The sequence below is a fragment of the Pseudorhodobacter turbinis genome (assembly GCF_005234135.1).
GTDB lineage: Bacteria > Pseudomonadota > Alphaproteobacteria > Rhodobacterales > Rhodobacteraceae > Pseudorhodobacter > Pseudorhodobacter turbinis.
This window is the reverse complement of the sequence record NZ_CP039965.1, coordinates 57672-115342: the sequence shown is the minus strand read 5'-3', so window position 1 is coordinate 115342 and position 57671 is coordinate 57672. Positions and strand designations below refer to the sequence as shown.

Annotated in this window: 53 protein-coding genes and 1 riboswitch (2 of these 54 cut by a window edge); of the genes, 22 read left to right on the top strand and 31 right to left on the bottom strand. The window is 60.1% G+C overall.

What is annotated here, in order from left to right:
- A protein-coding gene (gene pdxA, locus EOK75_RS12885; RefSeq protein ID WP_137194491.1) for a 4-hydroxythreonine-4-phosphate dehydrogenase PdxA crosses the window boundary here: on the top strand, positions 1 to 216 show its final stretch. Its footprint begins 771 nt before the window's first position; the window shows 216 of its 987 coding nt (coding positions 772-987); the start codon falls outside the window, past its left edge; its stop codon occupies positions 214 to 216.
- Entirely contained in the window at positions 203 to 1039 is an 837-nt protein-coding gene (gene rsmA, locus EOK75_RS12880) for a 16S rRNA (adenine(1518)-N(6)/adenine(1519)-N(6))-dimethyltransferase RsmA (protein WP_137194490.1), read from the top strand. The genes pdxA and rsmA overlap by 14 nt, the downstream gene beginning before the upstream one ends.
- Before the next feature lie 56 nt (positions 1040 to 1095).
- On the opposite strand, the gene EOK75_RS12875 is transcribed toward rsmA, so the two are convergent.
- The 6 genes from EOK75_RS12875 to EOK75_RS12850 form a co-directional block, all read right to left on the bottom strand.
- The gene (locus tag EOK75_RS12875) at positions 1096 to 1842 is read right to left on the bottom strand and encodes a DUF4167 domain-containing protein (RefSeq protein ID WP_137194489.1); all 747 of its coding nucleotides are present in this window, start codon (positions 1840 to 1842) and stop codon (positions 1096 to 1098) included.
- 256 nt (positions 1843 to 2098) lie between these two features.
- Positions 2099 to 2935 carry a peptide chain release factor N(5)-glutamine methyltransferase gene (prmC, locus tag EOK75_RS12870; RefSeq protein WP_137194488.1) on the bottom strand — a complete coding sequence of 279 codons (837 nt, stop codon included), beginning with the start codon at positions 2933 to 2935 and terminating at the stop codon, positions 2099 to 2101.
- Entirely contained in the window at positions 2932 to 3984 is a 1053-nt protein-coding gene (gene prfA, locus EOK75_RS12865) for a peptide chain release factor 1 (RefSeq protein WP_137194487.1), read from the bottom strand. Before prfA ends, prmC begins: the two co-directional genes overlap by 4 nt.
- A 54-nt stretch (positions 3985 to 4038) precedes the next feature.
- Positions 4039 to 4455: a DUF1499 domain-containing protein gene (locus tag EOK75_RS12860; protein WP_137194486.1), complete on the bottom strand. Its 417-nt coding sequence runs from the start codon at positions 4453 to 4455 to the stop codon at positions 4039 to 4041.
- A gap of 11 nt (positions 4456 to 4466) precedes the next feature.
- Positions 4467 to 5432 carry an agmatinase gene (speB, locus tag EOK75_RS12855; RefSeq protein ID WP_137194485.1) on the bottom strand — a complete coding sequence of 322 codons (966 nt, stop codon included), beginning with the start codon at positions 5430 to 5432 and terminating at the stop codon, positions 4467 to 4469.
- Positions 5433 to 5467: 35 nt separating this feature from the next.
- The gene (locus EOK75_RS12850; RefSeq protein ID WP_137194484.1) at positions 5468 to 6631 is read right to left on the bottom strand and encodes a M20 aminoacylase family protein; all 1164 of its coding nucleotides are present in this window, start codon (positions 6629 to 6631) and stop codon (positions 5468 to 5470) included.
- A gap of 63 nt (positions 6632 to 6694) precedes the next feature.
- Here EOK75_RS12850 and mazG point away from each other — a divergent pair, with 63 nt between their 5' ends.
- The 10 genes from mazG to EOK75_RS12800 all read left to right on the top strand — a co-directional run bounded on the left by mazG (position 6695) and on the right by EOK75_RS12800 (position 16214).
- Positions 6695 to 7525: a nucleoside triphosphate pyrophosphohydrolase gene (gene mazG, locus EOK75_RS12845; protein WP_137194483.1), complete on the top strand. Its 831-nt coding sequence runs from the start codon at positions 6695 to 6697 to the stop codon at positions 7523 to 7525.
- A gap of 104 nt (positions 7526 to 7629) precedes the next feature.
- Positions 7630 to 8637, top strand: coding sequence for a Fe(3+) ABC transporter substrate-binding protein (locus EOK75_RS12840; RefSeq protein ID WP_137194482.1), 1008 nt, complete (start codon positions 7630 to 7632; stop codon positions 8635 to 8637).
- 121 nt (positions 8638 to 8758) lie between these two features.
- Entirely contained in the window at positions 8759 to 9700 is a 942-nt protein-coding gene (locus EOK75_RS12835) for a nucleoside hydrolase (protein WP_137194481.1), read from the top strand.
- Positions 9701 to 9900: 200 nt separating this feature from the next.
- On the top strand, positions 9901 to 10707 hold the full coding sequence (locus EOK75_RS12830) for an SPOR domain-containing protein (RefSeq protein ID WP_137194480.1): 807 nt from the start codon (positions 9901 to 9903) through the stop codon (positions 10705 to 10707).
- 49 nt (positions 10708 to 10756) lie between these two features.
- The gene (locus EOK75_RS12825) at positions 10757 to 11911 is read left to right on the top strand and encodes a D-alanyl-D-alanine carboxypeptidase family protein (RefSeq protein WP_137194479.1); all 1155 of its coding nucleotides are present in this window, start codon (positions 10757 to 10759) and stop codon (positions 11909 to 11911) included.
- Position 11912: 1 nt separating this feature from the next.
- Positions 11913 to 12545, top strand: a complete 633-nt coding sequence (gene tmk, locus EOK75_RS12820) for a dTMP kinase (RefSeq protein WP_137194478.1) — start codon at positions 11913 to 11915, stop codon at positions 12543 to 12545.
- Complete coding sequence (locus EOK75_RS12815) at positions 12542 to 13681, top strand: DNA polymerase III subunit delta' (protein ID WP_137194477.1); 1140 nt, start codon at positions 12542 to 12544, stop codon at positions 13679 to 13681. The genes tmk and EOK75_RS12815 overlap by 4 nt, the downstream gene beginning before the upstream one ends.
- A gap of 3 nt (positions 13682 to 13684) precedes the next feature.
- Positions 13685 to 14470: a TatD family hydrolase gene (locus tag EOK75_RS12810; RefSeq protein WP_137194476.1), complete on the top strand. Its 786-nt coding sequence runs from the start codon at positions 13685 to 13687 to the stop codon at positions 14468 to 14470.
- Positions 14467 to 15285 carry an MBL fold metallo-hydrolase gene (locus EOK75_RS12805; RefSeq protein WP_137194475.1) on the top strand — a complete coding sequence of 273 codons (819 nt, stop codon included), beginning with the start codon at positions 14467 to 14469 and terminating at the stop codon, positions 15283 to 15285. Before EOK75_RS12810 ends, EOK75_RS12805 begins: the two co-directional genes overlap by 4 nt.
- Complete coding sequence (locus EOK75_RS12800; protein WP_137194474.1) at positions 15282 to 16214, top strand: AEC family transporter; 933 nt, start codon at positions 15282 to 15284, stop codon at positions 16212 to 16214. The genes EOK75_RS12805 and EOK75_RS12800 overlap by 4 nt, the downstream gene beginning before the upstream one ends.
- 2 nt (positions 16215 to 16216) lie before the next feature.
- Here the strand turns inward: EOK75_RS12800 and EOK75_RS12795 are convergent, their stop codons facing one another.
- The 12 genes from EOK75_RS12795 to EOK75_RS12740 all read right to left on the bottom strand — a co-directional run bounded on the left by EOK75_RS12795 (position 16217) and on the right by EOK75_RS12740 (position 30782).
- Positions 16217 to 17128, bottom strand: coding sequence for an ABC transporter permease (locus EOK75_RS12795; protein ID WP_137194473.1), 912 nt, complete (start codon positions 17126 to 17128; stop codon positions 16217 to 16219).
- Positions 17129 to 17135: 7 nt separating this feature from the next.
- Entirely contained in the window at positions 17136 to 18398 is a 1263-nt protein-coding gene (locus EOK75_RS12790; protein ID WP_137194472.1) for an ABC transporter permease, read from the bottom strand.
- A gap of 242 nt (positions 18399 to 18640) precedes the next feature.
- Positions 18641 to 19717 carry an ABC transporter substrate-binding protein gene (locus EOK75_RS12785; RefSeq protein ID WP_137194471.1) on the bottom strand — a complete coding sequence of 359 codons (1077 nt, stop codon included), beginning with the start codon at positions 19715 to 19717 and terminating at the stop codon, positions 18641 to 18643.
- Between the two features lie 83 nt (positions 19718 to 19800).
- On the bottom strand, positions 19801 to 20901 hold the full coding sequence (locus EOK75_RS12780) for an ABC transporter ATP-binding protein (protein ID WP_137194470.1): 1101 nt from the start codon (positions 20899 to 20901) through the stop codon (positions 19801 to 19803).
- Between the two features lie 252 nt (positions 20902 to 21153).
- Entirely contained in the window at positions 21154 to 22635 is a 1482-nt protein-coding gene (locus EOK75_RS12775; protein WP_137194469.1) for a protein adenylyltransferase SelO, read from the bottom strand.
- 18 nt (positions 22636 to 22653) lie between these two features.
- Positions 22654 to 23160, bottom strand: a complete 507-nt coding sequence (gene msrA / locus EOK75_RS12770; RefSeq protein ID WP_137194468.1) for a peptide-methionine (S)-S-oxide reductase MsrA — start codon at positions 23158 to 23160, stop codon at positions 22654 to 22656.
- A gap of 82 nt (positions 23161 to 23242) precedes the next feature.
- Positions 23243 to 24529, bottom strand: coding sequence for an amidohydrolase family protein (locus EOK75_RS12765; protein ID WP_137194467.1), 1287 nt, complete (start codon positions 24527 to 24529; stop codon positions 23243 to 23245).
- Positions 24529 to 25476 (bottom strand): ABC transporter permease, encoded by a 948-nt coding sequence (locus tag EOK75_RS12760; protein ID WP_137194466.1) that lies wholly within the window; start codon positions 25474 to 25476, stop codon positions 24529 to 24531. Before EOK75_RS12760 ends, EOK75_RS12765 begins: the two co-directional genes overlap by 1 nt.
- Positions 25473 to 26522 (bottom strand): ABC transporter permease, encoded by a 1050-nt coding sequence (locus EOK75_RS12755; protein WP_137194465.1) that lies wholly within the window; start codon positions 26520 to 26522, stop codon positions 25473 to 25475. Before EOK75_RS12755 ends, EOK75_RS12760 begins: the two co-directional genes overlap by 4 nt.
- Complete coding sequence (locus EOK75_RS12750) at positions 26512 to 28047, bottom strand: ABC transporter ATP-binding protein (RefSeq protein WP_240794107.1); 1536 nt, start codon at positions 28045 to 28047, stop codon at positions 26512 to 26514. Before EOK75_RS12750 ends, EOK75_RS12755 begins: the two co-directional genes overlap by 11 nt.
- Positions 28044 to 29054, bottom strand: coding sequence for a BMP family protein (locus EOK75_RS12745; RefSeq protein ID WP_420821942.1), 1011 nt, complete (start codon positions 29052 to 29054; stop codon positions 28044 to 28046). The genes EOK75_RS12750 and EOK75_RS12745 overlap by 4 nt, the downstream gene beginning before the upstream one ends.
- A gap of 240 nt (positions 29055 to 29294) precedes the next feature.
- Positions 29295 to 30782 (bottom strand): malonate--CoA ligase, encoded by a 1488-nt coding sequence (locus EOK75_RS12740; RefSeq protein WP_137194463.1) that lies wholly within the window; start codon positions 30780 to 30782, stop codon positions 29295 to 29297.
- Between the two features lie 577 nt (positions 30783 to 31359).
- Between EOK75_RS12740 and rnk the strand changes: the two genes are divergently transcribed.
- Complete coding sequence (gene rnk / locus EOK75_RS12730) at positions 31360 to 31800, top strand: nucleoside diphosphate kinase regulator (RefSeq protein ID WP_137194462.1); 441 nt, start codon at positions 31360 to 31362, stop codon at positions 31798 to 31800.
- Positions 31801 to 31856: 56 nt separating this feature from the next.
- Here rnk and metG read toward each other — a convergent pair whose 3' ends face one another.
- Entirely contained in the window at positions 31857 to 33566 is a 1710-nt protein-coding gene (gene metG, locus EOK75_RS12725; RefSeq protein ID WP_137194461.1) for a methionine--tRNA ligase, read from the bottom strand.
- A gap of 150 nt (positions 33567 to 33716) precedes the next feature.
- Here metG and EOK75_RS12720 point away from each other — a divergent pair, with 150 nt between their 5' ends.
- Together EOK75_RS12720 and EOK75_RS12715 are read left to right on the top strand one after the other, a co-directional pair.
- Positions 33717 to 34397 (top strand): AzlC family ABC transporter permease, encoded by a 681-nt coding sequence (locus EOK75_RS12720; protein WP_137194460.1) that lies wholly within the window; start codon positions 33717 to 33719, stop codon positions 34395 to 34397.
- Positions 34390 to 34701, top strand: a complete 312-nt coding sequence (locus tag EOK75_RS12715; protein ID WP_137194459.1) for an AzlD family protein — start codon at positions 34390 to 34392, stop codon at positions 34699 to 34701. The genes EOK75_RS12720 and EOK75_RS12715 overlap by 8 nt, the downstream gene beginning before the upstream one ends.
- Here the strand turns inward: EOK75_RS12715 and EOK75_RS12710 are convergent.
- Genes EOK75_RS12710 through EOK75_RS12690 form a run of 5 tightly spaced genes read right to left on the bottom strand, consistent with a single transcriptional unit; the run spans position 34698 to position 42249 of the window.
- Positions 34698 to 36851, bottom strand: coding sequence for an aminoglycoside phosphotransferase family protein (locus tag EOK75_RS12710; protein WP_168199242.1), 2154 nt, complete (start codon positions 36849 to 36851; stop codon positions 34698 to 34700). The two genes, EOK75_RS12715 and EOK75_RS12710, sit on opposite strands and share 4 nt — an antisense overlap.
- Positions 36835 to 38658, bottom strand: coding sequence for an ABC transporter ATP-binding protein (locus tag EOK75_RS12705; RefSeq protein WP_137194457.1), 1824 nt, complete (start codon positions 38656 to 38658; stop codon positions 36835 to 36837). The genes EOK75_RS12710 and EOK75_RS12705 overlap by 17 nt, the downstream gene beginning before the upstream one ends.
- Positions 38655 to 39806 (bottom strand): glycosyltransferase family 4 protein, encoded by a 1152-nt coding sequence (locus EOK75_RS12700; RefSeq protein WP_137194456.1) that lies wholly within the window; start codon positions 39804 to 39806, stop codon positions 38655 to 38657. Before EOK75_RS12700 ends, EOK75_RS12705 begins: the two co-directional genes overlap by 4 nt.
- Positions 39806 to 41020: a glycosyltransferase family 4 protein gene (locus EOK75_RS12695; protein WP_137194455.1), complete on the bottom strand. Its 1215-nt coding sequence runs from the start codon at positions 41018 to 41020 to the stop codon at positions 39806 to 39808. The genes EOK75_RS12700 and EOK75_RS12695 overlap by 1 nt, the downstream gene beginning before the upstream one ends.
- A gap of 14 nt (positions 41021 to 41034) precedes the next feature.
- Positions 41035 to 42249, bottom strand: a complete 1215-nt coding sequence (locus tag EOK75_RS12690) for a glycosyltransferase family protein (protein WP_137194454.1) — start codon at positions 42247 to 42249, stop codon at positions 41035 to 41037.
- Positions 42250 to 42443: 194 nt separating this feature from the next.
- On the opposite strand from EOK75_RS12690, the gene EOK75_RS12685 reads away from it, so the two are divergent.
- From EOK75_RS12685 to EOK75_RS12675, 3 genes are read left to right on the top strand one after another with little or no spacing between them, the layout of a single operon-like run.
- Entirely contained in the window at positions 42444 to 42791 is a 348-nt protein-coding gene (locus tag EOK75_RS12685) for a PepSY domain-containing protein (RefSeq protein ID WP_137194453.1), read from the top strand.
- A gap of 6 nt (positions 42792 to 42797) precedes the next feature.
- The gene (locus EOK75_RS12680) at positions 42798 to 43457 is read left to right on the top strand and encodes a response regulator transcription factor (protein WP_137194452.1); all 660 of its coding nucleotides are present in this window, start codon (positions 42798 to 42800) and stop codon (positions 43455 to 43457) included.
- A gap of 2 nt (positions 43458 to 43459) precedes the next feature.
- Entirely contained in the window at positions 43460 to 44794 is a 1335-nt protein-coding gene (locus EOK75_RS12675; RefSeq protein ID WP_137194451.1) for a sensor histidine kinase, read from the top strand.
- Positions 44795 to 44893: 99 nt separating this feature from the next.
- On the opposite strand, the gene EOK75_RS12670 is transcribed toward EOK75_RS12675, so the two are convergent.
- Positions 44894 to 46285: a TRAP transporter large permease gene (locus EOK75_RS12670; protein WP_137194450.1), complete on the bottom strand. Its 1392-nt coding sequence runs from the start codon at positions 46283 to 46285 to the stop codon at positions 44894 to 44896.
- Entirely contained in the window at positions 46285 to 46863 is a 579-nt protein-coding gene (locus tag EOK75_RS12665; protein ID WP_137194449.1) for a TRAP transporter small permease subunit, read from the bottom strand. Before EOK75_RS12665 ends, EOK75_RS12670 begins: the two co-directional genes overlap by 1 nt.
- Positions 46864 to 47265: 402 nt before the next feature.
- Here EOK75_RS12665 and EOK75_RS12660 point away from each other — a divergent pair, with 402 nt between their 5' ends.
- Positions 47266 to 48294: an acyltransferase family protein gene (locus EOK75_RS12660; protein WP_137194448.1), complete on the top strand. Its 1029-nt coding sequence runs from the start codon at positions 47266 to 47268 to the stop codon at positions 48292 to 48294.
- Positions 48295 to 48301: 7 nt separating this feature from the next.
- On the opposite strand, the gene trxC is transcribed toward EOK75_RS12660, so the two are convergent.
- From trxC to gcvT, 4 genes are all read right to left on the bottom strand, one after another.
- Positions 48302 to 48745 (bottom strand): thioredoxin TrxC, encoded by a 444-nt coding sequence (gene trxC, locus EOK75_RS12655; RefSeq protein WP_137194447.1) that lies wholly within the window; start codon positions 48743 to 48745, stop codon positions 48302 to 48304.
- Positions 48746 to 48846: 101 nt separating this feature from the next.
- Positions 48847 to 51687 (bottom strand): aminomethyl-transferring glycine dehydrogenase, encoded by a 2841-nt coding sequence (gene gcvP, locus EOK75_RS12650; protein ID WP_137194446.1) that lies wholly within the window; start codon positions 51685 to 51687, stop codon positions 48847 to 48849.
- Between the two features lie 68 nt (positions 51688 to 51755).
- The gene (gene gcvH / locus EOK75_RS12645; RefSeq protein WP_137195774.1) at positions 51756 to 52115 is read right to left on the bottom strand and encodes a glycine cleavage system protein GcvH; all 360 of its coding nucleotides are present in this window, start codon (positions 52113 to 52115) and stop codon (positions 51756 to 51758) included.
- Positions 52116 to 52147: 32 nt separating this feature from the next.
- Entirely contained in the window at positions 52148 to 53266 is a 1119-nt protein-coding gene (gcvT, locus tag EOK75_RS12640; protein ID WP_137194445.1) for a glycine cleavage system aminomethyltransferase GcvT, read from the bottom strand.
- Between the two features lie 146 nt (positions 53267 to 53412).
- A riboswitch (glycine riboswitch) is annotated at positions 53413 to 53515 on the bottom strand.
- A 77-nt stretch (positions 53516 to 53592) separates the two neighbouring features.
- Between gcvT and EOK75_RS12635 the strand changes: the two genes are divergently transcribed.
- Together EOK75_RS12635 and EOK75_RS12630 are read left to right on the top strand one after the other, a co-directional pair.
- On the top strand, positions 53593 to 54141 hold the full coding sequence (locus EOK75_RS12635; protein WP_137194444.1) for a gamma-glutamylcyclotransferase family protein: 549 nt from the start codon (positions 53593 to 53595) through the stop codon (positions 54139 to 54141).
- A 323-nt stretch (positions 54142 to 54464) separates the two neighbouring features.
- Positions 54465 to 55286: a PilZ domain-containing protein gene (locus tag EOK75_RS12630; RefSeq protein ID WP_205965521.1), complete on the top strand. Its 822-nt coding sequence runs from the start codon at positions 54465 to 54467 to the stop codon at positions 55284 to 55286.
- Positions 55287 to 55368: 82 nt separating this feature from the next.
- Here EOK75_RS12630 and gltX read toward each other — a convergent pair whose 3' ends face one another.
- Positions 55369 to 56703 carry a glutamate--tRNA ligase gene (gene gltX, locus EOK75_RS12625; RefSeq protein ID WP_137194442.1) on the bottom strand — a complete coding sequence of 445 codons (1335 nt, stop codon included), beginning with the start codon at positions 56701 to 56703 and terminating at the stop codon, positions 55369 to 55371.
- A gap of 159 nt (positions 56704 to 56862) precedes the next feature.
- On the opposite strand from gltX, the gene EOK75_RS12620 reads away from it, so the two are divergent.
- Positions 56863 to 57671, top strand: partial view of a multidrug effflux MFS transporter gene (locus EOK75_RS12620; protein WP_137194441.1) — the 5' portion only. Its footprint extends 409 nt past the window's final position; 809 of the gene's 1218 nt are visible here — the first part of the coding sequence; its start codon is at positions 56863 to 56865; the stop codon falls past the right edge of the window.

Below are 57671 nucleotides of genomic sequence, written 5' to 3'. Positions count from 1 at the left end.
ATGTATCACGACCAAGCGCTTATCCCGATCAAAACCATCGATTTCGCAGGCGGCGTCAACCTGACGCTGGGCCTGCCGTTCATCCGCACCTCACCCGATCATGGCACTGCGTTTGATATCGCAGGGCGCGGAATTGCCGATGCCACCAGCCTGATCGCCGCCTTGCGTATGGCGCATGACATGTCAAATACGAGGGGCAAAAATGGCCGCGATTGACGGACTTCCAACCCTTGCCCAAGTGATCCGCACCCATGATCTGGTTGCTAAAAAGCAGCTGGGCCAGAACTTTTTGCTGGACCTGAACCTGACCGCCAAAATTGCCCGTGCGGCGGGCGATCTGACGCAATGCGATGTGCTGGAGGTTGGCCCCGGACCCGGCGGCCTGACGCGCGGGTTGTTGGCCGAAGGGGCGCGCCGTGTGCTTGCCGTGGAAAAGGACGCGCGTTGCCTGCCTGCCTTGGCGGAAATCGCCGCCGCCTATCCCGGCCAGCTAGAGGTGGTGAACGCCGATGCGCTTGCGCTGGATGTCTCGGCCTATTTGACGCCGCCAGTGCGCGTGGTGGCCAACCTGCCCTATAATATCGGAACGGAACTGCTGGTGCGCTGGCTCTCGCCCGATGAATGGCCACCGTTCTGGCAAAGCCTGACGCTGATGTTCCAAAAAGAGGTGGCGCAACGCATCGTGGCCAAGCCCGGCGACAAGGCTTATGGCCGCCTTGCCCTGCTGGCCCAATGGCGCACTGATCCGCGCATTGTACTAACCCTGCCGCCCGAGGCCTTTAGCCCCGCGCCCAAGGTCCATTCCGCCGTGGTGCATCTGACACGGCTGGAGGCGCCGCGCTATCCGGCGAATGGGGCAATGTTGTCGCGAATTACCGCAATGGCCTTCAACCAACGCCGCAAGATGCTACGCTCTAGCCTGAAGGCGATGGGCCCTGATATCGAGGCGCGGTTGGAGGCGGTTGGTATCGCCCCCACGGCCCGCGCCGAGGAAATATCACTGGAAAAATTCTGTGCCCTGTCGATGGGCTACCCTTAGCCAAATCACCCAAAGGCGAGGACGAAAAAAGCCGGACAATTTTGCCCGGCTTTTCTTTATTCAGCGGCCTCGGTGCCAGACGTTGCTGGCGGGGCCGGCGTATCCACGCTTTCAGCGCTGTCCACTTTGGGCTTGCGCGGGGCGCGTGGTTTGCGCGCAGGACGCGCAGGTTTTTCCTCGGCTGCGGGCGTTTCTGCACCACTTGCCGGGGCTTCAGCCGCAGCGGCTTCCGGCTTCAATTTTGGCCGACGTTGCGTGCGGGGACGACGCGTTTCCGGTGTTTCAACCAGACCGCCCTCATCCTCATCCGCTTTGGGATCGATAACCTCGGACGGTGCCGTTTCAACCGGACGGTGAACCTGCCTGTTGCGGCGGTCATCCCGACGGTCTTCGCGCGGGGCCTCGTCAGGCGGGGAATCATTCCGATCTTCGCGGGTATTCGGCTGTGCGCCTTCACCCCGATCAGAGTTGCGATCCCTGTTCTGGTTATCGCGGTTCTGATTATGCTGCTGGTTGTGGCTGTCTTGCTGACGCCGCGCCTCTTGCTCGGCCACAAGCTCGCGCTGCGCCTCGGCCAGCATACGTGTGTAATGCTCGGCATGCTGCAAGAAGTTCTCGGCGTTTACGCGGTCATTTGACAGCTGCGCATCACGCGACAAAATCAAGTATTTATCAATAATTTGCTGCGGCGTACCGCGGACCTTGCCATCGGGGCCGGAGCTGTCGAAGACACGGTTCGTAATATTGCCGAGGGTGCGCGGGCGGTTCGATTTCGAACGCGAGCGGGACTTGGAAGATCTCATCTTGTCCTTTGATCCAGAACGATCTGGCTTTGCTATACTCCGGCGGTCTGGAAAGACACGTCTTACCTATCGTCGGCAGCATCAGGCATTTTTGGCATTGCGTGCGGGGATGAGAGCCGGATTTCACCGGAGCAAGCCCCTGTCACACCCATTTACCTAACGATGCCGCAGCGACCTGACAAGCAAAAATTGCTGTTTTTTCGGGTTATTCTGCTAAAAAATAAGCGATTTACCGCCTATCTCACGCAAAACTTGGTTAAACCACTTCGCCAAGCTGCCCTGAGACCACACGGCCGCGCCCGTCAAGGTCCAAGAGAATCTCTACACGCTTAAAGCCAGCCGCCCTAAACAATGCCGCCACGGCGGCCCCCTGGCTGGGCCCGATCTCTACCACAAGCCTGCCGGTTGCGGTTAAATGCTTCGGTGCTGTGGCGCTGATGATGCGGTAGGGGGCCAGCCCGTCACCCCCAGGGGTCAGGGCCAGGTGCGGCTCCCATCCTTGTACCTCGGGGGACAGGGCCGCCATCTCATCGACAGCGATATAAGGCGGGTTGGAGACGATAAGATCAAAGCGCCCCTGCACAGGATCAAACCAGCTGCCCTGCGCCCAAAGGGCAGAAACACCAAGCCGCGCCTGATTTCGCGCCGCCACTGCCAGCGCGGGTGCTGAGATATCAACCCCCAAGCCACGTGCGGCGGTACGATCAGCCAGCAAGCTCAGCAAAATGCAGCCCGATCCGGTGCCAAGATCCAGCACCGAGGCAAAGGGATGCGCAAGGGCGGCAGCGATGAGGGTTTCGGTTTCGGGGCGCGGGTCAAGCACATCCGGTGTCACGATAAACGACCGGCCCCAAAATAGCCGTTGGCCTGTGATATGCGACAAAGGCTGGCGTGCAGCACGAGCCGAAATGGCAACCTCAAAACCGGCAACTTGTGCGCACGACAGCAGGGTTTGCGGCGACATCAGCGCCAGATCGGCGCGCGACACCCCCAAGACATGCGCCAGCAGCATCGCCACATCTTGCGCTGCATCGGGCACCCCTGCCGCTGTCAGCCGCTCCACGCCCGAACGGCGCGCGGCCAGAATAATCATTCCATCTCTGCCAGTTTTCGCGCCTGATCGTCCGAGATCAGCGCATCAATCACAGGATCAAGATCACCGCCCATGATCTGCCCCAGCGAATAAAGCGTCAGGTTGATGCGGTGGTCGGTCATGCGGCCTTGCGGGAAGTTATAGGTTCGTATGCGTTCCGAGCGGTCACCCGATCCCACCTGCGCCTTACGATCGGCCGAGCGTGCGGCATCGACACGGTCGCGCTCTGCCTCAAAGAGGCGTGCGCGCAGGACCTGCATGGCGGCCACGCGGTTCTGATGCTGTGATTTCATTGCCGAAACCACGATGATCCCGGTCGGAAGGTGGGTGATGCGCACCGCACTATCGGTGGTGTTGACGTGCTGCCCACCCGCCCCACTGGCGCGCATCGTATCAATCCGGATATCCGAGGCGGGGATGTCGATATCCACATCCTCGGCCTCAGGCAACACGGCCACGGTCGCGGCCGATGTATGCACCCGCCCGCCGCTTTCGGTTTCCGGCACCCGCTGAACGCGGTGCACACCGGATTCGTATTTCATCCGCGCAAAGACGCCCTCGCCCTTGATATGCACGGAAAGTTCGCGGATCCCGCCCAGATCGCTTTCCTGAAGCTCAAGGATATCGAACGTCCAGCCGCGATTCTCGGCATAGCGGCGGTACATATTCAGCAAATCACCGGCAAAAAGCGCCGCCTCGTCGCCGCCCGTACCGGGCCGGATCTCAAGGATCGCGGGGCGCGCGTCGGCGGCATCCTTGGGCAAAAGCGCCAACTGCAAGGCGGCCTCCATCTCTGCGATGGCTGTGCGCAGGCTAGGGATTTCCTCTTCGGCCAATCCGCGCATCTCGGGATCTTTGAGCATCAGCTCCGCCTCGGCCAGATCATCAAGCGCGCCTAGATAGGCGCTGATTTGCGTGACCACCGGCTTGAGGTCGCCGTATTCGCGGCTTAGTTTTGCGATTTCCGCCGGGGGCGCGCCTGCGGAGAGCTTTGCCTCGATGAACTCAAAGCGTTGGGTGATTTGGGCGAGCGTATCTATTGGGACCATTTTTCAGGGTGTGTCCTAAGGTTTTGCGCGGGTCAAGAGGGCATACGCGATCCGCTAGAGTTTCGACTGCCATTCGCGCAGCCGCGCCGCATTGACGCCCATATCCGATTTACCAAAGCGCAGCCGCCCCAGAATACGCACGCCATCCGGCCCCGCTTGCGCCGTGATGTAATCGGGAAAGCCCCAAAGCGCCGAGCGGGTGATCCATGTGATGCGCCCCTCGTCCACATTTCCGGCAAGGCGGGTCGTGTGCGGGGTGGCAATCGCGATGGCGTCAACCTGCGCAAGACTGGCATCGGGCAGGTAAAGCGTGGCACTACCGATCTGGGCCTGTACGTCATTCAGCGGCGCGGCTTGCGGCCACAGCGCGCTGCTGGCAGGATCAATATGCCAGCGCGCCACGTCTGAAGGCGCAAAACGGATATATCCAAACAGCCCAGCAAGGACCAACAGGAAAGCTGCGATTGTCATGATTGATCCCTTCATTTGCGGTGATGCGCCCAGTGGTAAAGGCAGATCAGCTCATGCGCGACATGGGCACCTGCAATCGCTGTGGCGCCCGATGTGTCATAAGCGGGTGAGACCTCAACCACATCGCCGCCGACCATATTGATACCGGCCAGATCACGCAGGCAGGCCGCCGCTTGCCATGTCTGCAAGCCGCCCCAAACCGGCGTGCCCGTACCGGGGGCGGCCGACGGATCGAGGCAGTCTATGTCAAAGGTAACATAGGTCGGGTTCTGGCCCACGATCTCTTTGGCACGCGCCACCGTATGGGCCACGCCCTTTTCATGCACCGTGCGCGCGTCGATATATTCCACCCCGAGGTAGTCGTCACAATGGGTGCGGATGCCGATTTGTACGCTGGTTTTCGGATCGATAATCCCGCTTTTCACCGCTTTGTAAAAGAAGGTGCCGTGGTCAATGCGGTCCATATCATCATCGGCCCAAAGATCGGAATGGGCATCGAAATGAATAACCGACATCGGCCCGTATTTCTCGGCATAGGCGCGCAGGATCGGCAGGGTGATAAAGTGATCACCGCCAAGGGTGATTGTGCCCACACCGGCCTTAAGGATGCCCGCGATATGCGCCGTCAGCAGCCCCGGAAAGCTGGGCGTATGGGCGTAATCAAAGGCCACATCGCCGTAGTCGACAATCGCCATATCCTCAAGCGGGGAGGTCGGCCAGCCGTAGGGCGGATCAAAGGGTTGCAGCGCGCTCGCCTCACGGATTGCGCGGGGACCAAAGCGGGTGCCGGGGCGGTGCGTGACGGCTTGGTCAAAGGGCACGCCGGTGATCGCCAGATCGACGCCCGCCAGATCCTTGGTATAGCGGCGGCGCAAGAATGATGTGGCACCGACAAAGGCGTTCTCGAAGGCCAATCCGCGCAAATCCTTACGGGTAAAAGCGCCGTCTACCTCGTTTTTCGCATCTTCCAGTGCCATGGTTTATCCTTTCATCTACCCGCGTTGGGGGCCGGTTATGCCAAAGGTTGCGCCCGCTCTACCAGACGGGCAAAGAAGCTGGCACCAATAGGGGCCGCCTGATCGTTGAAGTTATAGGCCGCATGGTGCAACCCCGCACCCTCCCCCGTGCCAAGGAACAGATAGGCACCGGGGCGCGCCTCCAGCATATAGCTGAAATCTTCGGCGGTCATCTGGCGATCGGTCTCAAAATTGACGCCTCCCGCGCCCGCGATTTCGGCGGCGACATCGATGGCGAATTGCGCCTGATCTGCGTGGTTGATGGTGGCGGGATAACCCCAGTCATAATTCACCTCGGTTTTGACACCATAGGATTGCGCATGACCTTCGATAATCGCGAGGATACGGCGCTTTATCAGGGCGCGGACCTCGGGGTTAAAACAGCGGACAGTGGCGCAGAACCAGCCGCTTTCGGGGATGATATTATTGGCCGAACCGATGTGGATTTGCGTGACAGAAATCACCGCCTCATCCAGCGCATATACATTGCGCGAAACGATGGTCTGAAGGGCCTGCACCATGTCGGTAATGGCAACCACCGAATCCACACAGACATGCGGCGTGGCGGCATGGCCACCCTTGCCCGTCACCGAAACCCTCACCGTGTCGACCGAGGCCATAAGCGCCCCCGGCGTGGTGTCGAACTGGCCAAAGGGCATGTTGGGCATGTTGTGGATGCCGTAGACTTGGGCGATGTTGAACCGGTCCATCATCCCCTCTTCGACCATCACACGGCCGCCGCCGCCGCCTTCCTCGGCCGGTTGAAATATCAGCGCAACCTTGCCCGAGAAACGCCGCGTCTCACACAGGTATTTCGCCGCCCCCAGCAGCATGGTCACATGGCCGTCATGCCCGCAAGCATGCATCTTGCCCGGACAGGTAGAGGCGTAATCCGCCCCCGTTTCCTCGGTGATCGGCAGCGCATCCATATCGGCGCGCAGGCCAATCACCGGGCCGTCGGCACTGCCGTTAATGATGGCCACGATGCCGGTGGTGGCAATGCCCTCATGCAGCTCATCCACGCCGAACTCACGCAAGCGCGCCGCGACGAACGCCGCTGTCTCATGGCACTCAAACCCCAGTTCCGGATGCTGGTGCAAATGGTGCCGCCAACCTTTCATTTCGTCGGCAGAGCCTGCAATGGCATTCAATACGGGCATGGTCTACTCCTTTGAGGGCATGATATATGCGCGACACAAGACCGCAATTTGGAAGGAACCGCAATGGCCCAACAGCGCCTGACCCGCCCGCAAAGTGACGCCCTGATCGCGGACCCGCAAGGTGGGCTGCCGCGCCTGTTGGAAATCATGGCCCGCCTGCGAGATCCCGAAACCGGCTGCCCTTGGGATATTGCGCAGGATTTCGCCTCCATCGCGCCCTATACGATCGAGGAAGCCTATGAGGTGACTGACGCGATCGAACGCAAGGCTTGGGATGAGCTGGAAGGCGAGCTGGGCGATTTGCTGCTGCAAACCGTGTATCACGCCCAGATGGGCGCGGAGGCGGGCCTGTTTTCCTTTGACAGCGTCACGGCGGGGATTTCCGACAAGATGATCGCACGCCACCCGCATGTTTTTGGCGATGCCTCACGCGATAAAACCCCCGAACAGCAAACCGCCGATTGGGAGGCGATCAAAGCGGCCGAGCGTGGCCCCGCAGGCGTTCTTGACGGGGTTGCCCTTGGCCTGCCCGCGCTGACCCGTGCGGTCAAACTACAAAATCGTGCGGCGCGGGTCGGGTTTGACTGGCCCTCGACTACCGGCGTTCTGGATAAAATTCTGGAGGAATCGCGTGAACTGGTTGAGGCGCGTGACATCATGGGCCCCGAAGAGCAGGCCGAGGAGTTTGGCGACCTGATCTTCGTCATGGCCAACCTTGCGCGCCATCTGAACATTGACCCCGAAGAGGCCCTGCGCGCCGCCAACCAGAAATTCACCCGCCGCTTTGGCCGCATCGAACAACTTCTGGCCGAGGCAGGCAAAACCCCGGCGCAAAGCGATCTGGCCGAGATGGACACCCTTTGGGACCGGGCAAAGGCCGAGGAAAGGGAATGACGCAAAACCTTGCGCAATTATTCCGATAAATAAAGTCAGGCATTGACCAGAGTAAAAGAGTCGGGTTTAAGGAGTGCAACAAATTCAGACTAAAGAGGTCAACAATGTTTCTTCGCCTGTCCACCGCCGCCCTCGCGCTTGTCAGCACCGCCCTTCCCGTGCTTGCCGATGAGGTAAACGTCTATTCCCACCGCCAGCCAGAGCTGATCCAGCCATTGGCCGACGCCTTCACCGCAGAGACAGGTATTGATGTAAACATCGCCTTCGTTGGCAAAGGTATGGCCGAACGTCTGATCGCAGAAGGCGACCGCAGCCCAGCCGATTTGGTGATGACAGTTGATATCGCCCGGCTGACCGAGATCGTCGATGCGGGCGTGACCCAGCCGGTGACCTCAGACGTGTTGAACGCCAATATCCCCGCCGCCCTGCGCGATGTGGATAACCATTGGTTCGGCGTCACCTCCCGGGCGCGGATCGTCTATGCCTCCAAGGATCGCGTCGCGGATGGCGAAGTCACCACCTATGAGGATCTGGCCTCGGACAAATGGAACGGCCGCATCTGCTCGCGTTCGGGCACCAGCGACTATAACATCGCGCTGCTGGGGGCCGTTATCGCCCACCACGGCGAAGAGGCCGCGAAAACCTGGGCCGAAGGCGTGAAGGCCAATCTTGCGCGCAAACCCGTTGGCGGTGACCGCGATCAGGTCAAGGCGATCTGGGCGGGCGAATGTGATATCTCCATCGGGAACACCTATTACATGGGTAAGATGATGGATGATGCGGAACAACAAGAATGGGCAAATTCTGTCCGGATCGTGTTCCCAACATTTGAAGGCGGCGGCACGCACCTTAATGTATCAGGTGTGGCGATGACAAAGTCCGCGCCAAACAAAGCCCAAGCCTTGCAGTTCATGGAATGGCTGACCGGCGATGACGCACAGCATATCTATGCCGAAACCAACCACGAATTCCCCGTCAAGGACGGCGTCGCCCGTTCGGAAATCGTGCAAAGCTGGGGTGACTTTACCGCCGACAGCATCAACCTGACCGATGTTGCCAAGGCCCGCCCTGCCGCCCTGCGCATCATCGAAGAAATCGACTTTGACGGCTGATCTGCGACCAAATCGCAATCGCACGACATAATGAAACCGGGGGCAGAAATGCCTCCGGTTTTTCGCATGGACAAAGCGGCGCTCCTGCGGTCTTTTGTACCAAAGAATTCTGAGAGGGTTTATGGCAGCGCGTAAAATCATCATCGACACCGATCCCGGCCAAGACGATGCCGTCGCCATCTTGCTGGCGCTGGCAAGCCCGCAAGAGCTGGAGGTGCTGGGGATCACCGCCGTTGCCGGCAATGTTCCGCTGGCACTAACCGCCAAGAACGCGCGCATCATCTGTGAGCTGGCAGGCAAGCCGGATGTCAAAGTCTTTGCCGGTTGCGATGCCCCCCTGACGCGCAAGCTGGTCACGGCCGAGCATGTCCACGGCAAAACCGGGCTGGACGGGCCACAACTGCCCGCGCCTCAAATGCCGCTGCAAGAGCAGCACGCGGTGGATTTCATCATCGATACCCTGCGGGCCGAGGATGCGGGCGCTGTGACGCTTTGCGCGCTGGGGCCGCTGACCAATATCGCCACCGCCCTACAACGCGCCCCTGATATCGCACCGAAAATCGCCGAGATTGTGCTGATGGGCGGCGCCTATTTTGAGGTGGGTAACATCACCCCCACGGCCGAGTTCAATATCTACGTCGACCCCGAGGCCGCTGCTGTCGTGTTCAAATCCGGCGCGCCTTTGACCGTGATGCCGCTGGACGTCACCCATAAGGCCCTGACAAACGCCGCGCGCGTCCAGAGCTTTCGCGACATGGGCACGGAACCGGGCCGGATGGTCGCGGAATGGACCGATTTCTTTGAACGTTTCGACAAAGAGAAATACGGATCAGAGGGCGCACCTTTGCACGACCCTTGCGTGATTGCTTGGCTGCTCCAGCCCGGGTTGTTTTCCGGTCGCAAAATCAATGTGGAAATTGAGACCGAATCCGCGCTGACACTGGGCATGACTGTGGCCGATTGGTGGGGCGTGACCGATAGGGCGGCAAACGCCCTGTTTATCGGCGACGTCGATGCAGATGGCTTTTTCGCGCTGCTGACGGAACGCATCGGCCGCCTTTGACAACGGGTGACAACGGCTCGAATTTGCCCCGCAAATGCCAGATACCAATTTTTGCCGAAATGCCCCGCGGCACTTCCCACGCAAGCCGCATCGCGATATGGTGCGCCAAGAGGGTTAACGCGCGAATGATGCAGATCACCGCGCCCCGAACAGAACCAAACAAGCGCGGCACAGAATTCGCGTGGGAATAAAGGCAGCACATGGCACGAGCAACAATCAGGGTTATTCTTTTGACGTCAGCGGCGGCCCTTGGCCTGACCGCCTGTCAGAGTGTTGGCAACCCCTTTGCCAGCAAAGATAAAAGCGCGGATGGGGTGACGTCTGCGACCTCCATCCGGTTGGTCGACCGCGACGTCGAGGCCCCGCAGGTGTTTCAGGTCAGCGATGAAGCCCTTTGGGATGGCCGTCCCTCACTGGGGGGCGTCTGGGTGGCCTCGCCCGATGCAACCGATCCAGAGCGGGTTATCCTGCGCAACCCGGGCAATGGCAAATTTGTGATCGGCGCGCTGTTTCGGCGTGAACGCAATAATCCCGGACCAAAGCTGCAAATCTCGTCGGATACAGCGACGGCTTTGGGCATTCTGGCGGGACGGCCGACCGCGATCAGCGTAACCGCCCTGCGCCGCGAGGAAGTCCCCGTCGAGACCCCCGACGCCGCCCGCCCGATTCTTGCCGCCAATGAATCGGTGCAAACCAGCACGATTGATCCGGTTGCAACCGCCAGTGCCGCCCTTGACAAGGCCGTAGCGAAACCTGCGCCGAAACCCGCAGCCTCAAGCGGTAAAAACCTTGTGCAGATCGGGATCTTTAGCGTTGAGGCAAATGCAACCCGCGCCGCCTCCACCCTGAAAAAAGCCGGTATCGCCGCCACGGTCGCCAAGGACAGCAGTCAGGGCAAGACCTTTTGGGGCGTGACCGCTGGGCCGGTGGCTGCCGACAACCGCAGCGCAACCCTTGCAAAAGTAAAATCACTTGGCTTTAGCGATGCCTATTTCGTTTCCCGTTAATGCGGCACCGGGCCTGCGCGCCCGGCTTCTAAACCGAAAGGACCCCAAGATGCTGTTCAGACGTCTTCTTTGCCTGCTTGTCGTGCTGCCATTCATTGGCCAGGCGCAGGCGTTTGAAACGCGCGCGCAGGCGGCTTGGGTCTATGATATGGCGACGCAAACCGTCTTGATGGACAAGAACGCCGACGTGCCGCTGCCGCCGGCCTCTATGTCCAAGCTGATGACGCTGAATATGCTCTTTGAGGCGCTGCGCGATGGCCGCGTCACGATGGAGACCGAATTTTCGGTCTCGGCCCGTGCGCAGGCGATGGGCGGATCGACCATGTTCCTTAACCAGCGCGACCGGCCCACAACCCGCGACCTGATCAAGGGAATCATCATCAATTCGGGCAATGACGCCTGCGTGGTTGTGGCCGAGGGGCTTTCGGGCACCGAAGAGGCGTTTTCCCATCAGATGACCGAACGCGCCAAGGCGTTAGGGATGACCAACTCCACCTTTGCCAATGCCTCGGGCTGGCCTGATCCGGCGCAACGCATGTCGATGCGCGATCTTGGAATTCTTGCCAAACGGTTGATCGAGGAGTTCCCCGAACTCTATGCCACCTTTGCGGAAACCGAGTTCAACTATGCCGATCGCGCGCCCGCAAACCGTCATAACCGCAACCCGCTGCTGAAACTTGGCGGCGGCGCCGACGGGCTGAAGACCGGCCACACGTCTGAGGCAGGCTACGGGCTGGTCGGCTCCGCCAAGCAAGGCGACCGTCGGGTAATTTTCGTCATCACGGGCATGACCTCGGAAGAGGCCCGTGCCGAAGAAGCCGACCGTATGATGAACTGGGCCTTTCGCCAATTTGTGATGAAAACCGTGATCAAAGCGGGGCATCGCGTGGCATCGGCTGATGTCTGGCTGGGTGACGCGGCCGAGGTCGGGCTGGTGGCAGCCGAAGATGTGACCATGCTGGTTCCCGCCCTTGTGCAAGACGGTGTGAAGGCCGAGATCAGCTATACAGGCCCGCTCAAGGCGCCTTTGGCAGCTGGGACAGAGGTTGGCACCTTGACCATCTCCGTCCCCGATCTGCCGCAGCGTGAGATCCCGCTTCTGGCCGAAAACAGCGTGGCGGCGGCGGGTTTCTTGCAGCGCTTGGAAAAGGCGGCGCTCGTCTTGCAAAAGCGGTTTTTGACTGACGCAGAGCCCGCGACCTGAAATGACACGCGACCAAGGGCTTTTCATCAGCTTTGAAGGCATCGACGGCTCTGGCAAAAGCACGCAGGCGCGGCTTTTGGCCGATGCGTTGCGCGCGTTGGGCCATAAGGTTTTGCTGACACGCGAACCCGGCGGCAGCACCGGCGCTGAGGAAATCCGTCGATTGGTGCTTGAGGGCGAGGCCGACCGCTGGTCGCCGGAAACTGAGATCCTACTGTTCACCGCCGCACGTCGTGATCATCTGGAAAAGACCATTCGCCCGGCCCTTGCCCGTGGTGAGATCGTCATCACCGACCGTTTCGCCGATAGCACCCGCATGTATCAGGGCATCCGCCGCGGTGATGGCGCCGATCTGCGCGCGATGGTCGATGATCTGCACGCCCGCATGATCGGGGTGGAGCCGGACCTCACCCTTCTGATCGACATCGACGCCGCCACCGGTCATTCCCGCGCCGTATCGCGCGCCGGGGCCGAGCAACGCTTTGAGGATATGGGCCCCGCCCTTCAGGCCCGTATGCGCGAGGGGTTTCTTGCCCTCGCACAGGCAGAACCCCGCTTTGCCGTGATCGACGGGGCGCGCGCGCCCGCTCAGGTCGCCGCCGATGTTCTGGCCACAGCGCAGGCCGCCCTATGAGCCGCGCCCCCAAAACCGCCCTTGAGGACCGCCCCGAACCCGACCGCGTCAAAGATGCCCCCCATCCGCGCGAGACATTGGCCCTGATCGGCCACCACGCCGCCGAGGCCGCATTTCTGGATGCGTTCAACAGCGGCAAGCTGCATCATGGCTGGATGATCACCGGCCCCTTAGGGCTTGGCAAGGCCACGCTGGCGTGGAAAATCGCACGCTTCCTGCTGGCCACGCCCGAGGATGACGGCGGCATGTTCGCAGCCCCGCCGCCTGACAGCCTCGATATTCCGGCCGATCACCCCGTTGCGCACCGGCTGCTGGCACTCTCGGAACCGCGGCTTTATCTGCTGCGGCGGGCTTGGGATGACAAGACGCGCAAGCTGAAATCCATGATTACTGTGGAGGAGGTGCGCAAACTCAAATCCTATTTCATGCTGTCTGCGGCTGATGGGGGCCGCCGTGTGGCGATCATCGATGCGGTAGATGAGATGAACGTGGCCGCCGCAAACGCCCTGCTCAAGCTGCTGGAAGAGCCGCCGCCGAATGTCACCTTGCTGCTGGTCAGCCACCAGCCTTCGCGCCTGCTTCCGACCATCCGTTCGCGCTGCCGAGAGCTGCGCCTTACACCGCTGAACGCTGAGGATATGGCAACCGCGCTGGCCGCCACCGGCGATGCCCCCGCCAATCCTGTGCCTTTGGCAGAGCTGTCGGGCGGATCGGTGGGTGAGGCGATCCGTATCCTCAACCTTGGCGGTTTGAAGATTTATGCGGGGCTGATCTCCCTTTTCGCCACCCTGCCCCGCTTGGACCGCACCCGTGCCGCAACTCTGGCCGAAATGGGGGCGGGGCGCGGGAATGAGGAAAAATTTGATCTTATCTTGATGCTGATCGATCTTTTCCTGGCCCGTCTTGCCCGCGCAGGCACCCTTGGCCATTGCCCGCCCGAGGCCACGAATGGCGAGGCGGAGCTGATCGCACGGCTTTCCCCCAATGCAAATGCGGCCCGCCAATGGGCCGATCTTGCGCAAGGTCTTGCCACCCGCGCGCGTCGCGGGCGGGCCGTCAACCTTGACCCTGCCGCGCTTCTCATGGATATGGTTCTACAGATTGATAAGACGGCGGGAAATCTCGCCCAGAGGTAAGCCATGACCCTTCCGCAGATCGTAGACAGCCATTGTCATCTGGACTTCCCTGATTTCGAAGGTGAGCTGCCCGAGATTATCGCCCGCGCCCATGCCGCAGGTGTGGCGCGCATGGTGACCATCTGCACCAAGCTGAAGAATGAGCCCGCCGTGCGCGCCATCGCCGAGGCAAACCCTTCGGTCTATTACGCCGCTGGCACCCACCCGATGAGTGTGGCAAGCGAACCGATGACAACCGTGGACGAGTTGATCGCCCTCGCCCAGCATCCGAAATTTGTCGGCATCGGTGAAAGCGGCCTTGACTACCATTACACGGCTGAATCGGCGGAAATCCAACGCGAAAGCCTGCGCATCCACATCACAGCCGCCCGTGAAACCAAGCTGCCGCTGATCATCCACGCCCGCGCCGCCGATGAAGACATGGCCCAGATCCTGACGGATGAGCACCGCAAGGGCGCTTTTTCTTGCGTCATGCATTGCTTTTCCTCCAGCGCGGAACTGGCCAAGGCCAGCCTTGACCTTGGGTTCTATTTGTCGATGTCGGGCATCGCTGCCTTTCCCAAATCCAAAGACCTGCGTGATATTTTCGCCGCCGCCCCGCTGGACCGGATCTTGCTGGAAACCGACAGCCCATATTTGGCACCGCCCCCCCACCGGGGCCGGCGCAATGAGCCAAGCTATACCGCCCATACCGCAAAGGTCGGGGCCGAGGCCTTTGGCCTTTCGCTGCCAGACTTCGCCGCCGCCACGACCGAGAATTTCAACCGTCTGTTCTGGAAAGCCAAATGACCGACACGCTGCGCTATACCATTTTGGGGTGCGGGTCATCTGGCGGGGTGCCGCGTATTGGCGGGCATTGGGGTGCCTGTGACCCGACGAACCCGAAAAACCGCCGCCGCCGATGTTCGCTGCTGGTGGAACGGGTAACAGATGTCGGGACCACGCGCGTGCTGATCGACACCTCACCCGACATGCGCGAACAGCTTCTGGCGGCCAATGTCGCAACGCTGGACGGTGTGATCTTTACCCATGCCCATGCCGATCATGTGCATGGCATCGACGACCTGCGCCAGATTGTGTTCAACATGCACGGGCGCTTGCCGGTCTGGGCCGATCCGCCCACCCAAACTGCCCTGTTTGACCGCTTTGGCTATGCTTTTGTGCAACCGCCCGGCTCCTCTTATCCGCCGATTTTGGATATGAACCTGATTGACGGGCCGGTTACCGTATCAGGCGCAGGCGGAGATATTGTCTTACAGCCCTTCCTTGCCCATCACGGCGCTATGGATGCGCTTGGTTTTCGTATCGGCAACCTCGCCTATCTGCCCGACGCGGTCGAGATCCCCGAGGCGGAATGGCCGCTGCTGCAAGGGCTGGATGTCTGGGTCGTGGATGCGCTGCGTCGCAAGCCCCACCCGACCCATGCCCACCTTGATATGACCTTGGGCTGGATCGAACGCGCCGCCCCAACCCGCGCGGTGCTGACCAACATGCATATCGATCTTGATTACGCGACCTTGCTGGCGGAAACTCCGGACCATATCACCCCCGCCTATGATGGCATGGTGATAGAGCTGATTACGCCGACAGGCCGCGCGCAATGAATGCCCTTCTTGATGTCATCCTGCCTGTTTTCCTGATCATCGGCGCCGGTTATCTGGCTGCATGGCGCGGTATTGTGGATGAGGCCGCCGTCGACGGGCTGATGAAATTCGCGCAGAACTTTGCCGTGCCCTGCCTTTTGTTTCGCTCCATCAGTCGGCTTGATCTGGCACAAAGCTTTGATCCCGGCCTTTTGGCCAGCTTTTACATCGGGGCGCTTGGCGCGGGGGCAATCGCCTATTTCGCGGCGCGGATCTTTTTTGACCGCAGCCCGCCCGAGGCCGTTGCCATTGCCTTTGTCGCCAGCTTTTCCAACTCGCTGCTGCTGGGGCTACCCATAACGGAACGCGCCTATGGTGCCGATGCGCTGACCTCTAACTATGCGATCATCGCGGTCCATTCGCCGATCCTGTACTCTTTGGGCATCACCTTTATGGAAATCGCGCGCAGTCACGGCGTCAGCAAGGCCGCGTTGTCCCAACGGGTCGTGAACTCTATCCTGCACCAGCCTTTGGTGATCGGTATTCTGGCCGGATTTATCGTCAATATCAGCGGGCTGCCTTTGCCGAATGTGGTCAATTCTGCGGTGGATATGATGGTGCGCGCGGCAATCCCCGCGGCGCTTTTCGGGCTTGGCGGGATATTGCTGCGCTATCGTCCCGAGGGGGATATGAAAACCATCACCATGCTGTGCGGCCTGACGCTATTCGTGCATCCCATCATCACCTACGGGTTGGGCCGCTTCGTCTTTGGCCTCAGTGTTGAGCAGCTGCGCTCTGCCGTGGTGACGGCCGCGATGGCACCGGGGGTCAATGCCTTCCTCTTTGCCAATATGTACGGGGTGGCCAAGCGGGTCGCGGCCTCCACCGTGTTGATTGCAACGGCCGTATTGATTATTACGGCTTGGGGCTGGCTGCATATATTGCCGTAAAGTCACGCAGGCGTCACACCGCGCATCCGTTCGGACCGGCGGCGCAGCAGTTCCACCACAGCCAACAGGCAGACCGAGAAGATCACGAGGATCGTCGCCACCGCCAAAATGGACGGGCTGATCTGTTCGCGGATACCGTTCCACATCTGGCGCGGGATGGTTTGCTGTTCGTGGCTGCCGATGAACAAGACCACGACCACCTCATCAAAAGAGGTCACAAAGGCAAAGAGCGCGCCCGAAACAACCCCCGGCGTAATCAGCGGCAGTTGCACCTTAAAAAACGTCGTCACCGGTCCCGCACCCATGTTTTGCGCGGCGCGAATAAGCGAGCGGTCAAACCCCATCATCGTCGCCGTTACCGTTATGATCACAAAGGGAATACCCAGCGTGGCATGGGCCATGACCAACCCGAAATAGGTGCCCGACAGCCCGATGTCGGAATAAAAGAAAAACAGCCCCGTCGCGGTGATAATAATCGGCACGATCATCGGCGAGATCAGAATCGCCATGATCAGCTTGCGATAAGGCATCTCGGGGCGCGACAGGCCCATCGCGGCGATGGTCCCCAAAACCGTGGCCACAATCGTTGAAAAGAACCCCACAAGGATAGAGTTCTTGGCCGCTTGCACCCATCGGGCATTGGCCCAGACATCGGCCCACCAGCTGCTATCACGGACAGCGTCCGGCACCGCCATCCCGAAGGTCAGCAGGTTGTCATACCAACGCATCGAATAGCCGTCTGGATCAAGCCGCAGCATTTCCGGCGTAAAGGTGAAATAGGGCTCAACGTTGAACGATAGCGGCATGATGATCAGGATGGGCGCGATCAAAAAGATGAAGATCAGCGCGCAGATCACCCGATAGGTGTAATACCAGATGCGCTCAAGACGGTCTGCATATACAGGAAGTGCCATATCTCGATTACCCTAACTTCATGTTATCAATGCCGATAATCCGGTCATAAGCCCAATAGAGGATCAAGACCGCCGCCAGCAGCATCGATGCCAGCGCGGCCGCCAGTGACCAGTTCAGCGATTTTTGCATGTGGAATGCGATCTGGTTGGAAATCAGCGTCCCATCCGCACCGCCGACAAGGGCCGGTGTGATGTAATAGCCAACCGCCAGAATGAAGCACAAAATCCCGCCGGCGCCGATGCCAGACACGGTTTGCGGCAAATAAATGCGGCGGAAGGTGGTCCAGCTGGTCGCCCCCAGACTGCGCGCCGCACGGGCATAGCTTGGCGGGATCGTCTTCATCACCGAGTACAGCGGCAGGATCATGAACGGCAGCAAGATATGCGTCATCGCGATGATCGTGCCAAGCTGGTTATACATCATCTCCAACCGGCCGTCTTCGGATACGATGCCAAGGCTGACCAAGACATCATTGATCACGCCCTGCCCTTGCAGCAGTACCATCCAGCTGGTCGTGCGCACCAAAAGCGAGGTCCAGAACGGCAAAAGCACCAAGATCATCAACAGGCTTGCATGGCGCAGCGGCAAAACCGCCAGCAAATGCGCCACCGGAAAGCCAAGCAGCAGACACAGGCCGGTAATCACCACCGAAAGCACAAAAGTCCGGATGAACAGCTTGACGTAAATCTGGCTATTCTCGGGGGCCGGTTCAAATTTGCCGCTATCACCGATCTGGCGATCAAGGGCGGCTTGATAAAAATTCAACGTCGCCGCAGCCGAGGCAGACCGCATAGCCGCCCAGATATCGGGGCGGCCCCATTTTTCATTGGCCGCCAAAAGCGCTCCTTTATAAGGTGGCTCCAGCTTGTCAGCCCGGCGTGCGGTCGAGGTGAAAAGCGAACGTGTGCCCGGAATTTCATAGTTGACTCGCGTGCCGATACTGCCTGCCGTCCGCGATTTGGCTGCCGTTTTCAGGTCGGCGGCAAGGGCCGCATAGGCCGCCTCATCAGGTGCGGTATCGCCATTGGCATCAAACCATGCCCCAAGTTCCACCATATTGGCGGAAAACTTATCATCCGTGAAGGATCGCGACAGCATTTGCCCGATCGGCACCGCGAATGTCAGCAAGACAAAGATCAGCAGCGGCACCACCAGAAAGAAAGCACGAATACGGGCGCGGCGCGAGGCACGGGTAAGCGCGGCCTTCAACGGTTGTCCGTCTACAGTGCGCAGCACGTCTGTCTCGGCGGTTATATCGGGGTTTGCCATGGCGGTTTTGTCCCTGTCGGTTAAGTCGGTATCAGCCCTCTGTCGGGGCTTTGTCTAGTTCAGCAGTCAAGCGTTGAAACCCTTACTCAACTGCGCATCGCGGGTAGTCTTGACCGGAAAAAAACAAGAATTCCCTGTCTTATCATATATGCGTTTTTGCCGTAGCGTGGCCCCGTTGCAAAAGCATCGGGGCCGCACCGGTTCATCCGTAGATGGCCGGACCTAAGCCCGGCCAGAAAGGATTACTGCAAGAGCCAAGCGTTGAAACGTTCGTTCAACTCGGCATCACGGTCCGCCCAGAATTCAAGGTTAGAGAACAAGGCGTTACCCATGTTTTCGGGGCTTGTGGGCAGGTTCGGACCCATCTCGGTTTTGCCATCCTGATACATGCCAACCAAAGGTGCCGAGGATTTACGTGGCGGGCCATAGCTGATCCATTCAGCCGCTTTTGCCAGCGGCTCGGTGCTGGTGGAATAGGCGATAAAGTCCAAGGCCGTTTCCAGATTTGGCGCACCTTTTGGCACAACCCAGCCTTCAACGTCATAAACCTGACCATCCCAGATGATCTCAAACTCGCGCCCTTCGGACACATTCGCGTTGAAGATCCGGCCATTATAGGCCACGGTCATCGCCACTTCGCCATCCGCCAAAAGCTGCGGAGGCTGCGCGCCTGCTTCCCACCAGATCATCTCTGATTTGATATCGTCCAGCTTGGCAAAGGCGCGGTCCACGCCTTCGGAAGTTTCCAGCATGCTATAGATGTCAGCGGTGGCAACACCGTCGCCGATCAAAGCCATTTCAAGCAAAACCTTGGCGTTTTTGCGCGCACCACGTTTGCCCGGGAAGGCTTCAAGGTCAAAGAAATCCGCCATGGTTGCGGGCGCTTCCTTGCCGTCATAGCGCGCGCCGTCATAGGCGATAACGGTCGCATAAACATCCGTCGGCACAAAACAATCGGTCACGGTATCGGGCAGGAAGTCATCCATTGCCGGCGTCCCGTCAGGTGCGGGCGTCAGGATCGCAGGGTCGATCAGCTCCAGCAGGCCCTCGTCACAAAAACGCACAGCATCGGCAAATTCAACCGACGCGATGTCAAAGCTGACATTGCCCGCCTCAACCTGCGCCTTGATCGGGGTGGCCGGATTGTCCGCATCAATAGAGACCACCTTGGCGCCGGTTTTTTCAGCATATGGCTTGTGATAGGCCTCAACCTGGCTAACGGTATAGGAACCGCCCCAGCCCATGATGTTCACTTCCTGCGCTACAGCCGGAAGCGAAAGGCCCCCGATGGCTGTGGATAAAATCAATAGCTTTTTCATTAAAACACTCCCCTTCAGATTACACATATCATTTTTTGCATGTGGGGGTATCTTTCCCCCATCACGATTACTTAGCAAGCAGATTAAGGCACCAAGGCGCGGGCATCGGCAGGTGCCCAGCCAATCTTGATTTTCTCACCCGGGCGCAGCATCGTTTGCCCTTGGGTGTTGCGGGATTTAATGACGAAATCATCATGGCCCGCCACGCGCAAACGGGTGCGGAACAGATCCCCCATATAGATAAATTCCAGCACCTCGGCATCGATCATATGCGCATCTGCAGGCATCATATCAGCTTTAAATTCCACCCGTTCAGGCCGGATGGAGACAAGCGTCTTGGCCCCTTTTTCCGCGATATTCACCGGCGTCGCCGCAATTAATTCACCAGAGGCAAGGCGCACCTTGGCCTTATTCCCCGAGATACTCTCAATCACCCCGTCGAGCTTGTTATTCTCACCGATAAACTGCGCGACAAAGGCGTTGTCGGGACGCTCATAAAGCTCATCCGGGGGGGCGAGTTGCTGGATGCGGCCATCGTTAAACACGGCGACACGGTCCGACATGGTCAATGCCTCACCCTGATCGTGGGTCACATAGACAACGGTGATCCCGAGGCTTTCGTGCAGGTGCTTGATTTCAAACTGCATATGTTCGCGCAGCTGTTTGTCCAAGGCGCCCAAGGGCTCGTCCATCAAGACAAGGCTGGGATCAAAGACCAAGGCCCGTGCCAAGGCGATCCGCTGCTGCTGGCCGCCCGAAAGCTGTGCGGGACGGCGGTTGATGAAGTCAAACATCTGCACCATATCCAGCGCACGCTTGATCTTGGCCTCACGCTCGGACTTGCCCATGCCGCGCACTTCCAAGGGAAAGGAGAGGTTCTCACCAACCGTCATATGCGGGAACAAAGCGTAGTTCTGGAAAACCATACCGATGCCACGCTTATGCGGCGGGACCGAGTTGATCGGCTTGCCATCAAGTAAGATATCGCCATGGGTCGCGGTTTCAAACCCTGCCAGCATCATCAGACAGGTGGTTTTGCCCGACCCTGATGGCCCCAACATCGTCAAAAACTCGCCCTTCGCGATGGACAGGTTCAGATCTTTGACAACCAGCGTTTCACCATCATAGCTTTTCTGTACGTGATCGAATACGACGAAGCCGTCGTTCTGGGGTTCTGTGACCACCCTTTTCTCCCTGACGTTTCGGCAGGTAACCTGCACTTTGCTTTGAATAGACTAAAGCGAATAGTCTGACGTTATGCAACAGATTGCAGATGCCCACCCAAAAATTGCAGCATATAGAGGCGAATTGATGGAAAAACAGGCGCTGCACAGGAAAAGCGCCTGAAAATAGCGTCTAAACCAGCTGAATATGCGCGCAGTAAACGCACAATCCGACATCGCATTAGCTTTCAGAGCAGGCAACGCCCGCTGCAGTCACGTCCCGCAAAAGGTGCGGTAGGTGCCAAAACCTTCAGGGGCGGGCTGTGCGAATCTGTTCAGGCCCTCGCGTGCGGTGAACGGCGCTGCCAACACATTGTGCAAGACCTCAAACGGTTGCATGTCGCCATTTGCCGCGGCGGTTAATGCCGCCTCAACCAGATGGTTGCGTGGAATATAGATCGGGTTCACGGCATCAAGGGCGGCGGCCCGCCCTGCGTCCTCCCCCTCGGCCGCAAGGCGTGCTTGCCACTGCGTCTGCCAATCCAGCGCCACTTGGGGATCTGTGAATTGGGCGGCCAAGGCACGCTCCTCTCCGCGCAGCACAGAGGAAAGCGCGCGGAAGCTGTTGGTGAAATCGGCACCCTGCCCCTCCATCGCCGCCAAGAACGTCGTGGCCAAGGCAGCGTCGCCTTCTTGCGGCACCTTTAGGCCAAGCTTGGCGCGCATAACCTTCAGCCAAGCCGCCTCATGCTGTGCGATAAAGCCGTCAATCTCACCGGTCGCAAGGCGGATGGCCTCTTCCTCATCCTCGGCCAGCAAGGGTAAAAGCGTTTCGGCCAGCCGCGCAAGGTTCCAACGTGCAACCGCGGGCTGGTTGCCATAGGCATAGCGCCCCTGCCTGTCGATCGAAGAAAACACCGTCGCTGGGTCATATTGATCCATGAAGGCACAAGGTCCGTAGTCGATGGTTTCGCCGGAAATCGTGGTGTTATCGGTATTCATCACCCCGTGGATAAAACCGACCCCCATCCATTGCGCCACCAGATCCGCCTGCCGTTTGATCACATTGCGCAAGAACAGCAGCGCGGCATCAGGCTTGCCTGCCAGATCGGGATCATGGCGGGCGATGCAATAGGCCAGCAGTTGGCGGGTCCGCGCCACCTCGCCTCGGGCGGCAAAGAACTGAAAGCTGCCGACGCGCAGATGGCTGTCTGCGACACGGGCCAGCACCGCACCGGGCTGCGGCCCGCCCTCGCGCATCACGCTTTGCCCCGTGGCGGTTGCGGCCAAGGCGCGGGTTGTGGGAATACCCAGCGCGTGCATCGCCTCGCCCATCAAATACTCTCGCAGCACCGGCCCAAGCACCGCCTTGCCATCGCCACCACGCGAAAACGGTGTCCGGCCAGAGCCTTTGAGGTGGATATCACGCCGCCGCCCTTGCTTGTCGATCACCTCGCCCAGCAAAAGCGCGCGCCCGTCCCCCAGCTGCGGCGAGAAGCCACCGAACTGATGCCCCGCATAGGCCATCGCCAAAGGATGCGCCCCCGCAGGTGCAACCGCCCCCGAAAGGATCTGCGCGCCCGCATCGCCCGTCAACGCCGCGGCGTCCAAACCAAGGCCTTCGGCCAGCGCAAGATTAAGGCAGATCACCTCGGGCGACGGGGCCGCTGTGCCTTGCCAATCGACATAAAACCCCTCGAGGTCGCGAGCATAGCTGTTGTCAAAGGCAAAGCCGAAATCGGGTTGGGCGGTCATGGCGTTGCCTCCTGTTGATCAGTCGCGGGCGCGTTCGGGCAGCACCCAATCGGGGCGCACAAAATGGCAGGTGTAACCGTCGGGGCGGCGCTCCAGATAATCCTGATGCTCTGGCTCTGCCTCCCAGAAATCACCCACGGGTTCCAGTTCCGTCACCACCTTGCCGGGCCACAGGCCAGAGGCATCGACATCGGCAATCACATCCTCTGCCACGGATTTTTGCGCCTCATCCGTGTAATATATCGCGGAACGGTACGACAGGCCCATGTCGTTGCCCTGCCGGTTTGGCGTGGTCGGGTCATGGATCTGAAAGAAAAACGCCAAAAGCGCACGAAAGCTGGTTTTCGAGGGATCGAAAATAATCTCGATACCCTCGGCATGGGTGCCGTGGTTGCGGTAGGTGGCATTGGCCACATCCCCGCCAGTATAACCGACACGGGTCGCGATTACACCGGGAAGCTTGCGGATCAGATCCTCCATCCCCCAAAAGCATCCCCCCGCCAAAACGGCACGTTCCTGCGTCATGTCTCGATCCTTTTCATGTCATAGGGCGCCCTGCCAGAGGGTACCCCGTTAAGGTTTGGATATGGGCATCGAGGGCTGCGTTTCAAGCCTTGGTGATTCCGGTATGGTGGCGCCTGCGCAAAGAGGCGGGCCGCCCCGAGAGCGAAAGCTGCGCATCATTACGCGGCCGCTGTGACACCAGCTTGCCCTTGGAAACCACCGCCAAACGATCCGGCCGCAGGCGCAACGCCTCAATGGGACCGGCGGCATCCAGCACCACCAGCGAGGCCTGCGCCCCGACCCGCAACCCGTAATCGGGCAGGTTCATGATGGCAGCATTTTGCGTTGTGACCATCTCAAAACAACGGGCCATTTCGGCCGGTGAGGTCATCTGCGCCACATGCAGCCCCATAAAGGCCACGTCCAGCATATCCGCCGTCCCAAGGCTGTACCACGGGTCCAGCACGCAATCCTGCCCCCAACCCACGGTGATACCATGCGCCTGCATTTCGCGCACACGGGTTAACCCACGCCGTTTTGGAAACGTATCATGCCGCCCCTGAATGGTGATATTAATCAACGGGTTGGATATTGCCGTCAGCCCCGATTCCGCAATCAGCGGCAGCAGTTTCGACACATAGTAATTGTCCATCGAATGCATTGAGGTCAGATGGCTCGCCGTCGCCCGCCCACCAAGACCAAGGCGCGTCACCTCATGGGCCAGCGTTTCCACGTGGCGCGACATGGGATCATCGCTTTCATCGCAATGGAAATCCAACATCAAGCCGCGATCCGCCGCCAGCTCCGCCAATTCAGTTACCGAGGCCGCGCCTTGGGCCATCGTGCGCTCAAAATGCGGGATGCCGCCGACAACCTCGACCCCCATATCCAGCGCGCGCAACAGGTTTTCACGGCCGGTTTTGGTGCGGTAGAACCCGTCTTGTGGAAATGCCACCAGTTGCAGATCCAGATAGGGTGCGACGATGCGCTTGACCTCCAGCATCGCCTCGACGCCACGCATATGGTCAGGGGTGGTATCGACATGGCTGCGGATCGCCAACAGCCCCATCGACACCGCCCAGTCACAATAATCCAGCGCGCGGGCAATCATCTCATCCACAGTCGCAATCTCGCGCAGCTCGCCCCAAAGGTTGATCCCCTCCAACAGCGTACCCGAGGTATTGAGTCGCGGCATGCCATAAGACAGCGTCGCATCCAGATGAAAATGCGGATCGACAAAGGGCGGGCTGACCAGATCGCCGGTCGCATCAATGGTCTGCGCGGCATTCTCGGGCAACTGCCCCATGGCGGTGATACGGTCGCCGACAATTCCAATATCGGCACGGGTGCCATCGGGCAACGTACCGCCCTTGACCAAAAGATCGAACATCAACGTTCCCCTTTGTTGAACGGTTGCATAAGTGCTGCCGGAACCTGCGCCCGACGCGACATCAAAATCAATGCCAGAATGGACAATATATACGGCGCCATCAGGAACATCTGATAGGGTACCGCCTGTCCAATCGGCGTTTGTTGTAAGCGGATTTGCAAGGCGTCAAACCCGGCAAAAAGCAACGCCCCCAACAGCGCCTTTCCCGGTCGCCACGCGCCAAAGACCACCAGCGCGATACAGATCCAACCGCGCCCGTTGACCATCTCGAAAAAGAAGCTGGAGAATGCCGAAAGCGTCAAAAACGCACCGCCCACCGCCATCAGGCCGGAACCCACAATCACCGCCCCCATCCGCAGCCCCGTCACCGAAAGCCCCTGTGCGGCAACCGCGCCGGGGCTTTCGCCCGCGGCTCGAATGGCAAGGCCCAAAGGGGTCCGGTACAACGTGATCGCCGTGATCGCCACCACCGCAAAGGCGGCATAGGTCAGCGCTGTCTGCGCGAATAGCGCAGGGCCGATCAGCGGGATATCAACGAGATAGGGGATCTCCAAAGGTTGGAACGGGGTGATCTTGGGCGGGCTTGTCACCTCGGGCAGGATCAGCCTGTAGGCGAAATAGCTGGTCGAAGTCGCAAGCAACGTCACCCCCAGCCCCACCACATGCTGGCTTAGCCCAAAAGGCACCGTAAGCGTGGCATGCAAAAGCCCAAAAAGCATCCCCGCCAGCATCGCCACCGCAACTCCGCCCCAAAGCCCCATGCCCAAATAAACCGCCATCCAGCCGGAAAACGCCCCGATGACCATGATCCCCTCAATCCCGAGGTTCAAAATACCCGCACGTTCGCAAATCAACTCTCCCATCGTGGCAAAGATCAGCGGCGAGGCGATGCGCACAGCCGCGGCCCAAAAGCTGGCGGTCAGCAGGATATCGAAAAGCATGCTCATCCCCGCACCACCCTGAATTTGGTCAAACCGATTGCCAGAACCATCAACAGCAACCCCGTGGCCAGCATCAAATCGGCGATATAGGTCGGCACACCGGCGGCGCGGCTCATGCTGTCGGCACCGACAAAAATACCGGCGACAAAGATCGCGGTAATCACAACCCCCAACGGATGCAGCAGCGCCAGCATCGCGACGATAATCCCAGTATAGCCAAAGCCCGGCGACAAATCCTGGCTCAGATGCCCCTTCAGCCCTGCCACCTCGGAAAATCCGGCAAGGGCGGCCAAACCACCCGACAAAAGCGCGGTTTTTACCAGAACGCCGTTGACCGGAATGCCTGCAAAACGTGCGGCCTGCGGGTTCAAGCCCACGGCGCGCATCTCATATCCCAAGGTGGTGCGGGCCTGCACAAACCACACCAGCCCCGCCGCGATCAACGCCACGCCAAAGCCCCAATGCAGCCGCAACCCCTCGACAATGCGAGGCAAGCGCAAAGCACGGTCCAAAGGCGCCGATTTTGGCCAACCCATCCCCATCGGATCCTTCATCGGACCCTCCAAAAGATAAGACACCAACAGCAGCATGATGAAGTTGAACAGCAGGGTCGTCACCACCTCATCCACACCAAAGCGGGTTTTCAAAATCACCGGCCCCAGCAAGACCACCGCCCCCGCCACCATCGCGCCCAAAGCGACAATCGGCAGTGCCGCGCCGCCCATCCCCGAAAGCACCGAAGTGCCCAGAACCACCGTGACAATTGCACCCGCATAAAGCTGTGCCTCAGCCCCGATATTCCAGAGCTTGGCCCGAAAGGCGACGGCGATGGCAAGGCCGGTAAAGATCAGCGGGGTGGCACGGTTCAGGGTTTCCAACAGTGCGAATTTGGAACCCGCAGCCCCCTTGAGCACCAGCCCCAAGGTCAGCAACGGATTGGCCCCCGCAATGGCGGCCAGCAGGCTTGCGATCACCACAGTGACCACAAGGGCAATGGCCGGAAAACCAAGACGGCGCGCGAGGCTGGGATTGGCAATAGGTTCAAGCCGCACGGTCAAACCCCTGTCCGGCCATCCATAGCCCAAGCTCGGCGGCGGTTTTTTCTCCGCGCAGGAATTCGGGGGAAAATTGCCCTTCAGAGATTACATGAATTACATCCGATAAGGCCATGATTTCATCTAAGTCTTCTGATATCAACAAGACCGCCGCCCCCGCATTTCTGGCCGCCAGAAGTTGGCTGTGTACATAGGAAATCGCACCGATATCAAGCCCGCGCACAGGCTGGTTCGCAAGGATGATGCGCGGCGCAGCATCCAGCACACGCCCCAAAATCAGCTTTTGCATATTGCCCCCCGACAATTGCCGGATGGGCCCATGCGGGCCGGGACAGCGTACGTCATATTCGTCGATCAGATGGCGGGTGTGTTCTTCGGCCGCACCCCAGTTCATCAGACCCCATTTGCTGTAGGGGGCTTGATTGTAGGTTTCCAGAATGGCGTTTTCGGTCAGCGAGAAATCCGCGATGGTGCCGGTTTTATGCCGATCCTCGGGGATGCGCGCGATCCCCGCCGCGATGGCCGCACGCGGCGACCAGCGCATTCCACCCGCCCCGTCCAAGCTGCCCGATTGCGGGGTGATCAAGCCGGAAATCAAATCCGACAGGGCCGCTTGACCGTTGCCGGAAACCCCCGCCAACCCCGTAATCTGCCCCGCACGCAGCGCAAGATTTATGCTGTTCAGCCCCGGCGCGGCGCCGATGGTGGGGGTAAAAACCTCTCGCAAAGTCAAAAGCGCCGGACCTGGGGTGACGGGGGTTACGGCGGGGGGTGTTACCTCTGCGCCAACCATCATCGCGGCAAGGGCATGACGATCAGTTCCGGCCGTTTCAACCTCGCCCACAAGCTTGCCATGCCGCAACACCAAAACGCGTGAAGAAAGCGCCATAACCTCATGTAACTTATGCGAAATAAAAATAACCGAAAGCCCCTTGGCAACCGCACGGCGCAGGGTATCAAACAGTGCATCGCTTTCTTGCGGGGTCAGCACGGCGGTCGGCTCATCCAAAATCAGGATCCGCGCATCGCGGTAAAGCGCCTTGAGGATCTCTACCCTTTGGCGTTCGCCCACGGTCAGGCTGCCGACACGTGCTTCCGGGTCCACCCCCAGCCCGAAATCCGTCGCAAGCTGTGCCAGTTTCGCGCGGGCCTTGGCCTGTCCCAAAGCGGCGCGCCACAAGGGCACGGTGCCAAGCTGGATGTTTTCCAGCACGGTCAGGTTATCGGCCAGCGTGAAATGTTGATGCACCATCCCGAGGCCCGCCGCCAAAGCAGCGCGCGGATTGCCGGGTGGCAGCGGCTTGCCGAACACCTCTACCTGCCCCTCTTCGGCGGTATATTGGCCAAAGAGGATATTCATCAATGTGGTTTTGCCCGCACCGTTTTCCCCCAGCAAGGCAATAACCTCGCCGCGTGCCAGCGTCATGCTGATCGCGTCATTGGCGGTCAGCGCGCCGAAACGTTTTGTGATCCGGTCAAGGCGCAGGACAATCTCCTGCGCCTTGTTTTTTGTTGCCGTCACGAGGATTTCGGCTCTGTGTCGTTGACCTCAACCACGAGAGAGCCGTCCTTGATCGCGGCTTCCTTCTCGGCCACCAGCGCCAGCGCCTCAGCCGGAACCTTACCCTCAAAGGTGCCAAGCGGCGCAAGCGAGCAGCCGCCCTCTTTCATATAGGAGTAAACGCCGTAGTTATCGGCCTTGAACGCGCCCGCTTGCACGGCAGCAAGGGCTGCGGCAAAGGTTGGCTCAAAATGCCAAATGGCCGAGGCGACGACCGTTTCGGGATAATCAGCCTGCGTGTCGATCACGTTACCGATGGCCAGAATGCCTTTTTCCATCGCGGCATCCGAGACACCAAAACGTTCGGCATAGAGCATATCCGCCCCGTTTTCTATCATCGCAAAGGCGGTCTCTTTCGCCTTTGGCGGATCGAACCACGAGCCGATGAAGCTAACCTGAAAGGTGATGTCAGGATTGGCCTCACGGGCGCCGGCCATGAAGGCATGCATCAGGCGGTTCACCTCGGGGATCGGAAAGCCGCCGACCATGCCGATATTGCCCTTGGTCATGGACCCCGCAATGATCCCAGATAGATAGCTGGCATCCTGGATGTAGTTATCAAAGACTGCAAGGTTCGGAACCGCATCATCCGGCGGAAAGCTGGAGCCCATCAGGAAGGCCACATCGGGATAGTCGGCCGCAACCTCGCGGGCTTCTTGCTCTACGCCGAAAATCTCACCCACGATCAGCTGCACGCCTGCCTCGGCATATTCACGCATCACGCGCGGATAGTCGGTATTGGAGACGTTTTCGGTAAAGCTGTAATCAACCTGCCCCGCCGCCTTTGCCGCCTCGGCCGCAAGGTGGATGCGGCCCACCCATTGCTGCTCTACCGGGACGGTATAAATGCCTGCGACTTTCACAGGGGTCTGCGCGCGCAGAAGGTCCGGCATCAGGCCCGCGCCCAAAACGGCGCCCGCCCCCATCAGCAGGCCGCGCCGCGTGGTTGAATACGTCATCTTATGCATGGCAGACCCTATCCCTGTTTGTTTTATACGTTTTTACACAATGTCATGGCGCCCGCGATTCGTCACAGCCGCACTCTTCCGCTATATCTGGCAAAGCGCGCGGGCTGCTGCAACCTCCACATTCCCCCGCAAGCGGGACATGTCTGTGAAAACATAGCGAGCTGCGCGCAAGAAGGCCAATGCCTTCGCGGCATCATCCCGAATGCCTTTTTAATCAGCACTGAAATTATGGCTATGACCCTAGCCGTATTCAGCGCGCAGGATGTTCTTTTGGACCTTGCCCATCGTATTGCGCGGCAGCGCCTCTAGCATGACATAGCGGCGCGGATGTTTGAACCGCGCCAAAAGAGGCTCCACCACTTCGGCAATCGCAGCACCGTCCAGCTCCGTATCTTTTTCCAGAACAACCGCCGCGACGACCGATTCGCCAAAATCGGCATGCGCAACACCAAATACAGCGCTTTCCAGAACGCCGATCACATCATTGATAACGTCCTCAATCTCTTTGGGATAGATATTATAGCCGCCTGAAATGATGAGATCTTTTTGCCGACCGACAATGCTGATCCGGCCATCGGCGGATTTTACGCCCAGATCGCCAGTGATGAAAAAGCCGTTGTCCCGCAATTCCTCGGCGGTCTTTTCGGGCATATTCCAATAGCCTTGAAACACATTGTCGCCGCGCACCTCGATCATGCCGATTTCACCGGCGGGCAGGGGGTTGCCATCGGCGGTGATCTCCACCTCGGTTCCCGGCAGGGCAAAGCCAACGGTGCCCGCCACCCGCGCCCCGTCAAAAGGGTTCGAGGTGATCATATTGGTTTCGGTCATGCCATAACGTTCCAGGATCCGGTGGCCTGTGCGCCCCTCAAAATCCGTATGGGTTTCGGCCAGAAGCGGCGCCGAGCCCGACACAAAAAGGCGCATGTTGCGGCACAGATCGCGGGTCAGGCGCGGGTCATCCAGAAGCCTTGTGTAAAAGGTCGGCACCCCCATCAGCATGGTCGAGGCCGGAATTTCGTCGAGAATCGCATTCACATCGAAGGCCGCCATGAAACGCACCTGCGCGCCCGCCAAAAGGCAGGTATTCATCGCCACAAAAAGCCCATGCGTGTGGAAAATCGGCAAGGCATGGATCAGGCGGTCCCCCTGCGTGATCTGCCACAAATCGGTCAGCACCTGCGCATTCGACAGCAGGTTTTTATGCGACAGCATCGCCCCCTTGGAGCGCCCCGTGGTCCCCGAAGTATAAAGCAGTGCCGCCAGATCCTCGGGCCCGCGCGGCACGGTTTCAAAGCATGTCGGCATCGCATCGGCCTGCTGCGACAGGCTGCCCGCCCCGCCCTCGGCAAGGGTCAGGATCTGCACGCCATTGCAAACCGGCGCGACCTGCCCCTCATTCGCGGCATCACAAACCACAAGCGCCGGGGTCGCATCGCCGATGAAATAGGCCAGCTCGGCTTGGGTGTAGCCGGTATTTAGCGGCAGATATACCGCACCCGCTTGCACCGCCGCCGCGTAAAGCGCGATCGTATCGGCCAGCTTTGGCGCCTGCACCACCACACGATCCCCGGGTTTGACGCCCGCCGCCTGCAACACATTGGCCAATTGCGCCACGCGCCCGACAAATCGGCGATAGCTAAGAGTGCTTCCGTCATCGCAGTGCAAGAAAACAGCCTCGTTCCGGGCATTTGGCGCAATCAGCGCATCGTACAAAATATTGGTCACGCGGTGCGCTCCTCTGGTTTGATGTTGGTTTCGGCTTTGGCCAGCGCGGGCTTGCAAGCCACCAATTTGGATTTATCCCAAACTCCGCATGGCTCATTGCGGTTTGCGACAGGTTATAGGGTAGTTGGCCATAGCGCGGCCCCATTGCCCGAGGTATCGGCCCCCGTTTGAATGTCGTGCACTTTGGCACCAATGCCAAGATGAAAGCGCATCAAAAGATCAAAGGGCAACCCGTCACCGCGCTTGGTCAACCAAAAACACCGCACCGCTGCCCTGACATATACTGGCCGGCCGGTCCTTGACCTGCATAAAGCAGGCCACAGCCGCAGACATTGACTTTCGATGCAAGGCTACCTACCTCTAAGGCTATGATGGTACATGAAGATCATTTCAGGTTTCTTCTGCTGACCCGCCCCTTGCCCCGGGCGGTCTAGGCGCCTTTGCGCCTGCCACACCCTCGGGGGCTTTACATATTTCCATAACGGACTGATTGGCGCTCTATCGCCCGACACGGTTCATCTGCTTGCCCGCCCCGCAAGCCCTTTGCCCCCATAATACGACCTCAAGGAGAACATCGATGTCCGCAGAAACTGCACCCGTCAAAAGACGCACAACCCGCAGCCCCAAGATCATCATCAACGCTGATCACCTCGCCCATATCGAGGGGCTTGCCGAAGGCGCGCGCCACCGCAATCCGGCGCTTTCTGATCGGCTGTTGGAAGAGGTGGGTCGCGCCAAGATTGTGCCTGCGGCAAAGATGCCAAAGAACGTTGTCTCGATCGGCAGCACCGTCACCTACCGTGACGAGGGGACCGGCCATGAGAAATCCGCCACATTGGTCTACCCCGAGGACGCTGATATCTCGAAGTTGCGCATCTCCGTGATGACGCCGATCGGTGTGGCCCTTCTGGGCTTGGCCGAAGGTGCGGGCTTTTACTGGGACACCCGTGACAACCAGCGCCGGACATTAACCGTGATCCGGGTTGACCAGCCTGACACCGACGCGGAAAACGTCTAACCCCCTCGGGGGTCAGACGCGAGGCACGACCGGAACGCGCGCGGCCTTTTCGGGCGTTATGTTCGCGTTCCGGCAAAACGTTCTTGCCACTCGGCGCGCTCTTCGTCTGTGATCTTGCGGAACAGCACCTCGGGCACCTCAAACGCATGACCAACAGGCAAGGCCGTCAGCGCGGCACGCAGATCCGTGGGCCAAGACCAATCGTCGGCTTTCATCCCCGCCATCATCGACGCCGCAGCGCCCGGGATAAAGGGCTGTGAGACGACCGCGTAAATGCGGATCAGGTTCAGCGCCAAACGGATCACCGCCGCCGCCTGCTCGGGGTCGGTCTTCACCACTGTCCACGGGGCGGCGGCCTGCAAATATTCATTGCCCGCCACCCAAAGGCTGCGCAGCTCGATCGAGGCTTTGCGAACCTCCATCGCCTCCATATAGCCCTCATAAGCGCGCAGGCGGGTTTCCAATTCCGTGATCAGCGCCTCTTCTGCCGCGCCCCACGTGCCGCCCTCTGGCACGGTCTCGCCAAATTTGGAGCGGCAGAATTTGGTGACACGGCTGACAAGGTTCCCAAGTACATCCGCCAGATCCTTATTGGCCGATTGCTGGAAATTCTCCCATGTGAACTCGGCATCCGAGCTTTCGGGCGCATGCGACAACAGCCACCAGCGCCAGTAGTCGGCGGGCAACAGCTCCAACGCTTGGTCCATAAACACCCCGCGCCCGCGCGAGGTAGAAAACTGGCCGCCGTCATAATTGAGGTAGTTGAAGGATTTGATGTAATCCACCAGCTTCCACGGTTGATTGGACCCGAGGATCGTCACGGGAAAACCAAGCGTGTGAAACGGCACGTTATCCTTGCCCATAAACTGGGTGTAAGTCACATCATCGGCGCCCTTATCGGTGCGCCACCAGCGTTCCCAATCCGTGCCGGTGCCTTCGGCCCATTCCTGCGCGCAGGCGATATATTCGATGGGCGCGTCGAACCAGACATAGAAAACCTTGCCTTCCATGCCTTCCCACGGGGCGCCGTCAAACTGGGCGGGCACACCCCATTTCAGGTCGCGGGTGATGCCGCGGTCTTGCAAGCCATCCCCGTCATTGAGCCATTTCTTGGCGATAGAGGTGGTCAGGACCGGCCAGTCATCCTTGCTTTCGATCCACTCCGAAAGCCGCTGTTTCATCTGCGACTGGCACAGGTAGAGGTGCTTGGTTTCGCGCAACTCCAGATCGGTCGAACCGGAAACGGTGGAGCGCGGGTTGATCAGATCGACGGGGTCAAGCTGCTTGGTGCAATTGTCGCATTGGTCGCCGCGCGCCGATTCAAACCCGCAATTCGGGCAGGTGCCCTCAATATAACGGTCCGGCAAAAAGCGGCCGTCGGCGACGGAATACATCTGCTCTTCCACCACTTCGCGGATCAACCCTTGGTCGGCCAGCCGTGCGGCAAAAGCTTGGGTCAGCGCATGGTTTTGCGGGCTGGAAGAGCGGCCAAAGTGATCAAACGACAGGCTGAACCCCTTCGCGATCTCGGCCTGAACGGCATGCATTTCGGTGCAATAGTCGGCCACGGGCTTGCCTGCCTTGGCTGCGGCCAGCTCTGCAGGGGTGCCGTGTTCGTCGGTCGCGCACAAAAACAGCACCTCATGGCCGCGTGCCCGCAAGTAGCGCGCATAAAGATCGGCAGGCAGCTGACTGCCCACAAGGTTGCCCAAGTGCTTGATACCATTAATATATGGAATAGCGGATGTAATCAGATGTCTGGCCATTGGGTGCCCCTTGCTCGAATACCAAGCCCCCCATTTACCCCAAGCCCGCGGCAAGGGCCAGAAGTCCCTTGCCCCAATTCGCAAGTCTTGCGCTTGACGCCCCCAGCGAAGGCTCGTTAGAGCACGGGTTGCAACAAAAAAGGCCCGCCCATGCAGCAATTCAAATCCGGCTTTCGCGATGTGGTTCCGCTGGCGCTTGGCGCCTCGCTTTATGGACTTGCCTTCGGGCTGCTGGCCGCTCAGGCAGGGATGAGCGTGCTACAGACCGGCGTGATGGGCACGATAGCGTTTTCCGGATCCGCACAGTTTGTCGCGATGGAAAGGCTGGCGGCAGGAGCCGGTGCGGGGGCGGCCTTGATCGCGGGGGTCGCATTGAACCTACGGATTTTGCTGATGACGGCGTCCTTGCGCGATGTGCTGGCGGGTCGGCCCTTTTGGCAAAAGCTGTTGGGTGTGCACCTGACCACCGATGAGAGCTGGGCCTTGATGCATGCGACACGCGCCAAGGGCGGCAATGCGGGCTATTGGTATCTGGTGGGTGCGGGCACCTGCATGATGATGATGTGGGTCACGGCCACCACCCTTGGCACCGGCTTTGCCGCCACCCTGCCCGAACCGCGCGCCTTGGGCATTGATTTTGCTTTTACCGCCGCCTTTATCGCCATTCTGCGCGGGCTTTGGTCCGGCGCGCGCGATGTGATCCCATGGGCAGCCTCGGCGGTAACGGTGGCGGTACTGGCCAAGCTGACCCCGATAGAGCCGTCATGGGCGCTGGTCATCGGCGGCACCTTGGGGGCGGTACTGGCCGGGATCGTGGGGCGCAATGCTTGAACTATCCGATTTCACCATCGTCATTGCGGGCCTTGCGGCCGCGAATTTGGCGATCCGTTTGGGGGGATACTATCTGGGGGCCGCCCTGCCGCAAAGCGGGGCTTGGGCGCGCGGATTGCAAGCCTTGCCCGGCACGTTGATAACGGCGCTTGTCACGTTGCAGTTGCTTAACGGTGGCCCGGCAGAGTGGGTCGCGGGGGGCGTGGCGCTTTTGGTGGCGATTGCCACCCGCTCCCTACCCGTCACGATGATTGTCGGAATCGTGGCTATTTACGTTCTGCGCCAGATGGCTTGGGGCGGCTAGACAACAACCGCCCCACCCAACCGTAGAAGCGCCGAGCAATGATCAATCAAGGCCTTTGTCGTATGTCCTCGGCCGGTGATAATGCGGCTCAGGTTGATGTGCCGTGCGAGGGAGACAAGGCGCAACGCCTCCAGCCGCCTGTGATCGACCAAGGGCCGCGCCGCCTCATAGCCTGAAAGGAAAGCGGCGGCATGGGGGGCCAGCGCCGTCAGATCGCCATATTGGCGCAGGCCGTACTCGTCGAGATGCGCAAGGAAATTAGCCAGATCAATCGTCGGGTCCCCCTGCGCATAAAGATCAAGATCAAGCAGCCATACCCTATCGCCATTGATCAGCACCTGATCGGGGTAAAAATCGCGGTGGATACCGGTTGCCTCCATTGGCCCCAACCGCTGGACAAGCCTCGCAGCCGCCACCGCGATGACGTCGATCCGCGCCGCCTCGGCGGGCAGATGCGCACGCGCTGCGGCCAAAGCACGGTCAAGCACCCCGCCCTCATCCGCCAAGGTCCACACCCGCGTGGTCAGCCCCCCCGCCAAGTGAAGGCGGGCAAGCGCCGTGCCGGTGCGGGCCGCCGGGCCAGTATCGGTGTCAGAATGCAGGGTATAGGTAAGCACGCGCCCCGGGACCTCATCCTGAAGCCAAAGCGCGGGGGCTGCGATGCGGCCCCGCGCGGCAGGCACCCCAACGTTCAGGGGTGGGCACCCGTCAAGCCCTGCGGCGCGTAAGGCCCGATGGAGAGCGGGTGTTCTGCTATCCGGCCCTTTGGCGCGCAGTTTCCCCAGAAGGGTCTCCGCACCAATGCGGTAGCGGATCAATGCGCGCCGCCCCGGTTTATGACGCATGAGGTCGGCTGTGACAGGGCCGCCCCCCTCCCCCAGTGTTTCGGTGATAAGCGGTGCCATCAGCGCCGGGCTCAGCGCCGCGTCAAGCGCAGGCATTGCGGGGTCGGTCGCTGTCGCAGACAGAATTTCCTCCGCACGCGCCATCAGCGATTTTGCCCGCTCGGGCCAACAAGGAAGACGCTGCCGAAATCCCTCGGTGCTTAGCGCCAAAAGCGCCCGCGCATGCTGCAGGACGATGTTCTCGGCCCCGGCCGGACCGCGATACCCTTCGCATAATGCGGCAGTAAACGCGTTGCGTTCCGCGCGCGAGATCGTTCCATCGATGCACTGCGCATCCAGACGCGCCAGCGCGCTGCCGATGTCACGCGCCGGATCGCCGGTTGCGGCGCGGTCCCAGTCGATGATGGCCACGTCCGGCCCATTGACGAGCACCTGATCGGCGCTGAAGTCACCATGGATAAGCGTCGGGTGAAACGGGGCTTTCTCCAGACGCGCCGCAAGCGCCAGAACCAAGGATGCAGCCTGTCCGGCAAGATCCTGCGACAGCGACATCAATGCCGAAACAGCGGCCGCGTCATCCATTGCCTCATCGGTGCGGGTGACCCTGCGATGAGGCCGCGCGTCCGAGGAATGGATCCGGGTTAACATCAGGCCCGCGCGCCGCCACGCCACCACGTCGCCCTGCCCGTTGCTTTCCGCGCATAAAGAGGCCCCGGCAAGCCAGTTCCACGCGATGCAGCGGTGCCGCTCGGACACGGCGCGAATCGTTGCGCCGCCGAGCGTTTCCGCAATCCGCGCGCCTTCAACGGCCGCTGCGAAATCCGTTTTCGAATAGGCTTTGACAAGGGTATCACCGCAACGAAGCACCAGCCTGCGTCCGGGCTTGTAACGTAAAATCTGCGGCATGGCGGTCTGGCCCGTCAGCTTGCGCAGGAAACTGGCCCCACGCCCGGGGTCAGCAAGGCGCCGCGCCCCCTTGATCTTGCGGTCCCGCGCCAGCGGCACAAGTACTAGGCACTTTTCCGCGTCGAAAATGGCCGGATCGGCCCCGTCGCACCATTCGGTGCGCGCAGCGACCTCTTGGAACCGCGCGGGGGGAAACGTCCACACAGCCAACGCGCCGAGCCCGCCATCCTTGGGAAAAAGGGCGGCCACGCAGCTCGTCCCCGGCTTGTAGCGCAGGTAAACCGCCGTCATCGGTGGCAAGGCAAACCGCGCGCCCAGCGCCTTGGCATCCAACACAAACCGAAAGCCCGGAAGGGCGCCTTCGTGCGCGACGATCCCCTCTTCAACCGGCAATAGCATGACGCCCATCCTTTCCCTCGTTCCACATCGCAGCATATTGGCCACCCCGCGCCAAAAGTGCCGCATGGTCGCCATCCTCGACCACGGTCCCGCCCTCAAGATGCAAGATGCGATCCGCCCGTGCAGCAAGATTGAGGTCGTGAGTGATGAGGAACGTCGTGCGCCCCTCGGCCAGCCGGAAGATCGCGCGGGCAACCGCCGCCTCGCTGGTACGGTCAAGGCCAACGGTCGGCTCGTCCAGCACCAGAACGGGCGCCGCGCGCAAGGCGGCACGGGCAATGGCGATACGCTGGCGCTGACCTGCCGAAAGCGTCACACCCCGCTCGGCGGTTTCGGTATCATATCCTTGGGGCTGTGCACTGATGAAATCATGCGCACCCGCCAGCATCGCGGCGCGCTCGATCTCCTCTCGCGTAACCTCTCGACCGGCCCCGAGGGCAATGTTTTCTGCCAGTGTGCCGCTTAGGATCAGTGTCTCTTGCGGGACGAAGGCGATATTGGCACGCAGACTGGCCAGCGTCAGGGACCGCAGGTCGTGGCCGTCGATACAAATACGCCCCTTGGCCGGATCATAAAGCCGCAAAAGCAGGCTGGCCAAGGTGGATTTTCCCGTGCCCGATGGCCCTGTGACGGCAACCAATTGGCGTGGCGGCACATCAACCCAAACACCCTTTAACGTCGGCAGGCCCGGCGCATAGCCAAAATGGACGCCCTCAAAGGCAACCCGCCCCTCAAGCGGCGGGGCGCGCATGGCATCCGGCGCATCGTACACCTCGGGTTCCTCATCAAGCAGCGCCACAACGCGCTCTCCGGCGGCGGCGGCCTTGGCAAGTCGCGCGGTATATTTGGCGTATTCACGTACCGGGCGGAAGGTGTTCTTGAGATAGGTGATAAACACCAGCAGATCACCCGGGCTGATGCGACCGGCCATCACCTGCAAGCTGCCAAACCAAAGCACAATCGCCAGCCCCATGCCCGTCAGCACATCGACCGAGCGTTCCAGCCCCGCCGACAACCGCTTGCCCTTGACGCCGGCACGCAGATCCCGCTTGCCCGCAGCCCCAAAAACTTCGGTGGCGCGGTCCTCCAGCCCCATTGCTTGCACTGTGCGGATGCCGGCCATGGTCTCGGCACCTGTCGCGGCAAGCTCACCCTCGCGCCTGCGTTGGGTGCGGCTAACCTCACGGATGCGGCGTGTCAGGCGCAGGGACACCAGCCACAGGATAGGTAGCGGCGAGAGCGCCAGCAGTGCCAGCCGCCAGTCAAGCCAGAGCATCACGCCCAGCATACCCGCCAGCACAGCCACATTCGCCGCCAGTGGAAGCATCGCAGTCACGGCGGTTTCCTTCAACATCCCGACATCGCTGACCAAACGCATCGTCAGATCGCCTGCACGCGCCCGCGAATGGAAGCCCGGAGACAGCGTTTGCAGATGCCGGAACAGATCGGACCGCACCTTGGTCAGCACCCGATTGCCGACAATCGCAAACCCCACGGTGGACAGGTATTGGAACAAGGCCTTCAGCGCAGTGATCACCACCAGCCCCACGGCGCAAAGCGCAAGCAGCGTCGTTGGGGCAAGTTGCGCCAGACCGGCGACCTCTCCCGCGGCGGAAGGCACAACCCGGTCGATGACGAATTTCAACGGCCATGGCTCCAAAAGCTTCATCGCCGTCGCGGCCAAAAGCGCCAACACCGAACCGCCCAGCACCCCATGATGCCCGCGCAAATACGGGGCGAGCCGCCTCAGAATGCGCCCGAGGCTTGGCATCACCTCCGAGAGCTTATCCTTGCGTCCCTGGCTCATGCTGCGCCCCTAACGGTCAATCCGGCAAGACGCAGCACGCGTTCGGCCACACCGCCCCATGTATGGTGCTTTAGAACCTCTGTGCGCGCAGCCTGCCCCAACCGGACCCGCAGGGCGGGATCCCGCGCCAATCGTGTCAGCGCATTGGCAAGGGAGCCGGCATCATCGGGCACACAGAGCAGGCCGGTGCGGCCCTCCGCGACGACCTCATGCAAATGGCCAACCCGGCTTGCCACCACAGGCAGGCCTGCGGCCATATATTCATATAGCTTCAAGGGCGAGAAGTAGAACGCCTGATGTCCCGCATAGGGGGCCACGGCGGCATGCATCGCGGCAAGTGCGGCAGGCACCTCGGCGGCACAAAGCGCGCCGGTAAACTGGACCGCGCCACGCAGACCCAATGCGGCAAGCCGTGCCTCCAGTACCGGGCGTTCAGGGCCGTCACCGACGATCAGAAGCCGCGCATCCGCAACCGGACTGGCGCGCATACAAGCGAAAGCCTCGATCAGGGTTGCGACATCGTGCCAAGGCTTCAACGTGCCCAGAAAACCGATGGTAAACGGGCCATCCGGCGGTGCGGTTGGCGGGAAGCGGGCCGGATTGACGGCATTTGCGATCACATGGACATCCCCTGCGCCATATGCACGTGCATAAGATGCCACACCGTCCGAGACAGCCGATACCACCCCGGCCGCCGACATCGCGCGGCGCGCCGAGACGGCGGCCTCAGTCGGCAGGGCAAGCGCGCGGTGGTTGGCCTGTTCCGCTATAAGGGGCGCATTGACCTCCAGCACGGCCGGCACACCTTTTTCCGCCGCCCATTCCATCGCACCATGGGCGAAAAGGGCATGACGCTCATAAATCAGGTCGAAAGGCCCCAGATCATCCAGCACCGCCCGAAGCATGTCATTCATGGCCAACATGCGCCGCTCACGGCTTTGCGCGTCTTCTTTCGGCAGGGCCGGCAAGGGAATGCGGCGGACCGCCTCCAGATCGGCAGGACCGGGATCGCCCAGACGAGGAGAGAGCAATACCACCTCCGCGCCGCGCCCGAGAAAGGCGCGCAGCATCTCTTGGACGTGGATCGACGCGCCCTTGGCACCAAAGGTCGGGATGCCGGGATCGGTACAGACATAGGCAATACGCATTACACGGCCTCCATCTGGACCGCATCCGCGAATACATCCCGCAGGCGCGCGGCATTGCGGGTGATGTCGAACTCTGCCTCGATCAGGTCACGCCCCGCCCGCGACATGTCCCGCCCAAGCGCCGGATCATCCAGCAGCCGTGCCATCGCGGCAGCCAGCGCCTTCGCATCATTCTGCGCCACGCAAAGCCCGGTTTCACCGTCACGCACCAACTCGGGGATGCCTGTCACATCGGTCGCCACACAGGGCGTGCCAAGCGCCATCGCCTCTAGCAGTACCGTCGGCAGCCCGTCGCGATTGCCATCCTCACCGACGACACAGGGACAGGCCAGCATGGCGGCCCCGCGCAAAGCCGCGATGACTTCGTTCTGTGGGCGCGGACCGTCTAGGCGGATGACGCCCTCCAGACCCGCCGCCGCAATGCGGGACCGCAAGGCGGCTTCTGCCTCCCCCCCGCCGATAATGCGACAGGTGGCGGCGCGTCCCTCTGCACGCAGATGGGCCACCGCGTCGATCAGGATGTCGAAACCCTTCTTTTCGACCAGACGCCCCACGGCCAAGATCTCGCCCGCTGGCGCGGCGGGGGCAGACCACGCGAAACGGTCAAGGTCGAGCCCGTTGTAAATCCGTGTTACCTTATCCGCATCCCCGCCGAACTGGTCACGCAGATAGGCCACATTGTAATCCGAGACCGTAACCGCGGTCGCCGCATCACGCAGCTTGGCATCCAGCCCAACCGGCGTGTCATAGGCGTGATATATGTCCTTGGCGTGGGCGGTGAAGCTATAGGTGATGCCCGCAAGCCGGGCCGCCAGCCGCGCCACGCTGGTCGAGACAGTGCCGAAATGGGCATGCAGATGACTGATCCCACGCTCATGGCAGGCAAGCGCCACAAAGATGGCCTGTGCCACGTCGCGGCCCTCGGCGTTCTCGAACCCCTGCAGCGCCGCCCACCCACCGGGCAGCCTGTCACGCGCCTTGCAGATCAGTGACCAAAGCGCCTGCGGCGTGCGAAAGCTGTCGGGTACGCGGTGAACAGGCGCGCGGACCCTGCCCAGCATGTCCTGAAAATGCGCCTCCTCTACCGGACGCAGCGCAAAGATGTCGATGTTCAGCCCCGCCGCCTCATGCGCCAGAATTTCGGTAACAACAAAGGTCTCGGAGTAGCGCGGATAACGTTTCAACACATAGCCGATCCGGGGGAGGTTGGTCATCTTGTCGGTCCTTTTCAATTTGCACTGTGGAGTTCGGGCGCATCAGCCAGCATTGCCTCGGCCAGCTTGCACACGCGCTCCAGACCCCACATGTCGATCTGGACGTTGCCAGGATGCGGGACCGGACCTGCAAGCCAGGCGCCAAGTGTGCCCGCCGAGATACGCTCGGGCCGGATCACCGATATCAAACCATGTGCTTCCAGCATTTCCGCCCTTATGACCTGTTCGGCGCGCGGTGTGGTGCGCGGCGCGATCAGCGCGGGGCGGCGCAACGACAACACTTCGCAGATCGTGTTATACCCCCCCATTGCCACGATACGGGCGGCCCCCTGCATCAGCGCGATCGGTTCCTGTACGAAATCAAGCAACATCATGTCGCCGCGCGCCTCGGCCCGGCTGCGCAGGTTGCTGCGCACCACGCCTGACATCTGGCTGCCCGTCACCAAGATGCCGCGATGGCCCTCGGGCAGCGTCGTCTCTACAAATGCCTCGCACAGCGCATGGCCGTCGCGCCCGCCGCCCACGGCACACAGCACATAGGGCCTGGGATCGTCGCCCAGAATCGCATCACGCGAACGCACCGCAATTGGCGAGGCCAGCCGCGCACTATGGTCGAGATAGCCGGTAAAGCGGCCCTTGCCGCCTAATGATCTTGCCATCCCGCAATCCTTGATCAGGTCATAAAATGCCGGATCGCCATAGATCCAAACATCATCGTAATAGCGCGCGACGGTCTCGAAATTGCGTTTGTCTTCCCATTGTCGCCGGACGGTTTCGGCTGTGTCGATCACATCGCGCAGGCCCAGCACAAGGCGCGTATGCCCCTCTGCGTGCAGTGCCTCCAGAAGCGGGTCGAGCTCTTGCAAAGCGCCGCGCGGCACGTTGTCGACGATCATCAGGTCGGGACGAAATGCCTCCACTGCCGCCTTGATGGCCTGCGACCTGATCTGCACCAGTGTGGCCAGATCACCGCCCAGATCACGCGGCCTGTAGCTGCCGTCGCGGCCTTTCTCATAAGCGGGCATGCTCAGGCAATCGACGCCCTTCGGCAATTCGAAGGCACCGGCCTCGCGCATTCCTGTGATCATCAGGATTTGTGGCGCCATAGCACTGTCGCGCAATGCCCCCGCGATCAGCAGATTGCGCCGCAAGTGGCCAAAGCCTAGGGTATCGTGGGAATAGAGCACGATCCGTGGCGCGCGCGGCGATCGATCTTCGGTATCGAGCATTCGTGGTCCTTTTCCTTGTTGGTGTCGGGCAGCTCGTCGCGGGAAACGGCAGGGATTGCGGTGTTCATGGACCGCTCCTTGCGTTATGCCTGCGCCAAATCTCTCCGGACGGCACACGTCTCGCACAAGGGGCCTGACGCGCCGCTGATCGGGTCTGTCAGGTCGTTGTCAGGTTGATGTGATATGAGGTCGATATGCGTATTTTTATTCTGATCTTTATGCTGCTCCGGCTTTCCCCCGCTTGGGCCCAAGCCGCGCCAGAGGATGACGTCCTCCCCGACAGCGACTTCGCCCGCGCGGCGGTCGCCCGGGGAGAGATCCTGCCGCTATCCGCGTTGCTGCCACGCATTGCAGCTGAATTCCCCGGTGAGGTGCTGGATATCGAACTTGACCTCGATGACGACGGCCGGTTCGAAGAATATGAATTCGAGATTCTAACCCCCGACGGGCGGCTTATTGAGGTGGATGTGGACGCCGCTACCGGCGAAATCACCGAGGTCGGGCCAGAGGACTTTGATGATGATGAGGACGATGATGACTGACCGAAAATGCGCAGCCTGATTGTTGAAGACGACCCCCGCATCGCAGATGATCTTGCGGCGACGCTGGAAGCATCCGGTTTTTTCGTGGAACGTGCGGCCGACGGGGAAACTGCTTGGTTCAAGGGCGGCACAGAGGAATACGACGTCATCGTGCTCGACCTTGGCCTGCCGCTTATGGATGGCCTCGCGGTGCTCAAACGCTGGCGCGCCGAAGGGATTACAATCCCTGTGCTGGTTCTAAGCGCACGCGGCACCTGGATTGAACGGGTGGAAGGTATTGACGCGGGCGCCGACGACTACCTGCCCAAACCGTTCCGCATGGAGGAACTCGTGGCCCGTGTTCGCGCCCTCGTCCGCCGCGCGGCGGGGCGTGCAGCCTCTGTCGAGGTGGCCGGTGCCCTTGCGCTTGACACCACGCGCATGACCGCCACTTTGGCCGGCCGGCCCATCACGCTGACACCGCTGGAGTTTCGCTGCCTTGCCTATCTTGTGTTGCACCGCGATCGGCCGGTGCCCTCGACCGAACTTCTGGAACATCTGCACGGTGGCGAGGACGGCCACGAACAAAACGCCATCGAGGCGCTGGTTGCACGGTTGCGCCGCAAGCTCGGCCCCGGGGTGATCGAGACGCGGCGCGGGTTCGGCTATCAGATTGTGGAAGGCTAGGCATGCGGCATATGTCCATCCGGCTCCGCCTTCTGCTGGCAGGCGGGATCGGCCTTTTGATCGCGCTTGGGGTGGCTGCTTGGGGGCTGGCCATATTGTTCGACCGGCATGTAGAGCGCGTCGCGGCCAGCGATCTTGACAACCGCCTCGATTACCTCGTCACCGCCGTCGAATTTGGACAGGACGCGCAAGTGAGGCTGCCGACGCCACCGTATGATCCAATCTATCAGCGGCCCTACTCCGGGCACTACTGGCAGATCACGGCCCCCGGAAAGGACCTGCGGTCCCGCTCGCTTTGGGACTACACGCTGCCACTGCCACAAGACGCAGAGGAGCTGTGGCGCGGATCCCTGACGGGCCCAAGGGGGGAGGTTCTCCTTGCGCTGGTGCGGCGGGTCATTGTGACGACCTCGGGGAAAGACGTGCCGCTGCGCATTGCTGTTGCCGTTGAACGGGCCGAAATTGATGCGGCACGGTCCGGTTTTCTGACGGACCTCACGCCCTATCTGGCGGTTCTGGCGCTTGCACTTCTGGCCACGCTGGCGACGGCTGTCACGGTGGCGCTCAGGCCGCTGTCGGCCATCGGCGACAGGGTATCGGCACTGAGTGACGGCACAGCCCGGCGGATCGGGCGGGATCTGCCACCTGAAGTTGTGCCTCTCGCCGCCGAGATTGACGCGCTGCTGGAAAAGCGCGAGGTCGAGCTGGAACGGTCGCGGCTTAGGGCGGGCGATCTTGCGCACGGCCTCAAGACCCCGCTTCAGGCGCTTATGGGAGAAACCGCGCGCCTTCGGGCCATCGGCGCCGAAGATGCAGCCCTTGGCGTCGAAGAGATCGGCCGCAGCATGCGCAGCCACGTGGACCGCGAATTGGCCCGCGCCCGCCGTGCAGCGGGTGCTGCCGGATCAAGCGATCCCGTCGAGGTCGCAAAATCTGTCGCCTCTGTGCTGCGCCGCACCCCCGAAGGCGCGCAGTTGCGCATCAGCGTCGAGGGGGTGGCGGGGCTCATGGTTCGGCTCCACCGCGCCGACCTCGCCGAAGCGCTTGGTGCCTTGGCAGAGAACGCTGTGCGCCATGCCAACACACGCGTTGCCATCACCTGTGCCAGAAATCACGATCAGATCGAGATCCGGGTCCGCGACGACGGGGCAGGCGCAACCGCAGAGCTGCTTGATCGTTTGCCCGAACGCGGCCTGCGTCTGGATGAGCGGCGGGAGGGAACGGGGCTTGGCCTTGCCATCGTGGCCGACATCGCGGCAGAGGCCTCTGGCGCGCTCCACCTGCGCAACCTTAACCCGGGATTCGAGGCGGAACTCGTGCTGCCCGGCCTCCGGTAGGCCGCACCATTCCGCGAGATTGCAGTGTTGTCAAAACCATAGGGCCCCGGTGACACACTGCACCGGGGCCCTATTTTTTACCTGCCTATACGCCTTGGTTCATCCCGCAATAAGACGGGGCAACCATGTGACGATCTCGGGGAAAGCAAACAAGATCGCAATCGCTATGACCTGCAACGCCACAAAGGGCATAATACCTTTGTAGATCGCGCTGGTTGGCAATGTATCGGGGGCCACGCCGCGCAAGTAGAACAGCGCAAAACCGAAGGGCGGTGTCAGGAAGGACGTTTGCAAGTTCACCCCCACCAGAACGCCCAGCCAGACCGGATCAACATCCAGCGCCAAAAGCACCGGAGCCGTGATCGGGATGACGATAAAGATGATCTCGAACGTGTCGAGGATGAACCCGAGGAAGAACATGATCATCATCACAACGGCAACTGCGGCCAAGCGCCCGCCCGGCAGGTTGCTCAGGAATTCATGAACGAGATTATCCCCCCCCATCATCCGGAACACCACCGAAAACACCGAAGCACCCAGCAAGATCACAAAGACCATGCTGGTGATCGTCGCCGTGGCAATCGCCGTTTCCCGCACAATCCCAAACGACAGCCGACTGCGCAACGCCGCCAGCACCATCGCGCCCACAGCCCCGACAGAGGCCGCCTCGGTCGGGGTTGCGATCCCGCCAAGGATGGACCCGAGCACCGCCAGAATAAGCATCATCGGCGGCAGCAATGCGACAGAAACCTCACGCAACAGCGTGCCCTTTTCATCCGCAGGCACCGGTGTGGCGGGGCAGGATTGCGGGTCCGTGATCGCCTTGAACACCACATAAGACAGATAGAGCATCACCAGCAGCACACCCGGCAGCAGCGCCCCCGCAAAGAGATCGCCCACAGACACTGGCGTCGGCGCAAAGTTGCCCTTTGCCATCTGCACCTGACTGTTGATCCCCGACAGCATATCGCCCATGAAAATCAAAACGGTCGAGGGCGGGATGATCTGCCCCAAGGTACCACTTGCACAGATAACACCCGTCGCCAGCTTGGGATCATACCCCGCGCGCAACATCGCGGGCAGCGAAATCAGCCCCATCGTCACAACGGTCGCCCCGACCACCCCGGTAGAGGCCGCAAGCATAGCACCCACAAGCACCACCGATATGCCCAGCCCGCCGCGCAGGTTGCCAAACATCTTGCCCATCGTCAGCAGCAGTTGCTCTGCGATCTGGCTTCGCTCCAGCATCACCCCCATGAAGATAAAGAGCGGCACCGCGACCAGAACCTCACTTGTCATGAAGCCGATATAGCGGTTGGGCAGAGAGCCGAAATTGGACGGGTCAAACACCCCCAAAGACATGCCCACCATGCCAAACATAAGCGACACCCCGGCAAGGGTGAAGGCAACCGGAAAGCCAAGCAGCAAAAAGCCGATCACACCAAAAAACATCAAAGCGGCGAGAAGCTCGCCAATAAGGACCGGGTCCATCAAAGGGTTCCTTCTTCTGGCGTCGGCTTCGCCTGATCGGCAGTGTATTTTATGACGTCGGGGACCAAATGCTCATTCCCTGACAGCATCAGAATGGACCGGATGATCATCGCCACGCCTTGTAGCGCTATCAAAGCGGCAAAGACGATAATGAAGCTTTTCAGGATAAACAGCCCCGGCATCCCCCCCACATTCGCAGAGCTTTCACTATAGCTCCAGGCGCGCTGCACGAAGGGCATCGAATAGGCGTAGACCACCCAGGTAAAGGGCAACAAGAACAGAAACACACCGATAAGATCCGTCAGCGCCCGCGTCCGCTTGCGCGCGGGGCGGTAGAAAATATCCACCCGCACATGGTCATCGCGCAGCAAGGCAAAGCCCGCCACTGCCGTAAACATCGCACCGTTCAGCCAGATGTAGAGGTCTTGCATCCACACATAGCTTGCTGCGAAAACATAGCGTTGCACAACGACCGTAAAACAAACGCCGACTATACCCAGTGAAAGCCAGGCGAATGTCTTACCGATAAAAAGATTGAATGCGCATATCATTGCGGCAATTTTGCCAAGAAACTGCATTCGCCCCCCTTTCCCTTGAAATTGTTCCGGGCCCAAGTCTAGCTGCCTCAATCAAAGCACAACGGCAGAAAGTCAAGTTTTAGATCACCCGATGCCCCCAACCGACCCTGGTGCCGCAGGGATTTCCCCGAATTGAAGCCCCGTGATTCTCTTTTGGGACTGAACCACGAGGCAGAATGTGGGCCTAGCCCACCCCGCCCTACAACCATAAGGGCATTCAAAAACAACACAAAGCGTCAGGCGTGTGGTGATCGCCCGCACGGCGAAAAAAGAGCGTCGGGGACGGCCAAAAACCGCTAAAGATCACCCTCTCCGCCGTGAAGACCTCGACAATGCCAATCTCCGGCGGCAGACAGTGCGTTGTGAGTGCAAACGTCGGTATCCCCTTAAAAGTGCTTAAATATGTTTGACCGTTCTATTAACGCAGATGCGCCGCCTTACAAAATTCTGCAACGGTCGGACTGGATCGACACAGCAAAAGGGCTGGCGATCCTTTTGGTCGTCTTCGGCCACGCCTGGCGCGGGGTCAATGAAGCTGGGCTGATCCCCCCTGCGCTGTTTCACGCCGTCGATTCCCGGATATATGCCTTCCACATGCCGGTGTTCTTTGCGCTGTCCGGGCTGCTGGTTGCAGGTTCCTTATGGCGGGCGACGCCGCGCAGCTTTACTGTCAGTCGGGTGTCGCGGTTAATCTGGCCGATGGTGGTTTGGACCTATATCTTTCTCGGGGTCAAACTGGCGGCGGGGTCTGTCGCCAACCAACCGATTACGTTCACGGACATGCTGGTCCTGCCCATACCGGGGCATCTTCATCTTTGGTTTTTGTGGGCGCTATACGTGTTGCAAATGGCCTTGCTGCTGACCCGTCCGATGATGTCCAGCGGCCGATATTCCACAGTGGGTCTTTTGGGGCTGGCAGTGGGGGCGATTGCGCTGGCGCTTTGGCCCTTGCCCGACATTTTTTACCGGCTGATCGGGCCTGCCCTTCTGAATGCACCGTATTTCGTGCTGGGGATCGTGTTGAGCCAAACACTTGACCTTTCAACCCTGAACCGAACCCGTCGAATGGGCGCGCTGGCGGTTTTTCTTTTGGTCGTTGTGGCATATCCGTTTTTGCCACAGTCACCGGTGATTCTGCTTGGCGGCTCGCTTGTGCTCACCTTGTGTTTTTTGACCGTTTGCGCAGGCCTCAGCCAAGATATCGGCCCACAGCTTAGCACATGGCTGACGCGGCTCGGGATCGCCTCGATGGCGATCTATCTGGCCCATACGATCTTTTCGGCGGCGATGCGCGAAGTGCTTTTTGCCATTGGCGTTACCAGCCTTAGCTGGCATGTCGCTATCGGGTTCGGGATCGGCATTCTGGGGCCGCTGATCCTGCTGTGGTGCGCGCAAAAGATTGGCGCGGTACGATTGCTCGGGTTCAAGTGACCCGCCCTTAACGCGTTTTGACCTTGCTTTCGACAAAGGCCTGTATCTCGGCGGCGGGCCGTGCGCCCGGCAGGCGGGCAATCTCACGCCCCTTGTGCCATAGGATCAAAAGCGGAATGCCCTGAATGCGCAATCTGTCCGACACTTTCGGGTGGTCTTGGGTGTTGATCTTTGCGAAACGCGCGCGTCCCTCCAAGGCTTTGGCAGCTTTGGCAAATTCCGGTGCCATCATGCGGCAAGGGCCACACCAGGGCGCCCAGTAATCTACCAGCAGCGGCAGCTCATCGCCCCGCGTAGATTTGTCATGTGTTGCCAGATCCAGCTCTGCCACTTTGCCCGTCACCAGCGCATCGCCACAAGACCCGCATTTCGCGCCGTCTTTCAGCTTGGACAGAGGCACCCGGTTCATCTGCCCACAAGTGCTACAGGCAAGTTTTACAGCATCCGACATAATTCACCTTACTATATTCACGGCACGGAATATATGATCTTGCAGTCCGCGACTTTCAAGCCCCCCGAAAACGGAAAGGCCGGGATAAACCCGGCCTCTCTTTATTCTGCGGCGTCCTCATAATCGGATAAGGGCGGGCAAATGCAAATCAGGTTGCGATCGCCGTGCACGTTATCGACCCGCCCGATGGGGGGCCAATATTTATCCACGCGGAATGCACCCGGTGGAAAGCATGCCGCCTCCCGGCTGTATTTGCGGTCCCATTCGGCAACCAGATCATTGACCGTATGGGGGGCATGGCGCAGCGGACTATCCTCGGCGGAAATATCACCGTCCTGCACGGATTGGATCTCGGCGCGAATGGCCAAAAGCGCGGTGATGAAACGGTCAATCTCGGCCTTGGTCTCAGATTCCGTCGGCTCCACCATCAAGGTGCCGGATACGGGCCATGACATGGTTGGCGCGTGAAAACCGTTGTCGATCAAGCGCTTGGCGATATCGTCAACTGTCACACCGCAATCCGCAAACACCCGCGTGTCCAAGATACACTCATGCGCGACCCGTCCCTTATTACCCATGAACAAGATCGGATAAGCGCCGTTCAGCCGTGCCGCGATATAGTTGGCGTTCAGGATCGCCACCCGTGTCGCCTGCGTCAACCCTTCACCGCCCATCATCAAGCAATAAGCCCATGAGATCAGAAGGATACTGGCCGAGCCATAAGGCGTGGCCGAAACCGGCCCTTCCTCGCCGCCGGATTCAGGATGTCCGGGCAGATAGGGCGCCAGATGCGCACCAACCCCGATCGGCCCCATGCCCGGGCCCCCGCCGCCATGCGGGATCGCAAAGGTCTTGTGCAGGTTTAGGTGGCTCACGTCGCCGCCGATTTTGCCCGGCTTCACAAGGCCAACCAGCGCGTTCATATTCGCCCCGTCGATATAGACCTGCCCACCGAAATCATGCGTGATCTTGCAGACCTCGCGCACGGTTTCCTCAAACACACCATGGGTCGAGGGATAGGTGATCATGCAGGCCGCAAGCTTGTCGCCCGCCGCCGCCGCCTTGTCGCGGAAATCATCAAGATCGACATCGCCGTTGGGTGCGGATTTCACCACCACGACCTTCATCCCCGCCATCTGCGCCGAGGCCGGATTGGTGCCATGCGCCGAGGTCGGGATCAGACAGATGTTGCGCTGCTCTCCGCCATTGGCGCGGTGATAGGCGGCAATGGTCAACAGCCCCGCATATTCCCCCTGGGCACCAGAATTGGGCTGCATCGACATGGCGTCATAGCCAGTAATCTCACATAGCTTGGCCGAAAGATCGTCAATCGCCTCTTTATAGCCAAGCGCTTGATCCACAGGCACAAACGGGTGCAAAGACCCGAATTCAGGCCATGTGATCGGCATCATCTCGGCGGCGGCGTTCAGCTTCATGGTGCAAGAGCCCAAGGGGATCATCGCACGGTCAAGCGCCAAGTCGCGGTCCGACAGACGCCGCATATAGCGCATCATTTCCGATTCCGCGCGGTTCATATGGAACACCGGATGGGTCAGATAATCGCTTTGGCGCAGCATCGTTTCCGGAAAGCCCAGCTCTGCACGGTGCGGTGGCACGCCCTCAATCCCGAAGGCGCGCAGAACGCTGATCAGAACCCGCTCATCCGAGGTTTCATCAAGGCTGATCCCGACGCGATCATTGCCGATCTTGCGGAAATTCAACCCCTCTTGGCGGGCGGCGGCCAGAATGCCAGCTTGGCCCACGCCAACCTCGACCGTGATGGTGTCAAACACCGCATCGGGCGACACTTTTGCCCCTGCCGCTTTCAACGCCCGCGCCAGACGGACAGTGGAAAAATGCACCCGTTCCGCGATGGAGCGCAGCCCCTTTGGCCCGTGGAACACCGCATAAAACGACGCCATAACCGCAAGCAGCGCCTGCGCCGTACACACGTTGGAGGTGGCCTTTTCACGGCGGATATGTTGCTCACGGGTTTGCAGCGCAAGCCGGTAGGCAGTGTTACCCCGGCTGTCGATTGACACACCGACAATCCGCCCCGGCATTGAGCGTTTCAACGCATCGGTACAAGACATGAACGCCGCATGCGGCCCACCATAGCCCATCGGAATCCCGAACCGCTGGCTGGAGCCAATCGCGATATCGGCCCCCATCGCACCCGGCTCCTTGATCATGGTCAGCGCCAGCAGGTCCGTGGCGACGACAGCAATCGCCTTGGCCCCGTGCAATGCCGCAATTTGATCTGTGTAATCGGTAACATGGCCGTAAGTGCCGGGATATTGGAAGATCCCGCCAAAGACCTTATCGGCCTCCATCATTGCGGGATCTCCAACGATCACCTCAATCCCCAAAGGTTGGGCGCGGGTTTTGATGACGGCGATAGTTTGCGGATGGCAATTGCGATCCACGAAAAAGGCGCGCGCCTTTGACTTGGCGCTACGCTCGGCCATTGTCATGGCTTCGGCCGCCGCAGTTGCCTCATCCAACAAGCTGGCATTAGCAACCGGCAGGCCCGTCAGATCCGAGACCATGGTCTGATAGTTCAACAGCGCCTCTAGCCGGCCCTGCGCGATCTCGGGCTGATAGGGGGTATAGGCAGTGTACCACGCGGGGTTTTCAAAGATATTGCGCTGGATCGCGGGCGGCGTCACCGTACCGTAATAGCCCTGCCCGATCAGGCTGGTCATCACCTTGTTCTTGGCAGCAACCTCTCGCATTTTTGCCAGCAGCTCATGCTCGGCCAAACCGGCCCAGCCAAGCGGCGTTTTCTGCTGGATGGACGCCGGGATGGTTTCATCCATCAACGTCTCAAGGCTGGCGGTCCCGACAACCCGCAGCATCTCTGCCATCTCCTCGGGCGAGGGGCCGATGTGGCGGCGGTTGGCGAAATCATAGGTGTTATAGTCAACAGGCGTATAGGTCATGTCCATCCCCAAAAAATCCGGCAAAAAGCCCCCAGAGGCTTGCGAAAATCCGGGGGCTTTCGTGGCGTTTAGCCGATCAGATCATTATATTCGTCTTCCGACATGAAGGCATCCAGCACCGCCATATCGTCGATCTTCATCTTGAAGAACCATGCATCACCGGTGGCATCGTCATTGACCAAACCGGGCTTGTCGGAAAGCTTGTCGTTAACCTCGACAATCTGGCCATCAATCGGGGCCAGAATATCGGATGCCGCCTTGACGGATTCGATCACCACCACCTCATCCCCGGTGGCGACCATGGTTTCAGGCTCGGGCAGTTCCACGAACACAACATCGCCCAATTGGGTTGCCGCATGTTCGGTAATGCCGACGACGACAAGATCGCCCTCTACCCGCAGCCATTCGTGATCTTCGGTATATTTCATCATCGTAGTGTTCCCTGGTCTAAAAAGAGGTCTTAGCGTTTATAATTGGATGGACGGAACGGAAGGGGAAAGACAGAAACGGGCAGGCGTTTGCCCCGCACCTCTCCCCAAAGCTGGGTGCCATCGGCGGCAAGCGCGCGCGGCACATATCCCATGGCAATCGGCACTTCGACCGATGGACCAAAGCCACCAGAGGTGACGTAGCCCACGGCTTCGCCACCCTCTTCGCGGTCATATAATTCAACACCTTCGCGCATTGGCGCGCGGGTCTCGGGGCGCAAGCCCACACGCAGGCGCGCAGACCCATCGGCCAGCTGCGCCAAGATCACATCGGCACCGGGGAAACCGCCGGCCCGATCGCCCTGCCGCCGCGCCTTGGAAATCGCCCAGCCAAGGGCGGCCTCTGCGGGGGTGATGTCCTCGGTCATATCGTGGCCGTAAAGGCAAAGCCCTGATTCCAGACGCAAACTGTCGCGCGCGCCAAGGCCGATCATCTCAACGCCCTCCAGCGCCAGCAAAGAGCGGGTAAAGCCATCGACATCGGGGACCGACACCTCGAACCCGTCCTCACCGGTATAGCCGGAGCGCGAGATCCACAGCGCACCAAAGACGGTATCCACGGTGATCACATCCATAAAGCGCATCGCGGCAACATCGGGAACCAAACTTGAAAGGGCAGCCTCTGCGCCCGGCCCCTGCACCGCCAAAAGGCCGCGATCCATGACCTCGGTCACCTCGGCGACATCGGCCAGTTTTTCACGCATCAAGGCGATATCGCCGTCGCGGCATCCCGCATTGACCACCAAAAAGAAATGATCGCCACGGTTGGCGAACATCAGATCATCAATGATCCCGCCCTGGTCGTTGGTGAACATGCCGTAACGCTGCCGCCCCTCGGCAAGCCCGGCAACAGCCACCGGCATCATCGCCTCAAGCCCGACCACCAACGCCGCCATGTCACCCTTGGGCCGCAAGATCACCTGCCCCATATGACCGACGTCAAACAGGCCGACATGCGCGCGGCAATGCAGATGCTCTTTCATCACACCAAGCGGATATTGCACCGGCATCTCATAGCCCGCAAAAGGCACCATCTTGGCGCCAAGCTCTATATGCAAATCGTATAATCCGGTCCGCTTCAAATCGGCCATATCGCCCCCTTCAAACGCCGGAAAAGCCCCGGCACCCCGCGAACAGGCCAACCCCATCCGCAAAATGCCCCCTCTGTCCTTGCCCAAAAAGGGCGCCTGAGATCGTTATCCCTTCGGCGGGCGAAAACGCCACTCTCCAGAGTCCACCATCAGAACCGGTCCTTTTGCCTGAGAGTTTACCGGGGCGGTTGCTCCTTCGGCACCAGAATGAGGGCTTGCGCCCAGATCGGATTCTCCCGATCCTGATAGCGGAAAACTTATCCTGTGGGGCTGCCCCAAAGCAAGCCCGAAAAGGATACCATCGCATACAGAAACGGACGGCCCCTATGACCCAGCACTTCTTTGGCTACGGCTCCCTTGTAAATCGTGCCACGCATAGCTACCCAGATGCGCAAGCAGCCACTTTAAAAGGCTGGCGGCGCACATGGATCCATACCAACACCCATCCGCAGTCTTTTCTGTCCGTAATCCGCGACCCCGACTGCACCATCGCAGGCCTTGTTGCCCATGTGCCAAATGGCGATTGGGCCGCCCTCGACACCCGCGAAATCGGCTATGCCCGCCATCTGGACCAGGCAGCGCTGGGGCAGACCCCGCATCCGATCCAGGTCTATGCCGTCCCGCCGAAAAACCGCGCCGCATCCGATCCGCACCCCATCTTGCTGAGCTATATTGATGTTGTAATCCAAGGGTTTCTGGCCGAATATGGGCCACAGGGGGCTGTTGACTTCTTTGACACCACCACGGGTTGGCACACCCCGATCCTGAATGACCGCGACGCCCCCATATACCCCCGCGCCCAACTTTTGACCGCCGAGGAAACGGCCTTGGTGGATGAAAGCCTGCGTGAAATTGGTGCGCGGATCATCCGCTGATGCACCTATAAAGACCGCCCCCCGTACAACTTGGCTTTGAGGTCGCGCCGTAAAACGGCGGGCCTCCCCAAGGGTTTTCGCATCCCCTCTTTTTTTACAAAAAGACAGGGCCGGGGCCAAAAACTCACACTTATTTAACGGAAAAAGCGCTAACTAGTAACCCAAGTGAAGGGACTAGAATGCACCGTTTGTTCATATGGACCCTCATCAGTTTGGTGACAGTCCTAGGCAGCCCAGCAACCGCCGGCGTCAACAGCATCTGTGCTGCCGTTGTGGGTTTGAAGTTTGCATATAGCATAGCGGTCCCGATAAGACATGTGGGCATGCCATATGCGGCGATCGAGACCTTGATCGGGCTTGACATGGATCTCAGCGCCTATCTGGCGAACAGCCCCTCAACGGAGCTGTCAAAAGTAGAGCGCAGCCTAGCCCAAAAGATCAAGCGCTGGGCCCATCCTGATGGTCTTCAAGGACTGGATGCAGACGCCTTTGGTTCAACCATGTACTGGAGCCTCTCCATCATTCAAGGCGACCTGACCTTGCTCGAGGGCGCACTGGACTGCAACTCGACAACCAGCACAAGTTCCAATGCCGAAACTGCGCGCCGGGGTGACAATCAGAGTTCTCTAAGCGAAGACCGGTTGAGGTCCTTTGACAAGCTGACTGTGTCCGGTGTCTATCTGGCGCTATTTCTCTTCATACTCATTGTTGCGATCATCATATTCTACCCGAGAAAGGAAAAGCGGAAGACGATCCGCATGATCTGCAACATCCCCCTGCATGTCAAATATGAGAAGCACTGCACCATCACGCGAATCGTTGATTTAAGTCAGGGCGGCATGAAGATAAAGGCAACTGACAAAGACGTGGATGAGACCTGGGCGCAGTATAACTTTGCCGGCATAAAGCTTGAGGGTAAGACCGTTTGGCGAAACAAGGCCTATGCGGGCATTCAGTTCCGCAAGCACATAAGCCCGGAGACTATTGATAAAGTTATGAAAAGGAATAACCAGCCTATAAGCGAATCTGACGTCGGGCAAACCGCCCCCGCCTGTTTCCATGCTGGCTGTCACAAGAATTGTTCACTCCACCTGCCGACCACGACCTCATTGAAAGAGCTGCAGCCGGGGCAAAAAGAGCAATAATTGGGACAGATAAGCCCAAGTAAACCTTACTAGGCCGTCAGATAGACCGCGCGGTTGGCTCAACCCAACCGCGCAGTGTCAATCACCCGCGCGCGCGCACCACTTGCAAAAGCGGCATCACATCGGCCATCTCTGGCCCATGCGCCTGCCCTGTCAGGGCTTTGCGCAGCGGCATAAACAGCCCCTTGCCCTTACGGCCCGTGGCCTCTTTTACCGCCGAGGTCCACTCTTTCCATGTGTCCGGCCCGAAGGGGGCGTCGGGCAGCATCGCCACCGCTTGGGCAATGAATTCGCGGTCCTCTTCATCGATCAACGGCTCGGCACCATCACGGAACATGGCCCACCAGCCTTCCAGATCGGCCAGCACGGTGATGTTTTCCTTGGCCACACGCCAGAAGCCTTCGCGCAAGTCTTCCGGCACGCCCAGCTCTGCGATCCGCGCCGCGACCGTATCAAAGGGCAAGCCCTGCACATAGGCGCGGGTCAGCGGGAACAGATCCTCGGCATCGAATTTTGTGGGTGCCGCGCCAAAGTTTCCGATCTCGAACCCGTCGATCAGGTCTTGATGGCTGCCGGCCAGCTCTACTGGTTGGGACGACCCAAGACGCGCCATAAGCGAAAGCAGCGCCAGCGGTTCCACCCCACGCGCGCGAAGATCGCGCAACGACAGCGTGCCCAAACGTTTCGAGAGCGCCTCACCCTGCGGTCCGGTCAACAGCGAATGGTGTGCGAAATTCGGCGGGGTGCCGCCCATCGCCTGCATAATCTGGATCTGGGTCGCGGTATTGGTCACATGGTCGGCACCGCGCACAATCGAGGTCACGCCCATATCGATATCATCAACCGAAGAGGCGAATGTGTAAAGCACCTGCCCGTCAGCCCGGATCAACACGGGGTCCGACACGCTTGCCGCATCAATCGAGACAGGCCCGATGATGCCATCATTCCACTCGATCCGCTCCAGCTCCAGCAAAAAACGCCAGTAACCGGGGGTCTCTGCACGCAGTGCGTCCTTTTCGGCGTCCGACAAATGCAGCGAGGCGCGGTCATAGACCGGCGGCTTGTGCATGTTCAAAAGTTTTTTGCGTTTGAGGTCCAGATCGGTCGGGCTCTCGAAACACTCATAAAAACGGTTCGCGGCCTTCAGCCCCTCAGCGGCTTCACGGTAGCGTTCCAGCCGCAAGGACTGACGTTCGACCCGGTCCCATGTCAGGCCCAGCCACTCCAGATCCTCCATGATCCCATCGACGTATTCCTGCTTGGAGCGTTCCTGATCCGTATCATCAAGCCGCAAGATAAAGGTGCCACCCGATTTGCGGGCAATCATCCAGTTCATCAATGCGGTGCGAAGGTTGCCGACGTGGATAAATCCGGTCGGTGACGGGGCGAAACGCGTAATCGTGGGACGGGTTGTCATAATTTGGCTCTCCTGAACCATGCTGATCTGTCACATGAAACGGGCTTTGTCCATATCTGCGGGCTGGCAGGCTTGCCAAAACCGAATGCGCGGGGATCATTTCGACATTGGGTGATTTGCTCAATGGACAGACCATGCCAAACGGCATAACCCTTGGGAATGAACAGCAAACCGATCGTCCGCTACCTAGACCGGACCACCGCCCCGCATATCACCACACTCGTCTTGCTCGCTGGCGTTGCTGCCATGTCGCTGAACGTGTTTTTGCCATCCCTGACGTCGATGGCAGAGCATTTTGGCGTGGATTATGCGGTGATGCAGCTGTCGCTTTCGGTTTATCTGGCGACGACGGCGCTGCTACAGCTGTTTGTCGGGCCGATCTCTGACCGCTATGGGCGGCGTCCGGTTATGCTGACGGCCACGGCGATTTTCACGCTGGCCAGTATCGGGACGCTGCTTGCGCCGAACTATGGCATCTTTCTGGCCTGCCGTTTGTTGCAGGCCGTCATCGCCACGGGGTTTGTCTTGTCCCGCGCCGCGGTGCGGGACATGGTCCCCCAAGATCAGGCCGCCTCGATGATCGGCTATGTTTCCATGGGGATGGCGCTGGTGCCGATGATCGCCCCTGTGATCGGCGGGCTATTGAATGAGCTGTTCGGCTGGCAGGCCTCTTTCGTGATGCTGGCCCTGTCGGGCATGGCGCTGTTTGCCGTCGTCTGGTTTGATATGGGCGAAACCGCAACCACGCGCTCCACCAGCCTGACTACGCAGTTCAAGCAATACCCCGATCTGCTCACCTCTCAACGGTTCTGGGGCTATTGCTTGGCGGCTGCGTTTTCATCGGGCGCATTTTTTGCCTATCTGGGCGGCGCGCCCTATGTCGGCACCATCTATTTCAACATGGATTCAGCCACCCTGGGGCTTTATTTCGGCACGCCTGCTTTGGGTTACATGACCGGCAACTTCCT

Bases quoted from the DNA above. Each gene is read 5' to 3' on its own strand.
- msrA (WP_137194468.1), bottom strand. From the start codon at position 23,160: ATGACGCAGGAACGTGCCGTTTTGGCGGGGGGATGCTTTTGGGGGATG.
- EOK75_RS12805 (WP_137194475.1), top strand. From the start codon at position 14,467: ATGACCGACACGCTGCGCTATACCATTTTGGGGTGCGGGTCATCTGGC.
- EOK75_RS12835 (WP_137194481.1), top strand. From the start codon at position 8,759: ATGGCAGCGCGTAAAATCATCATCGACACCGATCCCGGCCAAGACGAT.
- EOK75_RS12665 (WP_137194449.1), bottom strand. From the start codon at position 46,863: ATGCAGTTTCTTGGCAAAATTGCCGCAATGATATGCGCATTCAATCTT.
- EOK75_RS12685 (WP_137194453.1), top strand. From the start codon at position 42,444: ATGCGTATTTTTATTCTGATCTTTATGCTGCTCCGGCTTTCCCCCGCT.
- EOK75_RS12695 (WP_137194455.1), bottom strand. From the start codon at position 41,020: ATGACCAACCTCCCCCGGATCGGCTATGTGTTGAAACGTTATCCGCGC.
- rsmA (WP_137194490.1), top strand. From the start codon at position 203: ATGGCCGCGATTGACGGACTTCCAACCCTTGCCCAAGTGATCCGCACC.
- EOK75_RS12745 (WP_420821942.1), bottom strand. From the start codon at position 29,054: ATGCATAAGATGACGTATTCAACCACGCGGCGCGGCCTGCTGATGGGG.
- EOK75_RS12635 (WP_137194444.1), top strand. From the start codon at position 53,593: ATGACCCAGCACTTCTTTGGCTACGGCTCCCTTGTAAATCGTGCCACG.
- rnk (WP_137194462.1), top strand. From the start codon at position 31,360: ATGTCCGCAGAAACTGCACCCGTCAAAAGACGCACAACCCGCAGCCCC.
- EOK75_RS12715 (WP_137194459.1), top strand. From the start codon at position 34,390: ATGCTTGAACTATCCGATTTCACCATCGTCATTGCGGGCCTTGCGGCC.
- EOK75_RS12690 (WP_137194454.1), bottom strand. From the start codon at position 42,249: ATGCTCGATACCGAAGATCGATCGCCGCGCGCGCCACGGATCGTGCTC.
- EOK75_RS12800 (WP_137194474.1), top strand. From the start codon at position 15,282: ATGAATGCCCTTCTTGATGTCATCCTGCCTGTTTTCCTGATCATCGGC.
- EOK75_RS12825 (WP_137194479.1), top strand. From the start codon at position 10,757: ATGCTGTTCAGACGTCTTCTTTGCCTGCTTGTCGTGCTGCCATTCATT.
- EOK75_RS12860 (WP_137194486.1), bottom strand. From the start codon at position 4,455: ATGACAATCGCAGCTTTCCTGTTGGTCCTTGCTGGGCTGTTTGGATAT.
- EOK75_RS12710 (WP_168199242.1), bottom strand. From the start codon at position 36,851: ATGCTATTGCCGGTTGAAGAGGGGATCGTCGCGCACGAAGGCGCCCTT.
- EOK75_RS12765 (WP_137194467.1), bottom strand. From the start codon at position 24,529: ATGTTCGATCTTTTGGTCAAGGGCGGTACGTTGCCCGATGGCACCCGT.
- metG (WP_137194461.1), bottom strand. From the start codon at position 33,566: ATGGCCAGACATCTGATTACATCCGCTATTCCATATATTAATGGTATC.
- trxC (WP_137194447.1), bottom strand. From the start codon at position 48,745: ATGTCGGATGCTGTAAAACTTGCCTGTAGCACTTGTGGGCAGATGAAC.
- EOK75_RS12875 (WP_137194489.1), bottom strand. From the start codon at position 1,842: ATGAGATCTTCCAAGTCCCGCTCGCGTTCGAAATCGAACCGCCCGCGC.
- EOK75_RS12720 (WP_137194460.1), top strand. From the start codon at position 33,717: ATGCAGCAATTCAAATCCGGCTTTCGCGATGTGGTTCCGCTGGCGCTT.
- EOK75_RS12830 (WP_137194480.1), top strand. From the start codon at position 9,901: ATGGCACGAGCAACAATCAGGGTTATTCTTTTGACGTCAGCGGCGGCC.
- gcvT (WP_137194445.1), bottom strand. From the start codon at position 53,266: ATGGCCGATTTGAAGCGGACCGGATTATACGATTTGCATATAGAGCTT.
- EOK75_RS12850 (WP_137194484.1), bottom strand. From the start codon at position 6,631: ATGCCCGTATTGAATGCCATTGCAGGCTCTGCCGACGAAATGAAAGGT.
- tmk (WP_137194478.1), top strand. From the start codon at position 11,913: ATGACACGCGACCAAGGGCTTTTCATCAGCTTTGAAGGCATCGACGGC.
- EOK75_RS12810 (WP_137194476.1), top strand. From the start codon at position 13,685: ATGACCCTTCCGCAGATCGTAGACAGCCATTGTCATCTGGACTTCCCT.
- EOK75_RS12670 (WP_137194450.1), bottom strand. From the start codon at position 46,285: ATGGACCCGGTCCTTATTGGCGAGCTTCTCGCCGCTTTGATGTTTTTT.
- EOK75_RS12760 (WP_137194466.1), bottom strand. From the start codon at position 25,476: ATGAGCATGCTTTTCGATATCCTGCTGACCGCCAGCTTTTGGGCCGCG.
- EOK75_RS12705 (WP_137194457.1), bottom strand. From the start codon at position 38,658: ATGAGCCAGGGACGCAAGGATAAGCTCTCGGAGGTGATGCCAAGCCTC.
- EOK75_RS12785 (WP_137194471.1), bottom strand. From the start codon at position 19,717: ATGAAAAAGCTATTGATTTTATCCACAGCCATCGGGGGCCTTTCGCTT.
- EOK75_RS12660 (WP_137194448.1), top strand. From the start codon at position 47,266: ATGTTTGACCGTTCTATTAACGCAGATGCGCCGCCTTACAAAATTCTG.
- speB (WP_137194485.1), bottom strand. From the start codon at position 5,432: ATGGCACTGGAAGATGCGAAAAACGAGGTAGACGGCGCTTTTACCCGT.
- prfA (WP_137194487.1), bottom strand. From the start codon at position 3,984: ATGGTCCCAATAGATACGCTCGCCCAAATCACCCAACGCTTTGAGTTC.
- EOK75_RS12680 (WP_137194452.1), top strand. From the start codon at position 42,798: ATGCGCAGCCTGATTGTTGAAGACGACCCCCGCATCGCAGATGATCTT.
- mazG (WP_137194483.1), top strand. From the start codon at position 6,695: ATGGCCCAACAGCGCCTGACCCGCCCGCAAAGTGACGCCCTGATCGCG.
- gcvP (WP_137194446.1), bottom strand. From the start codon at position 51,687: ATGACCTATACGCCTGTTGACTATAACACCTATGATTTCGCCAACCGC.
- EOK75_RS12700 (WP_137194456.1), bottom strand. From the start codon at position 39,806: ATGCGTATTGCCTATGTCTGTACCGATCCCGGCATCCCGACCTTTGGT.
- prmC (WP_137194488.1), bottom strand. From the start codon at position 2,935: ATGATTATTCTGGCCGCGCGCCGTTCGGGCGTGGAGCGGCTGACAGCG.
- EOK75_RS12795 (WP_137194473.1), bottom strand. From the start codon at position 17,128: ATGGCACTTCCTGTATATGCAGACCGTCTTGAGCGCATCTGGTATTAC.
- EOK75_RS12790 (WP_137194472.1), bottom strand. From the start codon at position 18,398: ATGGCAAACCCCGATATAACCGCCGAGACAGACGTGCTGCGCACTGTA.
- EOK75_RS12815 (WP_137194477.1), top strand. From the start codon at position 12,542: ATGAGCCGCGCCCCCAAAACCGCCCTTGAGGACCGCCCCGAACCCGAC.
- gcvH (WP_137195774.1), bottom strand. From the start codon at position 52,115: ATGAAATATACCGAAGATCACGAATGGCTGCGGGTAGAGGGCGATCTT.
- EOK75_RS12630 (WP_205965521.1), top strand. From the start codon at position 54,465: ATGCCATATGCGGCGATCGAGACCTTGATCGGGCTTGACATGGATCTC.
- EOK75_RS12775 (WP_137194469.1), bottom strand. From the start codon at position 22,635: ATGACCGCCCAACCCGATTTCGGCTTTGCCTTTGACAACAGCTATGCT.
- EOK75_RS12675 (WP_137194451.1), top strand. From the start codon at position 43,460: ATGCGGCATATGTCCATCCGGCTCCGCCTTCTGCTGGCAGGCGGGATC.
- gltX (WP_137194442.1), bottom strand. From the start codon at position 56,703: ATGACAACCCGTCCCACGATTACGCGTTTCGCCCCGTCACCGACCGGA.
- EOK75_RS12840 (WP_137194482.1), top strand. From the start codon at position 7,630: ATGTTTCTTCGCCTGTCCACCGCCGCCCTCGCGCTTGTCAGCACCGCC.